This window comes from Devosia beringensis, from assembly GCF_014926585.1.
Lineage (GTDB): Bacteria > Pseudomonadota > Alphaproteobacteria > Rhizobiales > Devosiaceae > Devosia > Devosia beringensis.
Genome location: NZ_CP045422.1, coordinates 3,737,178 through 3,794,297 on the forward strand (window position 1 = coordinate 3,737,178; position 57,120 = coordinate 3,794,297).

53 protein-coding genes and 1 tRNA gene (2 of these 54 running past the window's edge) are annotated in these 57,120 nt (G+C 64.0%); 32 read left to right on the forward strand and 22 right to left on the reverse strand.

Annotated features, from left to right (window positions below):
* The 11 genes from argS to GDR53_RS18205 all read left to right on the forward strand — a co-directional run.
* Positions 1-440 carry the end of an arginine--tRNA ligase gene (argS, locus tag GDR53_RS18155; protein WP_193335820.1) on the forward strand. Its footprint begins 1,306 nt before the window's first position, so the window shows 440 of its 1,746 coding nt (coding positions 1,307-1,746); its start codon lies beyond the left edge, outside the window; the stop codon is at positions 438-440.
* A gap of 790 nt (positions 441-1,230) precedes the next feature.
* Complete coding sequence (locus GDR53_RS18160; protein WP_193335821.1) at positions 1,231-2,673, forward strand: SPOR domain-containing protein; 1,443 nt, start codon at positions 1,231-1,233, stop codon at positions 2,671-2,673.
* A gap of 99 nt (positions 2,674-2,772) precedes the next feature.
* Positions 2,773-3,561, forward strand: coding sequence for a segregation and condensation protein A (locus GDR53_RS18165; protein WP_193335822.1), 789 nt, complete (start codon positions 2,773-2,775; stop codon positions 3,559-3,561).
* Entirely contained in the window at positions 3,558-4,214 is a 657-nt protein-coding gene (scpB, locus tag GDR53_RS18170; RefSeq protein ID WP_193335823.1) for an SMC-Scp complex subunit ScpB, read from the forward strand. Before GDR53_RS18165 ends, scpB begins: the two co-directional genes overlap by 4 nt.
* Positions 4,214-5,308: an ABC transporter ATP-binding protein gene (locus GDR53_RS18175; RefSeq protein ID WP_193335824.1), complete on the forward strand. Its 1,095-nt coding sequence runs from the start codon at positions 4,214-4,216 to the stop codon at positions 5,306-5,308. Before scpB ends, GDR53_RS18175 begins: the two co-directional genes overlap by 1 nt.
* Before the next feature lie 62 nt (positions 5,309-5,370).
* On the forward strand, positions 5,371-5,574 hold the full coding sequence (gene tatA / locus GDR53_RS18180; RefSeq protein ID WP_193335825.1) for a twin-arginine translocase TatA/TatE family subunit: 204 nt from the start codon (positions 5,371-5,373) through the stop codon (positions 5,572-5,574).
* 42 nt (positions 5,575-5,616) lie between these two features.
* Positions 5,617-6,474, forward strand: a complete 858-nt coding sequence (tatB, locus tag GDR53_RS18185) for a Sec-independent protein translocase protein TatB (RefSeq protein ID WP_193335826.1) — start codon at positions 5,617-5,619, stop codon at positions 6,472-6,474.
* 2 nt (positions 6,475-6,476) lie between these two features.
* Positions 6,477-7,295: a twin-arginine translocase subunit TatC gene (tatC, locus tag GDR53_RS18190; RefSeq protein ID WP_193335827.1), complete on the forward strand. Its 819-nt coding sequence runs from the start codon at positions 6,477-6,479 to the stop codon at positions 7,293-7,295.
* Positions 7,296-7,406: 111 nt separating this feature from the next.
* On the forward strand, positions 7,407-8,735 hold the full coding sequence (gene serS, locus GDR53_RS18195; protein ID WP_193335828.1) for a serine--tRNA ligase: 1,329 nt from the start codon (positions 7,407-7,409) through the stop codon (positions 8,733-8,735).
* Positions 8,735-9,502 (forward strand): 5'/3'-nucleotidase SurE, encoded by a 768-nt coding sequence (gene surE / locus GDR53_RS18200; protein ID WP_193335829.1) that lies wholly within the window; start codon positions 8,735-8,737, stop codon positions 9,500-9,502. The genes serS and surE overlap by 1 nt, the downstream gene beginning before the upstream one ends.
* Positions 9,503-10,071: 569 nt before the next feature.
* The gene (locus GDR53_RS18205) at positions 10,072-10,923 is read left to right on the forward strand and encodes a M23 family metallopeptidase (protein WP_210321360.1); all 852 of its coding nucleotides are present in this window, start codon (positions 10,072-10,074) and stop codon (positions 10,921-10,923) included.
* A 49-nt stretch (positions 10,924-10,972) separates the two neighbouring features.
* On the opposite strand, the gene GDR53_RS18210 is transcribed toward GDR53_RS18205, so the two are convergent.
* Positions 10,973-11,854 (reverse strand): ATP-binding protein, encoded by an 882-nt coding sequence (locus GDR53_RS18210; protein WP_193335831.1) that lies wholly within the window; start codon positions 11,852-11,854, stop codon positions 10,973-10,975.
* A 201-nt stretch (positions 11,855-12,055) separates the two neighbouring features.
* On the opposite strand from GDR53_RS18210, the gene yajC reads away from it, so the two are divergent.
* The 4 genes from yajC (at position 12,056) to GDR53_RS18230 (ending at position 16,273) form a co-directional block, all read left to right on the forward strand.
* Positions 12,056-12,409, forward strand: a complete 354-nt coding sequence (yajC, locus tag GDR53_RS18215) for a preprotein translocase subunit YajC (protein ID WP_193335832.1) — start codon at positions 12,056-12,058, stop codon at positions 12,407-12,409.
* 66 nt (positions 12,410-12,475) lie between these two features.
* The gene (gene secD, locus GDR53_RS18220) at positions 12,476-15,025 is read left to right on the forward strand and encodes a protein translocase subunit SecD (protein ID WP_193335833.1); all 2,550 of its coding nucleotides are present in this window, start codon (positions 12,476-12,478) and stop codon (positions 15,023-15,025) included.
* 11 nt (positions 15,026-15,036) lie between these two features.
* Positions 15,037-15,426: an Mth938-like domain-containing protein gene (locus GDR53_RS18225; protein WP_193335834.1), complete on the forward strand. Its 390-nt coding sequence runs from the start codon at positions 15,037-15,039 to the stop codon at positions 15,424-15,426.
* Position 15,427: 1 nt separating this feature from the next.
* Complete coding sequence (locus tag GDR53_RS18230) at positions 15,428-16,273, forward strand: phytoene/squalene synthase family protein (protein ID WP_193335835.1); 846 nt, start codon at positions 15,428-15,430, stop codon at positions 16,271-16,273.
* Here the strand turns inward: GDR53_RS18230 and GDR53_RS18235 are convergent.
* The 9 genes from GDR53_RS18235 to GDR53_RS18275 all read right to left on the reverse strand — a co-directional run bounded on the left by GDR53_RS18235 (position 16,270) and on the right by GDR53_RS18275 (position 25,086).
* Entirely contained in the window at positions 16,270-16,722 is a 453-nt protein-coding gene (locus GDR53_RS18235) for a YiiD C-terminal domain-containing protein (protein WP_193335836.1), read from the reverse strand. The genes GDR53_RS18230 and GDR53_RS18235 overlap by 4 nt on opposite strands.
* Positions 16,719-18,107: a methylenetetrahydrofolate--tRNA-(uracil(54)-C(5))-methyltransferase (FADH(2)-oxidizing) TrmFO gene (gene trmFO / locus GDR53_RS18240; RefSeq protein ID WP_193335837.1), complete on the reverse strand. Its 1,389-nt coding sequence runs from the start codon at positions 18,105-18,107 to the stop codon at positions 16,719-16,721. Before trmFO ends, GDR53_RS18235 begins: the two co-directional genes overlap by 4 nt.
* A 137-nt stretch (positions 18,108-18,244) precedes the next feature.
* Entirely contained in the window at positions 18,245-18,805 is a 561-nt protein-coding gene (locus tag GDR53_RS18245) for a type 1 glutamine amidotransferase domain-containing protein (protein WP_193335838.1), read from the reverse strand.
* A gap of 183 nt (positions 18,806-18,988) precedes the next feature.
* Positions 18,989-19,138: a DUF1127 domain-containing protein gene (locus GDR53_RS18250; protein ID WP_193335839.1), complete on the reverse strand. Its 150-nt coding sequence runs from the start codon at positions 19,136-19,138 to the stop codon at positions 18,989-18,991.
* Between the two features lie 196 nt (positions 19,139-19,334).
* Positions 19,335-19,487, reverse strand: a complete 153-nt coding sequence (locus GDR53_RS18255; RefSeq protein ID WP_193335840.1) for a hypothetical protein — start codon at positions 19,485-19,487, stop codon at positions 19,335-19,337.
* Positions 19,488-19,750: 263 nt separating this feature from the next.
* Positions 19,751-22,645, reverse strand: coding sequence for an excinuclease ABC subunit UvrA (gene uvrA, locus GDR53_RS18260; RefSeq protein ID WP_210321361.1), 2,895 nt, complete (start codon positions 22,643-22,645; stop codon positions 19,751-19,753).
* Complete coding sequence (locus tag GDR53_RS18265; RefSeq protein WP_193335842.1) at positions 22,645-22,860, reverse strand: hypothetical protein; 216 nt, start codon at positions 22,858-22,860, stop codon at positions 22,645-22,647. Before GDR53_RS18265 ends, uvrA begins: the two co-directional genes overlap by 1 nt.
* A complete protein-coding gene (locus GDR53_RS18270) occupies positions 22,857-23,501 on the reverse strand; it encodes a LysE family translocator (RefSeq protein ID WP_193335843.1) in 645 nt (214 codons plus the stop codon). The genes GDR53_RS18265 and GDR53_RS18270 overlap by 4 nt, the downstream gene beginning before the upstream one ends.
* Positions 23,502-23,583: 82 nt before the next feature.
* A complete protein-coding gene (locus GDR53_RS18275) occupies positions 23,584-25,086 on the reverse strand; it encodes an acetyl-CoA hydrolase/transferase family protein (RefSeq protein WP_193335844.1) in 1,503 nt (500 codons plus the stop codon).
* A 333-nt stretch (positions 25,087-25,419) separates the two neighbouring features.
* Between GDR53_RS18275 and ssb the strand changes: the two genes are divergently transcribed.
* The gene (gene ssb / locus GDR53_RS18280) at positions 25,420-25,923 is read left to right on the forward strand and encodes a single-stranded DNA-binding protein (protein ID WP_193335845.1); all 504 of its coding nucleotides are present in this window, start codon (positions 25,420-25,422) and stop codon (positions 25,921-25,923) included.
* A 168-nt stretch (positions 25,924-26,091) separates the two neighbouring features.
* On the opposite strand, the gene GDR53_RS18285 is transcribed toward ssb, so the two are convergent.
* From GDR53_RS18285 to GDR53_RS18300, 4 genes are all read right to left on the reverse strand, one after another.
* Positions 26,092-27,420 carry a sensor domain-containing diguanylate cyclase gene (locus GDR53_RS18285; RefSeq protein WP_232846669.1) on the reverse strand — a complete coding sequence of 443 codons (1,329 nt, stop codon included), beginning with the start codon at positions 27,418-27,420 and terminating at the stop codon, positions 26,092-26,094.
* A 115-nt stretch (positions 27,421-27,535) separates the two neighbouring features.
* Entirely contained in the window at positions 27,536-28,063 is a 528-nt protein-coding gene (locus tag GDR53_RS18290; RefSeq protein WP_193335846.1) for a hypothetical protein, read from the reverse strand.
* A 132-nt stretch (positions 28,064-28,195) separates the two neighbouring features.
* Positions 28,196-30,559 carry an efflux RND transporter permease subunit gene (locus GDR53_RS18295; protein WP_193335847.1) on the reverse strand — a complete coding sequence of 788 codons (2,364 nt, stop codon included), beginning with the start codon at positions 30,557-30,559 and terminating at the stop codon, positions 28,196-28,198.
* Positions 30,560-30,702: 143 nt separating this feature from the next.
* Entirely contained in the window at positions 30,703-31,581 is an 879-nt protein-coding gene (locus GDR53_RS18300) for an NAD(P)H-binding protein (protein WP_193335848.1), read from the reverse strand.
* Positions 31,582-31,730: 149 nt separating this feature from the next.
* Here GDR53_RS18300 and GDR53_RS18305 point away from each other — a divergent pair, with 149 nt between their 5' ends.
* The 4 genes from GDR53_RS18305 to gyrA all read left to right on the forward strand — a co-directional run bounded on the left by GDR53_RS18305 (position 31,731) and on the right by gyrA (position 38,522).
* Positions 31,731-32,135 (forward strand): winged helix-turn-helix transcriptional regulator, encoded by a 405-nt coding sequence (locus GDR53_RS18305; RefSeq protein WP_193335849.1) that lies wholly within the window; start codon positions 31,731-31,733, stop codon positions 32,133-32,135.
* Between the two features lie 156 nt (positions 32,136-32,291).
* Positions 32,292-33,194, forward strand: coding sequence for a FecR family protein (locus GDR53_RS18310; protein WP_193335850.1), 903 nt, complete (start codon positions 32,292-32,294; stop codon positions 33,192-33,194).
* Between the two features lie 45 nt (positions 33,195-33,239).
* Entirely contained in the window at positions 33,240-35,543 is a 2,304-nt protein-coding gene (locus tag GDR53_RS18315; protein WP_193335851.1) for a putative bifunctional diguanylate cyclase/phosphodiesterase, read from the forward strand.
* A 216-nt stretch (positions 35,544-35,759) separates the two neighbouring features.
* Positions 35,760-38,522: a DNA gyrase subunit A gene (gene gyrA / locus GDR53_RS18320; RefSeq protein WP_193338165.1), complete on the forward strand. Its 2,763-nt coding sequence runs from the start codon at positions 35,760-35,762 to the stop codon at positions 38,520-38,522.
* A 54-nt stretch (positions 38,523-38,576) separates the two neighbouring features.
* On the opposite strand, the gene GDR53_RS18325 is transcribed toward gyrA, so the two are convergent.
* On the reverse strand, positions 38,577-39,032 hold the full coding sequence (locus GDR53_RS18325; protein ID WP_193335852.1) for a DUF805 domain-containing protein: 456 nt from the start codon (positions 39,030-39,032) through the stop codon (positions 38,577-38,579).
* Between the two features lie 165 nt (positions 39,033-39,197).
* Between GDR53_RS18325 and GDR53_RS18330 the strand changes: the two genes are divergently transcribed.
* Both GDR53_RS18330 and GDR53_RS18335 read left to right on the forward strand, forming a co-directional pair.
* Entirely contained in the window at positions 39,198-39,818 is a 621-nt protein-coding gene (locus GDR53_RS18330) for a LysE family translocator (protein ID WP_193335853.1), read from the forward strand.
* Positions 39,815-40,279, forward strand: a complete 465-nt coding sequence (locus tag GDR53_RS18335; RefSeq protein WP_193335854.1) for a GNAT family N-acetyltransferase — start codon at positions 39,815-39,817, stop codon at positions 40,277-40,279. Before GDR53_RS18330 ends, GDR53_RS18335 begins: the two co-directional genes overlap by 4 nt.
* Positions 40,280-40,368: 89 nt before the next feature.
* Here GDR53_RS18335 and GDR53_RS18340 read toward each other — a convergent pair whose 3' ends face one another.
* Positions 40,369-40,740, reverse strand: coding sequence for a pentapeptide repeat-containing protein (locus GDR53_RS18340; protein ID WP_193335855.1), 372 nt, complete (start codon positions 40,738-40,740; stop codon positions 40,369-40,371).
* Between the two features lie 188 nt (positions 40,741-40,928).
* On the opposite strand from GDR53_RS18340, the gene GDR53_RS18345 reads away from it, so the two are divergent.
* The 4 genes from GDR53_RS18345 (at position 40,929) to GDR53_RS18360 (ending at position 43,962) form a co-directional block, all read left to right on the forward strand.
* Positions 40,929-42,146, forward strand: a complete 1,218-nt coding sequence (locus GDR53_RS18345; protein ID WP_210321362.1) for an MFS transporter — start codon at positions 40,929-40,931, stop codon at positions 42,144-42,146.
* 32 nt (positions 42,147-42,178) lie between these two features.
* Positions 42,179-42,673 (forward strand): pantetheine-phosphate adenylyltransferase, encoded by a 495-nt coding sequence (gene coaD, locus GDR53_RS18350; RefSeq protein WP_193335857.1) that lies wholly within the window; start codon positions 42,179-42,181, stop codon positions 42,671-42,673.
* On the forward strand, positions 42,670-43,254 hold the full coding sequence (locus GDR53_RS18355; protein ID WP_193335858.1) for a peptidylprolyl isomerase: 585 nt from the start codon (positions 42,670-42,672) through the stop codon (positions 43,252-43,254). The genes coaD and GDR53_RS18355 overlap by 4 nt, the downstream gene beginning before the upstream one ends.
* 228 nt (positions 43,255-43,482) lie before the next feature.
* Positions 43,483-43,962, forward strand: coding sequence for a peptidylprolyl isomerase (locus GDR53_RS18360; RefSeq protein ID WP_193335859.1), 480 nt, complete (start codon positions 43,483-43,485; stop codon positions 43,960-43,962).
* Between the two features lie 81 nt (positions 43,963-44,043).
* On the opposite strand, the gene GDR53_RS18365 is transcribed toward GDR53_RS18360, so the two are convergent.
* Both GDR53_RS18365 and GDR53_RS18370 read right to left on the reverse strand, forming a co-directional pair.
* Complete coding sequence (locus GDR53_RS18365) at positions 44,044-44,901, reverse strand: 3-hydroxyacyl-CoA dehydrogenase (RefSeq protein WP_193335860.1); 858 nt, start codon at positions 44,899-44,901, stop codon at positions 44,044-44,046.
* Positions 44,902-44,921: 20 nt separating this feature from the next.
* Complete coding sequence (locus GDR53_RS18370) at positions 44,922-45,575, reverse strand: TetR/AcrR family transcriptional regulator (RefSeq protein WP_193335861.1); 654 nt, start codon at positions 45,573-45,575, stop codon at positions 44,922-44,924.
* A gap of 144 nt (positions 45,576-45,719) precedes the next feature.
* Here GDR53_RS18370 and queA point away from each other — a divergent pair, with 144 nt between their 5' ends.
* The 4 genes from queA to map all read left to right on the forward strand — a co-directional run bounded on the left by queA (position 45,720) and on the right by map (position 50,405).
* Complete coding sequence (queA, locus tag GDR53_RS18375) at positions 45,720-46,781, forward strand: tRNA preQ1(34) S-adenosylmethionine ribosyltransferase-isomerase QueA (RefSeq protein WP_193335862.1); 1,062 nt, start codon at positions 45,720-45,722, stop codon at positions 46,779-46,781.
* 62 nt (positions 46,782-46,843) lie between these two features.
* Positions 46,844-47,983, forward strand: coding sequence for a tRNA guanosine(34) transglycosylase Tgt (gene tgt / locus GDR53_RS18380; protein ID WP_193335863.1), 1,140 nt, complete (start codon positions 46,844-46,846; stop codon positions 47,981-47,983).
* Positions 47,984-48,004: 21 nt separating this feature from the next.
* A complete protein-coding gene (gene pgi / locus GDR53_RS18385) occupies positions 48,005-49,645 on the forward strand; it encodes a glucose-6-phosphate isomerase (protein ID WP_193335864.1) in 1,641 nt (546 codons plus the stop codon).
* Between the two features lie 4 nt (positions 49,646-49,649).
* Positions 49,650-50,405, forward strand: a complete 756-nt coding sequence (gene map, locus GDR53_RS18390) for a type I methionyl aminopeptidase (protein ID WP_193335865.1) — start codon at positions 49,650-49,652, stop codon at positions 50,403-50,405.
* A gap of 113 nt (positions 50,406-50,518) precedes the next feature.
* Here the strand turns inward: map and GDR53_RS18395 are convergent, their stop codons facing one another.
* The 3 genes from GDR53_RS18395 to GDR53_RS18405 form a co-directional block, all read right to left on the reverse strand.
* Positions 50,519-51,046, reverse strand: coding sequence for a hypothetical protein (locus GDR53_RS18395; protein WP_193335866.1), 528 nt, complete (start codon positions 51,044-51,046; stop codon positions 50,519-50,521).
* Between the two features lie 33 nt (positions 51,047-51,079).
* Positions 51,080-51,154: transfer RNA gene (locus GDR53_RS18400), tRNA-Lys, on the reverse strand.
* A gap of 78 nt (positions 51,155-51,232) precedes the next feature.
* Positions 51,233-52,006, reverse strand: coding sequence for a hypothetical protein (locus GDR53_RS18405; RefSeq protein ID WP_193335867.1), 774 nt, complete (start codon positions 52,004-52,006; stop codon positions 51,233-51,235).
* A 144-nt stretch (positions 52,007-52,150) separates the two neighbouring features.
* Between GDR53_RS18405 and glmU the strand changes: the two genes are divergently transcribed.
* On the forward strand, positions 52,151-53,506 hold the full coding sequence (glmU, locus tag GDR53_RS18410) for a bifunctional UDP-N-acetylglucosamine diphosphorylase/glucosamine-1-phosphate N-acetyltransferase GlmU (RefSeq protein ID WP_193335868.1): 1,356 nt from the start codon (positions 52,151-52,153) through the stop codon (positions 53,504-53,506).
* A gap of 11 nt (positions 53,507-53,517) precedes the next feature.
* Positions 53,518-55,344, forward strand: coding sequence for a glutamine--fructose-6-phosphate transaminase (isomerizing) (glmS, locus tag GDR53_RS18415; protein WP_408639809.1), 1,827 nt, complete (start codon positions 53,518-53,520; stop codon positions 55,342-55,344).
* Between the two features lie 4 nt (positions 55,345-55,348).
* Here the strand turns inward: glmS and recG are convergent, their stop codons facing one another.
* Positions 55,349-57,120, reverse strand: the 3' portion of a protein-coding gene (gene recG / locus GDR53_RS18420; protein WP_193335870.1) for an ATP-dependent DNA helicase RecG. 337 nt of this gene lie beyond the right edge of the window; only the last 1,772 of its 2,109 coding nucleotides appear in the window; its start codon lies off the right edge, out of view — the gene reads right to left on this strand; the stop codon is at positions 55,349-55,351.

The following is a 57,120-nucleotide window of genomic DNA, read 5'->3' on the forward strand; positions in this document are numbered from 1 at the left end:
TGGTCAAAGAGCAGACCAAGGACAATCCGGTCTTTTATGTGCAGTACGCGCATGCCCGTGCCTATTCGATCTTCAAGACTGCGGCGCGCGACCTGCCTGAGCTGGACCTGTCCCCGGAAGCCCTTGTCGGGGCAGAGGTCGAACGCATCGTCACACCGGCCGAACTGGACCTCGTGCGGGTACTTGCCGCCTGGCCCCGCACGGTCAGTGCCGCCGCTATTGCGCATGAACCCCACCGTATTGCATTCTATGTGCATGACCTCGCTGCGGCCTTCCATAGCTTCTGGGCTAAGGGTAAGGATGATGTTCAGTTACGATTTGTTAACCATGACGATCCAAAGCTTACATTTGCACGACTCGCCTTGGTCGACGCTGTCCGTCAGGTAATCGTCAATGGGCTCGGCATTCTGGGCGTCTCCGCACCGACGGAGCTTTCATAATTCGGGCGTATTACTGTGTTGAATCCGGCAAAATGGCCCATCGTGGGCGCCGTTTCAGGAATCTAGAGGGCGCTGCTTTATGCTGGCGAAATCGTAGCCAATGGCCGGACAATCCGAAGCCGCAGACGATCTGATCGCTGAACTGGCAAAGCTGATGGCGCAGGATGCGCAGGGCGACCGGCGGGCAAAGCCATCCGGACCGACTGTTCCGGCTGCCCAGTTTGTTCCAGTGCGCATTCCTGGCGACGCGGTGCAGCGCTCTGCATCCGGCGCCGTGCCTGATTCCGTGCGCGCGCCAGCCGCAGCCAACCAGCCTGGTGCGACCAGCCCGGCAGTTGCGGCTGAGCCCGTCCTATCGGCGCGCCCAAGCGCGGCGGTAGCGCCAAAGTCCGCGCCGTTCCAGTTTGATTTTGACATTCTCGCCGCCGGTGCGCCGCCGTCCGGTCTCGAGGACGCGCCAGCGATTCCGGCCACGCCCGCCATGGTGCCCCGGCATTTTGTTGCCCCGACCGAGCCTGCGCCAGAAGTCGAGCCCAGTTCGGTTGCGCCGGATCAGGAACACGACAGCATCGCCGATTTGATTTCTGCCGAGCTGGCCGCACATCCAGCGCCCGAGCCGGAACCGCAACCCGAGCGGACGGCTCCGTCGCCAACGCAGTCGCCGGCGCCGGTTTTGATGTCCACAACAGTCGCCGCTACAGCGGGCGCTCAGCATGGCGTAAGCCTTGGGGGCTCGCGACCTGAGCCTGACCGCTTCCGGGTCCCACCCGTATTCGGGCTGGGTTCGCCAGTGGCACCGGTTGCCAACGCGCCGGTCGAACCCTCTCCGACAGCCCGTCAGACGGCAACGCCGGTGGCCGTTGCCCCGGTTCCAGTCGCCGACAGTGCCGTCGTACTCGATCCCATCGATGAGATTGAAAACCTGATCGGCCGCGCCATGCGGGTCGAATTCGATCTGCCCGAAGATGAAACGCGCGCCATCGTGCCCGATCCGGCACCCGCAGCGCCACCGCCGCAGCGGCCGGTACCCAGTCCGGCGCTGCGCAGTCTGGCCACGCCGGTGCTTCCCAATCCGGCGGCTGACAATCTCTCGGCTGCCGATCAAACCATTTTTGCCGCCGCCGAGGCGACAGGCGCCAAGGTCGGCTGGGTCCATGATCCTGTCGCCTCGGATTCCGGGCTTGAAACTTTCCGGGCTGCACCGCGCCAGCGTCGTGCCATGGGCATGTCGCGCGCGCTGGCCGGTCCCCTGGTTGCCGTTACACTGCTGCTTGCTGCCGGCTTCGGTCTTTACTGGGTGCTTGGCCTGGGCGGTCGTGAGGAAGGGCCCCCGCCGCTACTCACAGCCGACAGTGCGCCGGTAAAGGAAGTTGCTCCCGTCGCTGCCGCAGACGACGGCACGGCGGCCCAGTCCGTGGTCTTCAACGAGATGGACGGCAGTGCGCCCGGTGCTGACGAACAACTGGTCTCGCGTGACCAGACCGATGTCAACGAAGTGACCCAGGTCGCCGCCGGCGCTGCCGATCTTGGCGACGAGGGGCTGGCCAATCGCAAGGTGCGCACCGTCAAGGTTCGTCCCGATGGCACCATTGTCAGCGGTGATGAAAGCGTAGCGGGCAGTGCCATTCTGCCGGTGGATCGTCCCAATGTGCCCGCCGTGCCGGGAGCAGAAACGGCGACGCCCGAACTGCTCGCCAGCGTCGCTCCCGTCGAACCGGTTGAGCCGGTTGCTGAGGTCGTTCCGGCCTTGCCAACGGTCGTTCCCGTTGAGCCCGGCTCGACGGTTCCCGCCGTCGACCTGACGGGTGCGGCTATTGCCGGCAAGTCTGCGACCATTCCGCTGATGCGACCGACCGGCCTCAGGCTGGCCAGCGCCGCGCCGTCGGGAACGGAAACTGCGGCAGCGCCGGCTGCCGCGGTGGCTCCCGCCGCCGAGGCGGCGCCGTCCCTGACCGTGCCGGGTGCCACCGAAGTGGCGGCGCTGGGCGATACTGCGCCGGCCTATGTCCAACTGGCGTCGCAGCGTAGCGAGGCCGATGCGCGCCAGTCGGCCCAGAACATGGTCACCCGTTATGGACCGCTGTTCGCCGGCGCCAATCTGGAAGTCCAGCGTGTCGATCTGGGTACCAGGGGCATCTACTATCGCGTGCGGGTTCCGGCGGCCTCGCTGGAACAGGCCAATCTGATCTGCACGAATGTCAAGGCGGCGGGTGGCGACTGCTTCACCATGTGATCGGGCGCGTAGCGCCCGTTCACTGGCGCCGCCAAGCTTGACGCTTGCCGGCGCAGCGGCCAAGGATGGCCCGATGTTTCTGCAGCCAGGCGTGCTTTGATGACCTCCGCCCAGACTGACTGGTTTGCCACGCCGGCCCCATCCGACGATGACGACATCCTCTATGTCGATGTCGACGGCTATGAGGGGCCGCTTGATCTGTTGCTGGATCTGGCGCGCCGCCAGAAGGTGGATCTGGCTGCCATTTCGGTGCTGGCACTGGCTGAGCAATATCTTCTGTTCATCGAGAAGGTGCGCGAAAAGCGCATAGAACTGGCGGCCGACTATCTGGTCATGGCCGCCTGGCTTGCCTACCTCAAGAGCCGCCTGATGGTGCCGCAGGCCGCGTCCGACGACGAGCCGTCCGGCGAGATGCTGGCGGCCATGCTGCAGTTCCGCCTCAAGCGCCTCGAAGCCATGCGCCGCGCCGCCAACCAATTGATGAATCGTCCGCGCCTCGGCCTGGCGGTCTATGCCCGCGGCATGCCCGAACCCATCCAGATCGAGCGGCGCAGCCTCTGGGAGGCCAGCCTCTATGACCTGCTCAAGGCCTATTCTATCCAGCGCGAAAAAGGCATCAGTACCGACTACGCTCCCCTCCAGCGCACAGTCTGGTCGCTGCAGGATGCGCGCGATATCCTCCAGCGCCTGATTGGTGATAGTTTTGAATGGGTGGCGATGGACAGCTATCTTGCCGACTATCTCGCCACGCCCGCCGAGCGGGCCACGGTTCGCGCCTCGAGCTTTGCCTCAAGCCTTGAACTGGTCCGCCTCGGGCAGATCGATCTGCGCCAGACCGAGGCTTTCGGTCCGCTGCTGATGCGGCGTCGCAAGGCGCAAACGCCGTGATTGGCGATTTTTCTGAAACCAGTGAGGTGGTTGAGCGCAACCTGCGCGTGCTCGAAGCGGTGCTTTTTGCGTCAAGTGAGCCCCTCGACGCTAACAGTCTGCTAGCATATTTGGGTGAAGGCGCGGACATTGCTAACCTGCTCCTGACCCTGCAGCAGCGCTATGCCGGCCGCGGCGTCAACCTGGTGCAGCGCGGGGACAAATGGGCGTTCCGCACCGCCGAGGACCTTGGCTTCCTGCTGCGGCGCGAGGAGCAGGAGACTCGCCCCCTGTCGCGTGCCGCACTCGAAACCCTGTCCATCATCGCCTACCACCAGCCGTCCACCCGGGCCGAGATCGAAGAGGTCCGCGGCGTCGCCACCGGCAAGGGCACGATCGATCTGTTGATGGAAGCCGGCTGGATCCGTATGCGCGGCCGTCGCCGCACGCCCGGGCGACCGGTAACCTACGGCACTACCGACGCTTTTCTTGACCACTTCGGGTTGGAAAGCCTCTCGGATTTGCCCGGACTCGAAGAGCTCAAGGGGGCCGGCCTGCTGTCGGGTCGCCTGCCGTCATCCATGCAGATCCCGCTTCCCTTTGACGGCGCCTTGCGCGAAGACGAGGATCCACTGGACCCCGACGATGTCGACGATGAGGACGAAAACGCCTGATGACGGAAGAACTTGCAGGCTGGGGCACGCGCGGCACCACGGGTGTCAGCTTTGCCGCGACACTCGAATTTGACGCTGTCGATGTGCGCCTGGGGGGCAGGGCGGTGCTCAGCCAGTTCAGCCTCACCCTGCGGCCGGGCGAGATCGTCTGCCTGCTGGGCGAATCGGGCTCCGGCAAATCCACGGCGTTGCGTGTGGCGGCCGGCATCCAACCTATTCATGCCGGTGCTGTCCGCATCAATGGCCAGATCGTTTCGACGCCGGGCATGACCGTGCCCACCGACCGGCGCGGCGTCGGCCTGATGTTTCAGGATTTCGCCCTGTTTCCGCACCTGACGGTGCTGCAGAATGTGCTCTTTGGCCTGCGCAAGCTGGGTCGTCCGGCAGCGCTCGCCCAGGCCCGAGCCGCCCTGCGCCGGGTGGGGCTGGGCGACCGGGAGGCCGATTATCCGCACATGCTGTCAGGCGGGCAGCAGCAGCGCCTGGCGCTTGCCCGCAGTGTGGCGCCGCGCCCCGGCGTATTGCTGCTCGACGAGCCGTTTTCGAGCCTCGACGCCCGCCTGCGGGAAACCGTCCGTGAGGAAACCCTGGCCGTATTGCGGGAAACCAATGTCACCAGCCTGATCGTCACCCATGACCCCGAAGAGGCCATGATTCTGGGTGATCGGGTTGCCCTGCTACGTCATGGCCGGATCGCCCAGATCGGCACAGGCGCCGATATCTACCGACAGCCGATCGATCTGAGTGCCGCACGCTTCTTTTCGCCCCTCAGCGAGATCGAGACAGTGGTGGCCGATGGACAGGCGCAGACGCCGCTGGGCGCGGTGCCGACCCCGGAACTGGCCGATGGTACGCCCGTCACCGTTGCCATCCGCCCGGCCGGCGGCGCGCGGCTCCGGTCAAGCGGGCCAGGTACACCAGGCCGGGTGGTCAGCAAGCGCGACGCGATCGGCGAAGACCTGTGCGAGGTCAAGGTGGAGGGCCTCGATGCCCCGCTGGGCGTGCGTCAGCCGGCCAGTTCGGCACTGGCCGTTGGCCAGGACGTATTCGTCACGCTGAACCGGGAACACGTTCTTGTGTTTCCGCGCATTTGAACCTATTTCTGGCCTATATATCCGCGTGTAACGCGTTCTGAAGAAAATCTAGGGAGTCCAAAATGCACGCGCCAGGAATTTGGGGTATTCTCGTTGTTGCCGTCGTCGTCATCCTGCTGTTCGGTCGCGGCAAGATCTCCGGCATGATGGGTGAAGTTGCCTCGGGCATCAAAGCCTTCCAGAAGGGCATGAAGGACGACGAGGACAAGCCCGTCGAGCGGGTAGCCAGCACCGAGCCTGTCCAGCCCGAAAAGAAAGACGTCTAGTACGCATCCGCCGGTCGCGCTGTTGCTTTGAGGAATTGATATATGCTCGGCTTGGGCTGGACGGAGATGCTGGTGATCGGCGTCATGGCGCTGATTTTCATCGGACCCAAGGACTTGCCGGTGGTGATGAGCCGCGTCGGCAAGATCATTGGCCAGCTCAGGCGCATGGGCAGTGAGTTCCAGCGTGAGATCAACAAGACGACCGGCCTCGACGAGGTGCGCAATCTGCGCAATTCCATAACCTCTCCTCTCAAGAAATCGGCTGACGAAATCCGCAAGGAATTCAATGCGATGACCCCGACGGGCGCCAAGCCTTCCGGCGTTATCAAGCCGACCAATCCGGCGGCCGAGAGCGTGGTTGACGAGATCAAGGCCAAGGCGGGCATGACAGCGGCTGCAGTCCCCCTGACCGCCGACGAGGCCGCCAAGGCGGCAGGCTTCAAACCCGCGGGACCGGCGCCGACGACTTCCACGGCGACTGTCGCCAAGCCGGTCGCTGCCGCGACAAAGAAGGCGCCAGCCAAGGCCAAGGCACCTGCCAAGGCCAAGGCCGCGCCGACAAGCCCGGTTGTAACCACAGACCTGGCACCCATTTCCGCCGACGTCGCCAAGCCTGCAGCAGCAAGCAAGCCTGTCGCGGCAAGCAAGCCGGTCAAACCCGCTGCCGCAAAGTCGGCTGTGTCGAAAACTGCGGCTGTGAAGAAGGCCGCCGTAGCCAAGCCTGTGGGCTCCAAGCCCGCACCGGTCAAAGCCTCTATGGCCAAGCCCTCAGCGGATGCAGCCGTGGTCCCAGCATCGGTCAAGGCACCTGTTGCCAAGCCGGCGGCCAGCAAGCGTGCAGCAGCAAGACCAACGTCAGAGACAGCCACAACCACTGCCGACAAGGCCGGGGATAACTAAGCATGGCCGATCTCAAGCAGATTGAAGACAACAGCGCCGAAAAACCCGATGAGCTGGCCGGCAGCGAAGCCCCGCTGCTCGAGCATCTGGTAGAGCTGCGCAAGCGGCTGATCTATTCAGCGATCACCATTGTCGTGCTTATGGCGTTCTGTTTCATTTTCGCCAGCACAATCTATGACTGGCTGCTGATCCCCTACAAGAGCGCGGTTCCCGACACCAAGCTGATCTTTACGGCGCCGCAGGAGCTGTTCTTTACCTATTTGAACGTGGCGCTGTTTGGTGCCATTTTCCTTGGCTTCCCGATCGTCGCCAGCCAGATCTACATGTTCGTGGCGCCTGGCCTCTACAAGCATGAACGCAAGGCGTTCATTCCCTATCTGATTGCTACGCCGGTATTTTTCGTAGCCGGAGCGGCCTTGGTCTATCTGGTCGTGCTGCCTATGGCGCTGCACTTTTTTGCCGGGATGCAGACCGAAGACATCGAGATGATGACCCAGGTAAGCGAGTATCTCGGCCTGGCAATGCTGCTAATTCTGGCCTTTGGTATCTGTTTCCAGTTGCCCGTCGTACTGACGCTGCTGGCGCAGATCGATCTGGTTCATGTCGACATGCTCAAGGCCGGCCGGCGCTACGCGATCGTGGGCATCCTGATCTTTGCCGCGTTCATCACGCCACCCGATCCGATCTCCCAGATCGGCCTTGCTGTGCCCATGTACCTGCTCTACGAACTCTCGATTATCTCCGTCCGGATGGTCGAGCGCCGCCGTGCAGCCAGTCTTGCGGCGCAGGATGCGGAAGCTGCCAGTTCATCGTCCGACTAGACCGTCGGCCTGCAACCAGGCCGAGGGGGAAATTCCCTCGTGGCCTGGCAGGCGCGTCACGAGCAATCTTCAGCCTGTACCAATCAGAGGCGGGCGGTGCCCGTAACAGCCATGTTCGATATCAAGTGGATCAGAGCCAACGCCGACGTCTTCGATGCTGCCGTCTCGCGGCGCAAGGGGGCTTCCGTCCGTTCGTCCGATCTGCTGGCGATCGACGATCGGCGGCGCGAGATCATCGGTCGGCTCAATGATGCTCAGGAACAGCGCAATGCGCTGTCCAAGCAGATCGGTCAGGCCAAGGCGCAGAAGGACGACGCCAAGGCGGCCGAACTGATGGCCGAAGTGGCCCGGCTCAAGGAGTTCATTCCTCAGGGCGAAGCCGATCAGCGTGCCATCGATGCTGAACTGCAGGCTTCGCTGTCGGTCATTCCCAACCTGGTATTCGACGACGTGCCCGAGGGCAGCGACGAAACGGACAATGTCGAATATTTCGGCCGCAATGGCACGCCCGAGACGGCGGCCATCCAGCGCGCGCCCAAGCCGAGCTTCGGCTTTGCGCCCAAAGAGCATTACGAGGTCGGCGTTGCCGCCCGGCTGATGGATTTCGAGACCGCGGCCAAGCTTTCGGGCAGCCGCTTTGTCGTGCTCAAGGGCGAAGTTGCCCGGCTCGAACGCGCGCTCGGCCAGTTCATGCTCGATCTGCACACGACCGAGCACGGCTATCTCGAAGTGCAGCCGCCGCTGCTGGTCAAGGACGATGCGCTGTTCGGCACCAACCAGCTGCCGAAGTTCGAGGAAGACCTGTTCTTCACGCCGCATGGCGAGGGGCGTCTGGCGTTAATCCCGACCGCCGAAGTGCCGCTGACCAATATGGTGCGCGAATCCATCCTGGCGGAAGAAGAGCTGCCACTGCGCATGACCGCTCTGACGCCCTGCTTCCGTTCGGAAGCTGGGTCAGCCGGCCGCGACACGCGCGGCATGTTGCGCCAGCACCAGTTCAACAAGGTGGAGATGGTCTCCATCACCACGCCGGAAACCGCTGCCGACGAGCATGAGCGCATGTTGACCTGTGCCGAGGCCGTGCTGCAGAAGCTGGGCCTGCATTACCGCGTCATGCATCTATGCACCGGGGATACCGGCTTTGGCGCCCGCCGCACCTATGACCTGGAAGTCTGGCTGCCGGGCCAGGACACCTATCGCGAAATCTCCTCGGTCTCGGTCTGTGGCGATTTCCAGGCCCGGCGCATGGAGGCCCGCTATCGCCCTGCCGGCGACAAGCAGGCGCCGCGCTATGTCCATACGCTCAATGGCTCGGGGACCGCGGTCGGGCGCTGCCTGATCGCCGTGCTGGAAAACTACCAGCAGGAGGATGGCACCGTGCTGGTGCCCGACGTGCTGCAGCCCTATATGGGCGGTCTCAAGTCCATCGGCGGCCATTGATGAGCCTGCGCATCCTCATCACCAATGACGATGGTGTGGATGCGCCTGGCATCGCCATCATGGCCGATATTGCCCGGGCGCTCAGCGATGACGTCTGGATCGTGGCGCCTGATGGCAATCAGTCCGGGGCAGGGCACCGCCTCAGCTTCGGTCACGAACTTACAATCGAAACCCGCGATGCCCGCACGTTTGCCGTGGTGGGCGGCTCGCCCGCTGATTGCGTCGTTGCCGGCATGACCCATCTCCTGGGTGACAGGCCCGCCGACGTTGTGCTTTCGGGCGTCAATGCCGGCCAGAATCTGGGCGACATCGTCAACTGTTCAGGCACGGCTGCCGGCGCCCGCGAAGGCGCCATGCAAGGCGCCATCGGCATCGCCATGAGCCAGGGCGTGGACTATGAGGTCAGCCGCGACGTCGACTGGTCCAATGCCAGGACCCATGGCTTGGCTACCGCGCGGGCCATCATCGCCGCCGCAGACGGAAGGGGGCACTATTACAACGTCAACTTCCCGTTCTGCGACCCGGCGGTCACCAAGGGTATCGCGGTTGTCCCGCTGCAGCGCTTCTCGCGCTCGCCGTTTCGCTATTATGCCAGTGACAATCCGGGCAAATTCTTCGTTGCCATCCCCGAGACGCCGCTGCCGCTGGATCGGGGTGCCGATTTCGAGAGCCTGCGCCGCGACTTCTATGTGACGGTGACGCCGCTGATGCTGCAGCAGACCGATATGGCCCTGGCTGAGCGGCTCAATGGCAGTCTCAGCCTCTAGGGTTTTATCGGCGCCAGCAGGCTTTTGCACAGCCCCAAGGTCTTAACCTTACCCAATCCGGAATCGGGTGGGTGCGTTTTTGCTCAAATCGCATCGGCTTTAAACTCATCTTTACCTTACCGGCCTAGTCTCAAAGTCGTGTTGAGTACCTGCGTACGAGTAAGCTGATGAGTATCCGCGTATCCCGCCGGGCACCTAAAAGTGCCGTTGCGATGGCTGGCCTTCTGATTGCTGCCGTTGCCCTGTCCGGATGTTCCAGTCTGGGGAGTCGCGCCTTTGGCGACCCTACCACGACCGGCTCTCTGCCGCAGGCCGCTCCCCAATCCTACAGTCAGCCCATGCCCAGCAGCCTTGGGGCACCGCAGAACATGGTGGCTGAAGCTCAATTTGTGCCACCGGCCAATGTCGGTGGAATGGGGCAGCCACAGGCGGTGCAGCCGCTGTGGGGCCAGCCGGCGCAGACCGCCTATAGCCAGCCCGCGCCGCTGGCCAACGGCGGATCCATACCGACCGTGCAGTCGCAAACTCTACCCGCTTTGAGCAATTCGCCCCAGGGATCCGTTCCAGCCATGCAAGCCCAGCCCGCCTTCGCGTCAGCGACCATGCCCTCTCCCGCCGCCCTTGGCAGCATGCCGACCAACAGTGCCGTGCCGACCCTGGCATCGACTACGCCGACGCCGCCCGCTGGCGGCGGCACGTTCAGCCACACCATTGCCAGCGGCGAGTCGCTGTACACCATTGCGCGTCGCTATGAGGTGACCACGCAGTCGCTGGTGCAGGCCAATAATCTGGAATCGCCCGACAAGATCGTGGTTGGCCAGAAGATCATCATTCCCGGCCGTTCGGACCTGCTGATCACCAAGGGCCAGTCGACGCAAACTGCTTCGGCAGGCGCCGTCAGTGCTCCGGCACCTGCCCAGCAGACCCTGCCGACTGCCGCTCCCAACGCCTTGCAGGCCGGCACGGTACCGGCTGCAAGGCCGGCGCCTGCTGTTGCAGCACCGGTTGCGGTAGCCACGGCGCCCGCACCAGTCGCAGAGCCTGCAATGTCAGGCAGTGACAAGTTCCGTTGGCCGGTCAGCGGCCGGGTGCTTGTGGATTTTGCCGCCTCCAAGGGCACCGGCATCAATATCGAAGCTGCCGAGGGCTCCTCGGTGAAGGCTGCCGAAAACGGCACCGTCATCTATGTCGGCTCGGGCGTCGAGGGCTATGGCAACCTCGTCCTGATCCGCCATCCCAATGGCTACGTCTCCGCCTATGCCCATCTAGGGGCGATGAACGTGGCCAAGGGCGCCAATGTCAATCGTGGCGATACCATCGGCGCTGCCGGGCAGACTGGCTCGGTGACCAAGCCGCAACTGCACTTTGAACTGCGCAAGGGCGCGACCCCGGTTGATCCGGTGCCGCTGCTGGCCAGCTGACACCGTCTCCTCCTGGTAAGACCCCCGCCACACCGGCGGGGGTTTTGCCTTATGGGGCGGCCTTGCCCATTTCGCCGGCCAGTGTGCGCACCAGCTGGATGGCGACCCGCCCTGATCGTGCGCCGCGCGTCGCGGCCCATTCGATGGCGCGAGCCTGCAATTCGGCGGCATCAATCTCCAGGCCACAGTGGCGCGCATAGCCGGTGACCATGCTGAGATAGGTCGGCTGATCGCAATTGTGAAAACCCAGCCAGAGGCCAAAGCGGTCCGAGAGCGAGACCTTTTCCTCGACGGCTTCGCCGGGATTGATGGCCGTCGAGCGCTCGTTCTCGATCATGTCGCGCGGCATCAGATGGCGGCGGTTGGAGGTGGCATAGAACAGCACATTGTCGGGGCGCCCCTCCAGCCCGCCATCGAGAATGGTCTTGAGCGACTTGTAGCTGGTCTCCCCATTGTCAAAGCTCAGATCGTCACAGAACACCACGAAGCGCGCCGGCTCGTGAGCAATTCGACGCATCAGGGCAGGGAGGGTCTCGAGGTCTTCCCTGGCGATCTCGATTAGCACCAGGCGGTCAAAGCCTTCGCTGCTGCGTTCCAGGATATCGCCATGGATGGCCTTGACGAGGGAACTCTTGCCCATGCCGCGGGCGCCCCAGAGCAGCGCATTGTTGGCGCCGTGCCCGCGGGCGAACTGCTCGGTATTGCGCAGCAGGATGTCCTGCACGGCGTCGATGCCCTTGAGCATGGCCAGCGGCACGCGGCTGACCTCTGCCACCGGATGGAGGGCGCCCGAATCGCCGTCCCAGTGATAGGCATTGGCGGGGCCCAGCACGGGGGTATTGATCGCGTCGGTAGGAGCCAAGGCCTTCAAGGCATTGGCGATTGCGTCGAGTTTGGCACTGATGTCGGCGAGATGGTCTTTGCTCTTCAAGGCGATTATCCTCAAGCTCGGCGCGGCAATTTGCAGCTCCCGGAATGCCTTTGCAATCACGGGATCGCAAATGTATAGTCCGCCCGATTTTGATCGGGGCGCAAGTGCAACAAGCCCCACATGCGTCCAGTGGCATCGTGCCGTGCTCTAGCTCGACTGGCGCAGTCCCTCCCAAACCAAGAAGAAACCAAGGAACTCGCCATGTTTGTAACGCCCGCTTATGCCCAGGCAGCCGGCGCCGCCGCTCCCGCCGGTGGCATGACCGACATCTTCATCCAGATGATGCCGATTCTGCTGCTGGTCGTGATCTTCTGGTTCCTGATCTTCCGGCCACAGCAGAAGCGCCTGAAAGCCCAGCAGGCCATGCTGTCGGCCATTCGTCGCGGCGATACCGTCGTGACCACTGGCGGCATTGTCGGCAAGGTGACCAAGGCCGTTGATGGCGAAGATCTCGAAGTCGAGATCGCTACCGGCGTCAAGGTGAAGCTGGTGCGCGGCATGGTCGCGGATGTGCGCAGCAAGGCCGAGCCGGTCAACGACAACAAGCCCGCCTGATAGCGGCCTGCCAATTTTTTGCCGGAGCCTAAGGGCTCCGGCTTTTTACCTTTCAGGACGACTTAAATGCAGTTCTCGCCGGTCCGTACCGCCATCATCGCCTTTGTCGCACTCATGGGTGTGCTGTTCGCCATACCCAGTTTCCTGCCTCAGGATGTGCGGGATTCCTGGCCCGGTTTTTTGCCGCGGCAGACGGTGGTGCTCGGCCTCGATCTGCAGGGCGGCTCGCATCTGCTGCTACAGGTGGACGAAGGCGGCATCGTTACCGAGCGGTTGCAGACCTTGCGGCGCGACGTGCGCAATACGTTGGCCAACCAGAACGGCATCGGCAACATCATCACCACCGACGAGCCCAGCCGGACCCTGTCGGTCGAGCTCACCGATCCGACGCAGCGCGACGCGGCGCGCACCGCGATCGAGGCACTGCAGAACAATATTAGCAATTCGCTGATCGCCGTTGGCGGCACCCAGGAACTGTCATTTGGCGAGACCGCCGATGGCAAGCTGACGGTTTCGCTCACCCCGGAAGGCATTACCGAGCGCACCTCGGCGTTGGTGGCCCAGTCGATCGAGGTCATCCGCAAGCGCGTCGACGAATTGGGCACCACCGAACCGTCGATCCAGCGCCAGGGCACCAATCGCGTGCTGGTGCAGGTTCCCGGCTTTGGCGACAGCCAGCGCCTCAAGGACATTATTTCCCGCACGGCGCGCCTTACCTTCCACATGGTCTATCCCGGCATGACCGCTGCCCAGGCCGAGGCCCAGGGCCTGCCGGCCGGCACGATGATCCTGCCCAGCCAGGATGGCGGCAGCGAACTGCTTTATGAAGATGTCGCCCTTGGCGGCGAATCGCTGGTTGATGCCCAGCCCAGCTATGACCAGCAGCGGGCCATGCCCGTGGTCAGTTTCCGCTTCGATACCCGCGGCGCCATTACCTTTGGCCAGATCACCTCGTCCAATGTCGGCAAGCGCTTTGCCATCGTGCTCGACGATCAGGTCATCACCGCGCCGGTCATCCAGTCCGCTATTACTGGCGGCACCGGCCAGATCAGCGGCAGCTTCACCACGGCAACGGCCAATGATCTGGCTGTCCTGCTGCGCGCCGGTGCCTTGCCGGCCTCGCTTGACGTCGTCGAGGAGCGCACGGTTGACGCCAGCCTGGGTGCCGACTCCATCCAGCATGGCCTGACGGCCGGTATCGTCGCGGCGACGCTGGTCGTTGCCTTCATGATTGTTGCCTACGGTCTGTTCGGCGTCTTTGCCAATATCTCGCTCATCCTCAACATCGTGCTGATCTTCGGCGCGCTGTCGATGCTGGGCGCCACGCTGACCCTGCCCGGTATTGCCGGCATTGTGCTGACCATCGGCATGGCGGTCGACGCCAACGTGCTGATCTACGAGCGCATGCGAGAGGAACAGAAGTCCGGAAAGTCGCCGCTGCAGGCGATCAATGCGGGCTTCGCGCGGGCCTGGGGGACGATTATCGACTCTCATCTGACCCAGCTGATCGCCGCCGTCGTGCTGTACTTCCTCGGCTCAGGCCCGGTTCAGGGTTTTGCCGTAACACTGGCTCTAGGCATTCTGACGTCGCTGTTCACGTCCTACACGGTGACGCTGTATTTCGTGGGCATGTGGTATCGGGCGCGCCGGCCCAAGACGCTGAAGATCCAGCATTTCCGCTTCATTCCGGACGGCACTAGAATTCCGTTCATGAAGATCAGCCGCTATGTGATCGCCTTTTCGATCGTGGCCAGCTTGCTCTCGATCGGCTCTGCCTATTTCAAGGGCTTCAACCTCGGCATCGACTTTGTCGGCGGTACGGCCATCGTCATCCAGCATGATGGCGGCCCGGCCGATGTCGGCAGTGTGCGCGAAATTCTTGCCGGCCTCGAGCTGGGCGAGGTGCAGGTGCAGGGCTTTGGTACACCAGAGGATGTGCTGGTGCGCGTGCAGGCCCAGGAAGGCGGCCAGGATGCCGACCAGGTGGCCGTGGCCAAGGTACGTGAGGCCTTGGCGACCGAAAACTACACCATCCGCAGTACCGAGGCCGTCAGCGGCACCGTGTCGAGCGAGCTGGCCTGGAAGGGCACTATCGCGGTCGTCATCGCCCTGCTGGCCATCCTAGTCTATATCTGGTTCCGCTTCGAATGGCAGTTCGCCATGGCGGCGGTCACGACCACTACGCATGATATCATCATGACGATCGGGCTCTATTCGCTGACGGGGCTGGAGTTCAACCTTACCTCCATCGCGGCGGTGCTGACATTGGTGGGTCTGTCGCTCAACGAAACCGTGGTGATTTCTGACCGCGTGCGAGAGAACCTCCGAAAGCACCGCAAGATGCCGCTGCCCGAGCTGATCGACATGTCGATCAACCAGACCATCGTGCGCACGTCGCTGACCTCGTTCACAGTGTTCCTGGCGCTGATTCCGCTGGTGATCTTCGGTGGCGAAGTCATTCGCAGCTTCACCATCGCCATGACCTTCGGCGTGTTCGTGGGCATGTACTCCTCGATCATCGTCAACGGCCCGATCCTGATCAATTTCGGCCTCAAGGCGAAGTCGGAAAATGACGAAGACGGCAAGGGCAAGCTGGCCGACGGGTCGGCGGTCTGAAGGCCCTGGAGATGACGCTTCCCGGTGCCGGCCACTTTCCGCAGCAGGTCGGCATCGATGCCTATGGCAATAGCGGTTTCCGCTTTGCCGAGATGTCGCATCGCGGCTCTCTGCTGTGCCTGCCCACGGGCATGCTGGGCTGGGCCGTGACGACGCCGGCAGAGATCACGCTGGACAGCCTGACGCCGTTGATTGCCGCGGCTGACGACATCGACGTCCTCATGATCGGGCTGGGTCACGACATTACCGGTCTGTCGCCGGATGTACGGGCGGCGCTGCGCGCGCATGGCATCATCGTCGAGGCCATTACCACGGGCAGTGCGGTGCGGACCTATAATGTACTGCTCGCCGAACACCGCGCCGTGGCCGCGGCCTTGATCGCAGTCGACCGGGTTCGCTGAGATGAGTGCAGAGAGTTTTGCCCATGCCGCCGAAGCCCTGCGCGGCGGCGACCGCGACCGTTACCTCGCCACGCTGGTTCTCAACGGTCCGCATCGCGATGGGGTCACCGCGCTCTATGCCTTCAACGCCGACATTGCCTCGATCCGTGAACGGGTCTCCGGGCCCGTGCCGGGGGAAATGCGCCTGCAGTGGTGGAATGATGCGCTTGAGGGTGAGGGGCACGGCGCCGTGCGCCAGAACCCGGTAGCGGACGCATTGCTCGACACGCTGGCGCGTTACTCTTTGCCCAATGGTACGCTGCTGCGCCTCATCGGCGCCCGACGGTTTGATCTCTATGACGATCCCATGCCCGATCTTGAGACTTTCGAGGGCTATGCGGGCGAGACGGTCTCCACGCTCTACCAGCTGACCGCCATGATCCTCAATGACGGCGAGACCATCGAGACCGGTGATGCCGCGGGGCATCTGGGCGTCGCCCATGCCATGATCGGCCACTTGCGGGCCTTCGGTCCCGTTTCCGGGCAGGGACGCATCATGCTGCCCTGGTCGATATTGCAGGCCAATGGGGTGCGTGAGGGCGAGATTTTCTCCGGCGTCGAAAGCGAGGGCTTGTCCGAAGCTTTGGGGCAGATCAGCGAGCTGGCCGGTGGTCATTTGGCCAAGGCAGAGGCGGCAATTGCCGTTCTGCCGGGTCACCTCAAGCCGGCCTTTGCGCCGATTGCCGTGCTAAAGGCGCAGTTCAACCTGCTGCAGCGCCATTCCGGCGGTCCGTTTGAAGCAAAGCCGGACGATGCCGACTGGCGCAAGATCACCCGGCTGACCTGGTGGACCTGGCGCAACCTCTAGAGGCGGTCTTTGCCGAAAGCCACGAACTCGCCGGAAAGGCGTCCCGCGGTCTTGCCCTCATAGTCCAGCAGTGCCGTGATGCTGATCCGGGCCAGGCCCTTGCGAGTCAGCATGGTCATGAAGCGGGACCAGTCCTGATTGCCATCCAGTGTGGCGCGGGCGGTGAAGTCGCCGGCAATCGGGGCGAGATATTCCATGCTATTGCGCTGGATGACTACGCGGCTGGGCTGGCCGGCGGCTGTCAGCCGCAGATGCACCAGGCACCAGGCCGACAGAATGGCCACCGCCGACGCGCTGCCGCCGAAGACGGTATCCCGATGGTTGATATTGGGCGCCAGCGGGGCGCCCAGCACCACGGCGTCATCAGCAATCGACACCACCCGCACGTCCATCGCCCGCGAGAGCGGAATGTGGTCATGCAGGTAAGTCTCGAGTGCGGCCAGTGTCATGCCCAGGCCTTGAGATCTTCAAGCGCCCGCGAGGTGATCGCCTTGCGCTTGGCCTGGGTCTTGTCGGTACCGCGCCAGCGTCCGACCAGGTCCTCGGGCCTCGTCACCGTCACGGGCGGAAACAGGCCGAAATTGACGTTCATCGGCTGGAAGCTACGGGCGCCGCTATAGCTGTCGGATTCGATGTGGCCGCCGGTGATATGGGCGACGAGGGCACCGAGAGCCGTCGTATTGGGCGGCGTCGCCATGGTCTCGCCCCGCGCCTCGGCGGCAGCGAGGCGGCCGGTTATGAGGCCGACCGCAGCGCTTTCCACATAGCCTTCGACGCCGGTGACCTGGCCGGCAAATCGGATGCGCGGATCGGCCTTGAGCTTGAGATCGGGTCCCAACACCTTGGGGGAGTTGAGGAATGTATTGCGATGCAGGCCGCCCAGCCGGGCGAACTGGGCGTTTTCGAGGCCCGGGATCATGCGCAGAATTTCGGCCTGCACGCCGTAGCGCATCTTGGTCTGGAAGCCGACCATGTTCCACAGCGTGCCCAGCGCATTGTCCTGCCGCAGCTGCACGATGGCGTAGCTCTTGACCAACGGGTCGCGGGGATTGGTCAGGCCGACCGGCTTCATGGGGCCGTGCCGCAGGGTTTCGACGCCGCGTTCCGCCATCACTTCGATGGGGAGGCAGCCGTCGAAATAGGGGACCTTTTCCCAGTCCTTGAACTCATGCAGCGGCGCGACCTTGAGCGCCTCGACAAAGGCAAAATACTGCTCCTTGTTCATGGGGCAGTTGAGGTAATCGGCGCCGGTACCGCCGGGGCCGGCCTTGTCATAGCGCGACTGTGCCCAGACAATATCCATATTGATGCTGTCGAAATGCACGATCGGGGCGATGGCGTCAAAGAAGGCCAGGGAATCTTCGCCCGTCTTGGCCAGAATGGCCTCCGCCATGGCCGGCGAGGTGAGGGGGCCGGTGGCAATGATGACATTGCGCCAGTCCTGGGGCGGCATGCCGGCGACTTCCTCGCGCGCCATGGTGATATTGGGATGGTTTTCGATGGCCTGCGTCACCGCGGCAGAAAATCCATGCCGATCAACGCCCAAGGCCCCACCAGCCGGAATCTGCGTCTTGTCGGCGCAGGCCATGATCAGCGAATTGCAGCGCCGCATTTCTTCATGCAGCAGGCCGACGGCATTGTGCTCGGCGTCGTCGGAGCGAAAACTGTTAGAGCAGACCAGTTCGGCGAGGCTGTCGGTCTGGTGCGCATCGGTACTGCGCACGGGGCGCATTTCGTGCAGGATGACCTTGGCGCCGGCCTCGGCCGCCTGCCAGGCGGCCTCCGAGCCGGCGAGACCGCCGCCGATAATGTGGATGGGTTCTGAATTGGACATGCCCGGCAGATAGCAAGCGCGGCCGGTCGGCGCAACTGACACTTGCGCGGGTGCGGATACGCTGTGCTCCGCACAAGTCAACGGCCTGGCTTTCGCCAGGCCGTTGATCGGATGGATCGGCAGTTGCGCCCCTATGGCTAGGCGGCGCGGCGCTCGTGCCGGCCTTCGAGGATTTCCTCGGCAATCTTGGCGCAGAAGGCGGGCAGGTCATCCGGCTTGCGGCTGGTGACGAGACCCTGATCAGAGACCACTTCACTGTCTTCCCAGAGGCCGCCGGCATTGATGACATCGGTCTTGATGGAGGCGTAGGACGTCACCTTGCGGCCCTTGACGATGCCAGCCTCGACCAGCAGCCAGGGCGCGTGACACACCGCAGCGACAACTTTCTTCTGCGTCCAGAATGACTTGATGAGGTCGAGAACCTTTGTCTCGACGCGCAGCAGGTCGGGATTGATCTGGCCGCCGGGCAGGACGATCGCGTCGTAGTCGTCGGCGGTGATAGCGTCGACCGTCTTGTCTACCGGCACGGCCTTGCCCCAATCGTCCTTGTCCCAACCCTTGATCTCGCCGGCCTCAAGGGAAACGACGTGGACCGTGGCGCCGGCCTCGCGCAGGGTGGTGAGCGGTACTTCGAGCTCGGACTGCTCGAAACCGTTGGTGGCGACGATGGCGATGGTTTTTCCGGATAGATTTTGCATGGGAAACTCCTTTGCTTCTAGTGACTTAACGGGTCACTAGCGGAGGAGTTCCGGCTATTCCTGTGGCGAGTAAGCGGGCAGAATTACCTATTGCTCAAGCCGTGGGCACATAACAAAACACCCGCATCTCAGAGAGAAACGGGTGTTCGGTTCGGGTCGATTGATAGTCTTGATGCGCCGAGATTAGAGAGCGCTGGCATGATCACGGGCAACGCGATTGATATCGGTGCGCGAAATGCCCAGGTCGTTGAGCTGACGATTGTCGAGAGCGGCGAGTTCACGAACGGTCTGCTGGTAAGCGGCCCATTTCTTGAAAGTCTTGCGGATGTCCATTGGAAGTCTCCTTGTGTTTACGAGCTTATATTTAGAGCAGTGCCGCATGGATGAGCAGTGGGAGAATGGTCAAACGAGCTATGCAGTTTATGCGGGGCTAGACGAAATATGGTTGATGAAATCTTAAGCCCTGCAAACGGCGATGGCCGCTGGGTGGCATGCCGGCGGCCATCAACAATTCTGGTGCTCCAGGCAATCAGCGATCGAACAGCGATCGCGTCATCTTGGAGAAGTCGGGGCCGGAGAGCCCCAGCACATCGGCATCACGCGTCGAGGGAACGTCCATTTCCCGCAACGTCTGCTTGATGTCGACCAGGCGTTTGATACGCCAGACGGCTCGCACAAACATCGGAATATCCCTTTTGGCAGACGGATTGACAGCCTCAAGATGGGGTGATTTGCGCGTTAGCGCCATGCCCGTAACGTCAGGCGCATCATGCGCAAAGCGCATGGCATTTTCACAATACTGACGTGTTTGCCGCAATTGTTGCACCCTGCGTCGTGCTGCGGCGGCCGTAGCAGGCCATTCGATGTGTCACCACCGAATGGCCGAAAATGCTAGCAGACTGTTACCCTTGGGCGTCGCCTTATGGGCCCTGCGGGGATCTGGCGCTATTCGGCGGCCCTGGTCTCGAAATGCGGCCGGCGCGCCATGATCTCCTTGAGGAACTGGCCGGTATGGGAGCGCGCATTGGCAGCCACGTCTTCGGGCGTGCCCATGGCTACAATCTCGCCGCCGCCATCGCCGCCCTCGGGGCCGAGATCGATGACCCAGTCGGCGGTCTTGATCACTTCGAGGTTATGCTCGATGACCACGACGGTATTGCCGCCCTCGACCAGCTCGTGCAGCACCTCGAGCAGCTTGGCCACGTCGTGGAAGTGCAGGCCCGTGGTCGGCTCGTCGAGCATGTAGAGCGTGCGGCCGGTGGCGCGCTTGGAGAGCTCCTTGCTCAGCTTGACGCGCTGCGCCTCGCCGCCCGACAGGGTGGTGGCCGGCTGGCCGATCTTGACATAGCCCAGGCCCACGCGCTGCAGCGTGGCAAACTTGTCGCGGATCACCGGCACGGCGGAGAAGAAGTCGCAGCCCTCGTCGATGGTCATGTCGAGGATGTCGGAGATCGACTTGCCCTTGAACTGCACTTCCAGCGTTTCACGGTTGTAGCGCTTGCCCTTGCAGACGTCGCAGGTCACGTAAACGTCGGGCAGGAAGTGCATCTCGATCTTGAGCAAGCCATCGCCCTGGCACTTCTCACAGCGCCCGCCCTTGACGTTGAAGCTGAAACGCCCCGGCCCATAGCCGCGCGTCTTGGCCTCGGGCAGGCCGGCAAACCACTCGCGCAGGGGCGTGAAGGCGCCTGTATAGGTGGCCGGATTGGAGCGCGGCGTGCGCCCGATGGGCGACTGGTCGATATCGATGACCTTGTCGAGGAATTCGAGCCCGGTCAGGCTCTCATGCGGGGCCGGCACGACGCGGGCGCCGTTGAGGCGGCGCGCGATGGCCTGATACATGGTGTCGATCATCAGGGTCGACTTGCCGCCGCCCGAGACGCCGGTAATGGCGACGAAGAGGCCAAGCGGCACGTCCACCGAGACATTTTTCAGGTTATTGCCGGTGGCGCCCTTGATGCTGAGCGCCTTGCCCTTTTTGGCCTTGCGCCGTTCGGCGGGCATGGCAATGCCCATGCGACCCGAGAGATATTTGCCGGTCAGCGAATCGGGGTGGTTGAGGATGTCCTGCGGCGTGCCTTCGGCGACGATATGGCCGCCATGCACGCCGGCGCCGGGACCGATATCGACGACATAGTCAGCCGTCATGATGGCATCCTCGTCATGCTCGACCACGATCACCGTATTGCCGATGTCGCGCAGCCGCCGCAGCGTATCGAGCAGGCGGGCATTATCGCGCTGGTGCAGGCCGATGGAGGGCTCGTCGAGCACATAGAGCACGCCAGTCAGGCCCGAGCCAATCTGGCTGGCCAAGCGAATGCGCTGGCTTTCGCCGCCGGACAGAGAGCCGGAATTGCGCGCCATGGTCAGGTAATCAAGGCCGACATCGATGAGGAAATTCAGCCGCTCGCGGATTTCCTTGAGGATGCGCTCGCCGATCTGCTGCTGGGTCGGGGTGAACTTGGCGGGCAGGGCATCAAACCAGGCGGCGGCGCTGCGGATCGACTGTTCAGTGACCTGGCCGATATGGAAGCCGTCGATCTTGACCGCCAGCGATTCCGGCTTGAGGCGATAGCCACCACAGGCGAGGCACGGCTTGGCCGACATGTACTTTTCAATTTCCTCGCGCATGCCGGCGCTTTCGGTCTCCTTGTAGCGCCGCTCGAGATTGCCGATGACGCCTTCAAAGGCCTTGGAGGTCTTGTACTGGCGCAGGCCATCGTCATAGACGAAATCGACCTTGTCGCGGCCGGTGCCATAGAGCACGGCGTGCTGCACCTCGAAGGGCAGGTCGCTCCAGGGCGTCTCGACCGAGGCGCCGAAGAGCTTGACCACCGCGGTCAGCGTCTGGATGTAATAGGGCGCGTTGGTCTTGGACCAGGGCAGGATGGCCCCGGCGCGAATGGAAAGGCTGGCATCGGGCACGATCTGGTCGGCGTCGATCTTGCGCTCGGTGCCTAGGCCATCGCAGACCGGGCAGGCGCCAAAGGGGTTGTTGAAGGAGAACAGGCGCGGCTCGATCTCGGCAATGGTAAAGCCGGAGACCGGGCAGGCGAACTTTTCCGAGAAGGTCTGTTGGCGCGGCGTGCCGTCCTCGTTCTTCTCATCGGCATATTCGATCAGGGCGATGCCATCGGCCAGCTTGAGCGCGGTCTCGAAGCTTTCGGCCAGGCGGCCCGAAATGTCCGGGCCGATGACGATGCGGTCGATCACCACTTCGATATCGTGCTTGAGCTTCTTGTCGAGGGCAGGGGCATCCTCGATCTCGTGATATTCGCCATCGATCTTGACGCGCTGGAAGCCCTTGCGCATCAGGTCGGCCAGTTCCTTCTTGTACTCGCCCTTGCGGCCGCGGGCGATCGGCGCCAGCAGGAAGAGCCGGGTGCCCTCGGCGATCTCGAGCGTCTTGTCGACCATCTGGGTGACGGTCTGGCTTTCGATGGGCAGGCCGGTGGCGGGCGAATAGGGCACGCCGACGCGGGCGAAGAGCAGGCGCAGATAATCGTAGATCTCGGTGACCGTGCCCACGGTGGATCGAGGGTTGCGCGAGGTGGTCTTCTGCTCGATGGAGATGGCGGGGCTCAGGCCCTCGATATGCTCGACATCGGGCTTCTGCATCATTTCGAGGAACTGGCGGGCATAGGCCGACAGCGATTCCACATAGCGGCGCTGCCCCTCGGCATAGATGGTGTCAAAGGCCAGCGAGGACTTGCCGGAACCGGACAGGCCCGTCATGACGATGAGGCTGTCGCGCGGCAGCTTGACATCGATGCCCTTGAGATTGTGCTCACGGGCACCCCGGACAATGATCTCTCGGTTGAGGCTTGGCTTTGGCGTCATCATTGAAGTCCTGGCTCGGTGCGCCGGATCGGCGGCACGGCGGTCAAACGGTCGGTTGGCAAAGGGAGAACCGGAAAATAGGCGCGGCGCGTCACTGCCGCAAGCGGCGCCCGCGCATGGCCGCCCGGCGCGACAGTCACCTTAGCGTGTCTGCCTGCCTTGCCAAAGGTGCTTTTGCCATTGGAACATAAACGGAACAATGGGGATTCGGTCAAGTCTGCATCTCCAATGTCACGCCATGCCAGGCGGTTAAGGCGGCAGTGGCGAGAAACAGGGCGCCGGCGCCACGGCCGATCCAGATGGTCCAGTGCGGATTGCCCACCAGGGCATCGCGGCCCTTGCCGGCGGCCAGCGCCAGGCTGCCATAGATGGCAAACTGCATGATGGCCGTAAGAACGCCCATGACGAGCGCCTGTGACCAGATCGGCCCGAATTGCGGGCGGATAAACTGCGGATAGACCGCCATGACGAAGAGATAGGCCTTGGGATTGAGCAGGCATGTAATGACGCCCTGACGGAAGGCCACCGCGTGTGAGCGGGTGCGCGGCATGGGGATACCCGCCACGGTGATGGCGCTGCCCAGCAGGGTCCAGCCGATCCAGGCCATGTAGGCGGCGCCGACCAGGATAAGCCCCTGATAGAGCAGCGCGGGGAGGTGGGTGAAGACGCCGACGGCCAAGGCGCCGAACAGCGTATGCACGGCGCCGCCCAGCATGATGCCCGCCACGGCAGCAAAGCCGGCGCGCCGGCCACCGGTCAATGCATTGGCGATGACGAAGAACATGTCCATGCCCGGCACCACGATGATGCCGAAGAGCAGGAAGGTATAGACCCACAGGGCCTGAGCATAATCCATCAGCGTCCCCCGATCGCAGCAGAGGGTGCTGTGGGGCAGGGCTACTGACAGGGCGTGTCAGCAGGGTGCCCGTCAGGCCGCATCAGGCATGCATGCTGCCGGTCTGCTGGCGGCGAAGGTGCCAGGAAAAGGCCTCCTCCAGCAGATGAGGGGTGTGGCCGCCGCGCGCCACGGCGCGGTCGAAATAGTCGTTCATCTGGTCGCGATAGCTTGGATGCACGCAATTATCGATGATGGCGCGAGCCCGCTCGCGCGGCGCCAGTTCGCGCAGATCGGCCAGCCCCACCTCGGTGACGAGGATATCGACGTCATGCTCGCTGTGATCGACATGGCTGACCATGGGCACGACCGAGGAGATGGCGCCGTCCTTGGCCAGCGACTTGGTGACGAAGATGGAGATATAGGCGTTGCGGGCGAAGTCGCCCGAGCCGCCAATGCCGTTCATCATCATGGTGCCGCCGACATGGGTGGAATTGACGTTGCCATAGATGTCGAATTCGAGCGCCGTGTTGATGCCGATCACGCCCAGGCGCCGGATGACCTCGGGATGGTTGGAGATTTCCTGCGGCCGCAGGATCAGCTTGTCCTTGTAGCGGGCGAAATCGCCAAAGACCCGCGCTGCATAGGGGGCGCTCAGCGTGATGGACGAGGCCGAGGCAAAGCTGAGCTTGCCGGCGTCGAACAGATCGAAGGTGGAGTCCTGCAGCACCTCGCTATACATCTGGAGGTGATGAAAGGGGCCCTTGGCGAGCCCGCGTAAGACCGAATTGGCGATGGAGCCGATGCCGGCCTGCAAAGGCTGCAGGGTGAGGTCGAGGCGGCCCTTGTCGACCTCGCTTTGCAGAAAATCGATCAGGTGGCTGCCGATGGCATCGGTGTCGGCATCGGCCGGCGAGACGCTGGCGGCGCTGTCGACCTCGTCGGTGATGACGATGGCAGCGATCTTTTCGGGCGGGATCGGCACATAGGATGTGCCGACTCGGCTGTTGCAGGCCATGACCGGAATGGGTTCGCGGGCAGGGCGCTTGGTGGGGATATAGACGTCGTGCAGGCCATCGAGACCCAGCGGCTGAGACAGGTTGATTTCGACGATCACCTGCTTGGCCAGGATGGCAAAGCTGGCCGAATTGCCGATCGAGGTCGTGGGGACGATGCCGCCATCGGCCCGGATCGCGGCGGCCTCGACAATGGCATAGTCGATCGGTCCGAGCTGGTTGGAGCGCAGGTGCTCTACCGTTTCGCTCAGGTGCTGGTCGATGAACATGACCTCGCCGCGATTGATTGCCTGGCGCAGGGTCGGATCGGCCTGGAACGGCATGCGACGGGCCAGCACGTGCGCCTCGGTCAGGATACGGTCGATATCATGGCCGAGCGAGGCGCCGGTGATCAGGGTGATCTGGAACGGATCGACCTTGGCCCGTTCAGCCATGGCCAGCGGCACGGCCTTGGCGTCGCCGGCCTTGGTGAAGCCGCTCATCCCCACGATCATGCCATCCTTGATCAGGGCGGCGGCTGCCTCAGGCGTGGTGATCCGCGCGAGCAGGTCGGGGTTGTGAATGCGGGCGCTGTAGTCGATGGGGGGCATGGTCTGATCCTGAGAACGGCCCGCCATTGCTATCACCCTTGGGGCGCGCGTGATTGATCCGTGTCAATGCGGGGACGCCTGCATGCTTGACGACCAAGACATAAGAACATATAGAGAACATTAGGGCCTGATTGGCGCCGCGCGCGGCTCGCCGTAGATCGCGCCATAGATGTTGAGAACCACTTGTTCCGGCGCGCCATGGCGCGTGGAACGCGTTAGAACGGGCTATCGCCTGGCGATACGGGCCGGCCGCCCCGGGGCGGCAGGGGCCGGCGCAAGTGTAAGTGAGCGTCCCGCTGCCAGCTGGCCGGGACTGAATGAGAGGAATGAACGATGGCAGGCAGTGTCAACAAGGTGATTTTGGTCGGCAATCTTGGTGCCGATCCGGAAATCAGGAATTTGCCCAGTGGCGGCAAGGTGGTCAATCTGTCGATTGCCACCTCCGAAAACTGGAAGGACAAGAATACCGGCGAGCGCCGCGAAAAGACCGAATGGCACCGCGTGGTGATCTTCTCGGAAGGTCTGGCCCGCGTGGCAGAGAGCTACCTCAAGAAGGGCAGCAAGGTCTATATCGAAGGCCAGCTGCAGACCCGCAAATGGCAGGACCAGTCCGGCGCCGACAAGTACTCGACCGAAGTGGTGCTGCAGGGCTTTAACTCGAACCTGACGCTGCTGGACGGCCGTGGTGACGGCGACAGTGCCGGCGGCGGCGATGGCGGCGGCTTCCGCGGCGTGCGCGACAACAATAATGGCGGTGGCGGTGGCGGCGCTCGTCGGCCCCAGTCCAACGCCCCGGCCTTCGAGCCCGGCGGCATGGATGACGATATTCCGTTCTAGGCCCGGTCCGTTTCGGCCCGATGCCGGTCTGTCTGGATCATGGGAAATGGGTCGCTTCGGCGACCCATTTTCAATTCAGGCGTCTGACGTCATCAATAGTGCCTGACGGATGGCATACCGGTTTGATGGCAGGGTGATACGCCGATCCCGTTGCGGCACCGTACCGGCTCAGCGGGAATAGGTGCGACTGGTGCCGCGGCCGGCGGCCTTGGCGGCATAGAGGGCCATATCGGCTTGGGTGAAGAGCTCGTCGGCTGTGCCGCCGTGATAGTGGGCGGCGCCGACCGAGGCACTCAGGGCAATGGGGCGCCCGTCGCGCGTATAGGGCTTGCCCACCGATTGGACGATGGCGTCGGCCAGCGCTGCCATATCGGTCCCGGTGCCCAGCAGGACGGCAAATTCGTCGCCGCCAATTCGGGCGACCAGCACGGCCTCGCCGCAGCAGGCCAGCAGGCGGGCGGCCGCTTCCTTGAGGCACTCGTCGCCCAAGGCGTGGCCATGGCTGTCATTGATGTCCTTGAAGCCATCGAGGTCGACCAGCAGCATGCCGGCGATCGGCGCGCCATGCTCGGCACCATCCAGGTCGGCAAGCCGGATCTGGAACTGGCTGCGATTGGGCAGGCCCGTCATCACGTCGGTCTCGGCCAGATAGCGGGTGCGGTCGGCCAGCAACTTTTCCTCGGTAATGTCCTGCTTCATGCCGAAGATGCGGGTCGCCACGCCGTCGCGGGTTTCCACATTGCCCGTCAGGCGCATCCAGCGGCGGGCGCCGCGGGCGGTGCGGATCTCCACATCGACGCAGAAGTCGCTGCATTCAGCGATGGCCTTGGCCCGGGCGGCTTCCATGATGCGGCGCGATTCGGGCAGATAGTGATCCACGGTGGTGGCGCGCGACAGGGCCGAGCCGCGCGGCAACTCGAACAGGTCATAGACGCCATCGGTCCATTCGAGCGACTCGTCGGCCAGATCGCAGCTCCAGACGCCGATGCGGGCGGTGCCGGAGGCGCGATCGAACAAAGCGAGACGCTGCGCCGTCAGCGCGCGCTGCTGCTCGAGACTTCGGGTGAGCCGGGCAATGGTGGCACGGCTGGTGACGTCGATGGCCAGGGCGGCCAGCTGGTGGGCCATGGCCGGACTGCGCGGCCTGGCATCTGCCAGGGTGAGCAGGAGCCTGACCTGGTCATCGCCGGTGACCAGCGGGATGCCGGCAAAAAAGCGCAGGGCCGAGCGGCCGGTGCCAGGCGGAGCAAGATCGGGGATCACCAGGGGCGCGTCGGTATCGAGGGCGCGGCGCTGCAGAGGCGCCAGGTCGGGGTGGTGGACGGTGCTGCCGCTGGCGGCCAGCAGGCGCAGGCGATCGCCGGCACGCTGGCTGAGGCTGGCGCCGTCCACGCCGAGCAGCGCGCACAGGCGCGCCAGCAGGGCCGGAACCGGATCGCTGGCCGGCACGTCTGCCGAGGGCAGGTGCCTGTCAATGGTGGCGTGAAGGCTGGTCAATGGTCGACCCAGTGCAGTTAGTCGCCGTCAGGCTAACGCGTCCGGGGTTAAGATTTCCGCTTTGCGATCGGCAAAAAAGGTGGTCATGCAGAGGGTAATGACCAGGGCGGCCCGGCTAGCGGGTGAAGGGCACCTCGGCGCGCAGGCTGTCGCCGTTTTCGACATAGATGACGTCGAAAAGCACGCCGATGGCGTCCTGGGCCAGGCTGATCTGGGCCGAGATGGCCAGTTCCTTGCCCTCTTCGTCCTCGTCGCGCTCGCGCAGGTTGAAGACCAGGCCCTGGCCGCGCTTCTGGCCGACGGCGACGCCGTTGAAGGTGGCGTTCGAGCTCATCACCGCCTCGTAGCGGCGGCTGGCCTCGATATAGGCCATGGTGCCGGCCACCGAGAGCTGGGTGCCCGCGAGGCTGCAGCGACCATTATAGTTGACCTTGTCCTGATTGCCCGGGGTGAGGGCCAGGCGGCAGACCACGGTTTCGACATTGGCGCCGGTCAGCGTGCCGCGGCCGCGCCATTCCCCGATATAGGACTGCAGCAGCGCCAGCTCGGCGGGGCCGGCAAAAGCCGGGGCCAGGGCGGCGCTGCCGGTCGTCAGCGCGCCTGCCAGGGCCAATGCCGTTGCCAGCCGATTGAAATGGGTCATACCGTCACGTCTCCAGTAAAATCATGCCCCAAGGCAGATCGGGTGCGTGAAACCCAGGCGCCACGCGGCTGGCCAGAATCATGCCCGAGCAATGTAGCCGGGTGCGGCATTTGCTCGCAAGCGGGCCAGCACTCACGGCAGGGCTGCGCCACCGGCATCGGCCGGATCGTCCGGGGTTGGCGCATGGTTGGCGGTATGGACGCGGATGCGTCCCAGCGGCTGGAAGAAGCGGCCGCCGGCCACCAGCAGCGCGGGCAGGATGAAGAGGTCGCCGATCACGGCAAAGCCGAGCGTGGCGACGAAGAGCATGCCGAACAGGGCGACCTGGGGGAGGTCGGAAAAGACGACGATGATCATGCCGGCGCAGAGGATGATGGTGGTGGCCACGATGGCGCCGCCGATCCGCTCCAGCGTGTGCTTGATGGCCGTCATGTGGTCCATCTTCTCCTCGCGGCGGGCGTGCAGGTAGTGGGAGAGGAAATGCACCGTGTCGTCGACGGCTATGCCGAAGGCGATGGTCAGCGCGATCACCGTGGTCAGCTGCAGGCCCTGGCCGGTGAAATAGAGCCAGGCCTCGGTGCCAAGCACCGGGAAGAGGTTGGGAATGGCCGAGGCCAGCGCCACCCGGAAGGACTGGAAGGCAAAGCCGATCAAAGCCAGATTGACCAGCACGGACAGCGTCAGGTCGAGCTGCAGCCCGGAGACGATCTGGTCGGTGGCAAAGGTGGTGAGGATACGCAGCCCGCCGATTTCGGCGCCGACAATGCCGGCCGCCTGCATTTCGGCCGTGACATCCACCACCAGCTGCTTGAGCGTATCGGAATCGATTATGGTGGGCATGAAGCCGGTGACCAGGGCCTGGCTGCCATCCTCGGTGATGAAGCGCTTGCGCAGGAAGGGACCGACGGAGTCGAAGACCTCCTCGCGGCTGAAGCCGGTCTCGGTGTAATTGCTCAGATTGGCCGCCGAGATGACCTTGTTCTCACCGATATGGCTTTCGAGAATGGCGTGGACGCGCTGTATGGTGGCGAAATCGGCGTCGTCGACATTGGGATCGGTGCCGGACAGCGGCACGCGGATATAGAGCGGCGCCACCCCGCCGACACCTTCATCGATCTGCTCTGCTGTGGTCAGGGCATTGGACTGCTTGGCCAGCATGTCCTCAAAGGAGAAGCGCGGCTGGATCAGCCCATAGGGGATGAGCAGCAGCAAGGTGACAACGATGGCCGCAATGGCGAGCGGGCGGCCAAAGCGGCTGGCGATGAACCAGGCCAGGGGCAGCGGCGCGGTCAGCACCAGGCTGCTGCGGGCCGGCGGCTTGAAGCCGAGCCGGATGGCGGCCTTGAGCATCAGCGGCAGGAAGGTCATCAGGCAGACAAACAGCAGGAAGGTGCCGATGGCGCCGGCAATGGCGAATTCGCGCACGCCCTGGCCGGGCGTCAGTGCCAGCGAGGCAAAGCTGACAAAGGTGGTGAGCATGGTCAGCGCCGCCGCCGGGCCGACCAGCTTGACCGTGGCATCGACCGCCTTGTTGGGCTCCATGCCGTCGCGCCAGTAGGCCAGCCAGTTGAAGACGAAGAACATGGATTCAGCAAAGCTGATGACCAGGACCAGCGTGGTGACGATGATGGTGAGGAAGGAGAAGGAGCCAAAGCAGAGGATGATGATGCCCATGGACCACATCACCGCCAGGAAGGGCGTGGCCGTCACCAGCAGGGCCGCCGGCAGCGAGCGCAGCGCCAGCAGGGCGATGAGCGCCCCCAGGGCAAAGCCCCAGCCCGTGAACTTGATCTGGTCGTTGACCGCGGCGACGAGCATTTCGGAGGTCCAGATCGGCGGGCCGGTCAGCTCGATGGAAATGTTGTCGTCGGCATAAAAGGCGATGGTCTCGCGCACCTTGGCGATCATGTCCCGCGTGCCGTCGCCCTTGGTCATGGCCTGGTTGGGGAACATGATCAGCACCATGCCGGTGAGGTCGGGCGTGATCAGGTTGCGCATCATCGGGTCGTTCTGCTGCAGATCGCTGAGTGCCTGTGCCACTTCGGCAAAATCGTCCATGCCTTCGGGCACGGCGGGCACCGAATTGCCGAAGCCGTCCGGCTTGCGCAGGGTAAAGGGCGACATGCTGCCCACAGCATAGTCATTGAGCTCGAGATCGAAGGCGAGTTCGCGCACCCGTTCGAGCGTTTCCGGCTCGGTCAGGCGCGGTGAGCTGACCAGTACATAGATGTCGTTTTCGAAGGTGCCGAAGGTTTCGGACAGGTGCTCATAGGCGTCGTAGTGATGGCCGGAATGGGCATAGATGCGCATCAGGTCACCATCGACCGCGAGCCGCGGCATCTGGGTCAGGCAGAGAATAGAAAGAGCCAGTACGGCCAGGGCGACGGCGCGGGGAAAGCGCAGCGTGGTCAGGCCGATATATTCGAGTCCGAAACCGATCGACCGATCATAGGTGAAGCGCGCCCAGAGGCGGTTGAACACAGAACCAACAGACACCCGGCCGACTCCGCCCCTGCGCACCAACTGGCGCAATTGGTAGGGGTTTGTCCCGAGGACGTCCAGCGGGCCCCGGTGCCCGGTGGTGGGTAACCCACAATGACTGTGGGCAACGGCCCCGCACGAAGGCGGGGCCGTCAGAATCAGGCAGTGAGGGCAGCACGATTGGCCGCGAGGAAGTCGGCCAGGGCCTGCGGCTTGCGTCCGGAATAGTGCTCCACGGCGTCGGTGGTGATGGCGTGGTGGCCGGCTGCGGCGTCGAGATCAAAGGCCACCAAAAGGGCGGCCATAAAGGTTGGGACGCCCGCTGCTTCGAGCCCGCCGAGCAACTGCTCGCCAGTCAGACCGATACGCGATACGGGCTTGCCGGTCAGCTGGGTGAGGAGGGCGGCGAGCTGTTCCTGGGTCACGGGGGCAGGGCCGGTCACGTCATGGATTTCCTTGCCGGTGGCGCCAAGCAGGGCGCCGGCTGCGGTGCGGGCAGTATCCTCGCGGCTGACATAGTTGCGGCCGCCGCCATTGGTGGCATCGAACAGCTGGCCGCTGGCCAGAGCGGACGCGGCGGCCACAATGGTCATGTCGGCATAGATGTGATTGCGCAACAGGGTGAAATCGAGGCCCGAGTCGGCAATGGCGTGCTCGGTCCAGTAATGGTCGGCAATGCCGCCGACGCTGGCATTGGGGCGGGCATTGGGCGCCGAGGTATAGACCAGGTGCTGCACGCCAGCCGCCTTTGCTGCCGCGACTGCGGCTGTCTGCTGGGCCGTGCGGTTATGGGCGACGGTGCTGATGATGAGGGCGCGGTCGACGCCGGCAAAGCCGGCGCTCATCGACGCCGCGTCGTCGAAGTCGAGGCGTCGAACCTCGACGCCACGCGCAGCCAGATCGTCGAACTGGGATGGGTCGCGCGTGCCGGCGACGATGCGGGTGGCGCCGCGGTCCAGCAATTCGGCGACGGCGAGGCGCCCGAAATGGCCAGCGGCGCCGGTGACCAGGAGGGTCTTGTCCTTGAACTGCGTCATCTTGCATTCACTTTCTTGCTGATGACGGTCTGCCTTGCGGTAGATGCCGTCGGAGAGTAGGTATCGAACAGAGAGTGCTATCTAGTAGACCGTGAACCGGTCCGAAAGGAGGCACTTTGCCCGCTCAACGTCACCCCGGAGTAACTACCATGCTCAACTCCCTCGATCAGGCAGCCGTCTATGTCGCGCGCTGGAACGACAGTGTCGGCAATACCAGCGGCGATTGCCCGGTGCGCGGCGTGCTCGACAAGATCAGCGACAAGTGGAGCATGCTGCTAGTGATGACCCTGGCCAGCGGCCCCAAACGCTTCAACCAGTTGCGCCGCGAGGTGCCCGACATTTCCCAGAAGATGCTGACCCAGACGCTGCGCGCGCTGCAACGCGACGGCATGGTCGCCCGCCAGGTCTTCGATACCAAGCCACCGTCGGTGGAGTACCGGCTGACACCGCTCGGGCAATCCATCATCGTGCCCTTCGGCCATCTGATCGAATGGGCCGGGGAAAATCACCAGCGCATCGACGCAGCACGTCAGGCATTCGAGCAGGCCAACTGATCTGGCGCGACAGCGCTCCAGTTCTCCCGCCTGTCCGTAGTTTTTTTACTATGGCGGCGGTTGTGATCCCCGCGGTCCTTTTGCAAACGGGGGCTGTAATGATTTGGCAAGCGCAACAGGGGATGCTCCAGGGTGTAATTCGCCCGGAGTCGCCTGATGAAGCTGTCCCTGTCCTTTCTTTTGCTGTTTATTGCCGTACCTTCCATGGCTGCGGAATGGCAGGTGGACCGGCTACGCGGTGAAGTGACGCAAATGCTCGACGGCAGCTGGCAGCCGGTCAGACGCGGCGATATGATTGATGATGACCGCCTGCTGCGAACCGCCAGCAATGGCCGCGCTGGCCTGTCGCGTGGTGCCGAAACCATTGAACTGGAAGGCGATACCCAGATCCGCATCGTTGATGCCGGCCCCGACATGATGACCACCGTGCTGCAGGATTTCGGCACGGTGTCGATCGAGGCCGAGCGTCGCAATGTGCAGCATTTTTCGGTGCAGACGCCGTTCCTTGCCGCAGTGGTCAAGGGGACGCGCTTTACGGTGCGCAGTAATGGCAGCGGCGCCAGCGTCGATGTCGATCGGGGCGAGGTCCAAGTGCAGGATACAATCAACGACCTGGTCGTCAATGTCCGGCCAGGCCAGGAAGCCACCGTTACTAACGGGGCGCCGCTGCTGGTGGAGGGGCCTGGCGCCGTAGCGGTGTACAGCTTTGACGGTGTGCCGGTTGCCAATGGCACGGCAACGGAAACGGCCCGCGCCAGCAATGCGGGCGGCAATGGCACGGGCAACGCCTTTGGCCTGACCGACAGTACGGGCAAAGGCAAGTCCAGCAGTGCTCGTGACAACGGCAACGGCGTTGCTGCTTCCAGCAATGCCAGCAGTAACGGGACCAGCAATAGCGCGTCGAGCAATGCCGGTGGCAATGGCAATAGCGCATCGAGCAATGCAGGCGGAAACGGCAATGGCAATGGCGCCTCCCGCATGGCCGATGACACCGAGACCGGTGAGAGCAATGCAGGCGGGAACGGCAAGGGCAACGCCTTTGGCCTGAACAAGGACTAGGGTGGCACCGGTAGCCGGCGTGATCGAGTTGGGAGCAATGGGGTGATGCGGGCCTTTGTGCGGGTCACCAGCATGATTGCCCTGCTTGCCGCGCTCTGGGGCGCCGCCGCGGCAGGCTGGTTTGCGCCGGTGGACAATGCCCTGCAGGGGTGGCGGTTCACAGCTTCATCGCGGCCGGTCAGCGGCGATATGGTCTTTGTGGAAATCGATTCCGTCAGCCTGCAGTCGGTTGGGGTCTGGCCCTGGCCCCGCACGGTCCATGCTGGGCTGCTGGATCGCCTGGTCGAGCTGGGTGCCCTCGATATTGTCTTCGACGTGGATTTCAGCGCCGCCTCCACACCGCAGGCCGACGCCGCCTTCGAGGCCGCGCTGCAGCGGGCAGGCGGCTATGCCTTTCTGGCTGCCTTCCAGCAGACGCTGTCGGACGGAAGGACGCTGCTGAGCCGGCCGCTGCCGCGGTTCGAGGCGCATGCCAGCGCGGTTCTGGTCAATGTCGATGGGGATGGCACAGGGCTGCTTGAATCGTTGCCCGCAGCCCTCAATTCCATTCCTTCTGTCGCCCATGCGCTGGTGCCGGCCGCTGGCGCCGCGGCGCCATCGATCATCATCGACTATGGCATCGACCTGTCGACCGTGCGGCGGATTTCGGCCGCGGCGGTGCTGGCGGGTGCCGTCGACCCGGCCCTGGTGGCGGGCAAGCAGGTGATCATCGGGGCCAGCGCCATCGAACTGCGCGACTTCTTCCGGGTGCCGCGGTTCGGCGTCATCGACGGGGCCATGGTGCAAATCGCCGCCACCGAAACACTCAAGGCCGATCGGGCGCTCACCGACTGGGGCTCCATGCCTGCCGGGCTATCGGGCCTGCTGCTGCTGTCCGCTCTGCTGCTGGCGCGGCGCCATCGCTCACTGCCGCAGCGCGCCCTCGCCGTGCTGGCGGCAAGCCTGGCGGCGGAGGTCGGTGCCTGGCTTGCTCTCAGCCTGGGCGGGCTGCTGGTCGATACCGCCGTCTTTCATGCCATCGCCGCCGGAGCGCTGGCGCTCTGCTTTCTCGATGAACGCGCCCGGCGCTGGCAGCAGACGCGCCGACAGCAGGCCCGGCTGGCCTATCTGGCGCGACATGACGAGGTCAGCGGCGCGCTAAGCCGGCACGCCATTATGGAAGCCCTCAGCGAGACCGCCGGAAGGCAGGCCGTGGTCGTCGTCAAGCTGCTGCGCCTGGATGCGATCAATGCCAGCCTGGGACATGGTGTATTCGACCAGGTGACGGGTGAGATCACCGCACGCCTGGTCGGTCTGGGCAATGGCCTGCCGGCCCGGCTGGGCAGCGACGTCTTCGCCTTTGCTGTGCCGCCCGATAGCGGCCCGGACGGCCTGTCGGCCGCCATAGCGGCAAGCGCCGCGCTGCTCGAGCAGCCCTATCATATTGACGGCCATACCATCGTGCTGGGCGTTGTCTTTGGCAGTGCAGTCCGCACGCTGCCCGAGCAGTCCGTCAACCAGATCCTGCAGGACGCCGAGGTGGCGCTGGCCCTGGCCGAGAGCGGTCAGCAGCGCTCGGTGCTCTACCAACCCAGCCACGGCCAGCAGATCAGGGACCGCCGGCTGCGCGACCTGGCGCTGCGCCAGGCGCTGGCGCGCGACGAATTCTATCTCCTCTACCAGCCGCAGATCGAGCTGAGCAGCGGCAGGACGGTCGGGCTGGAGGCGCTGATCCGTTGGTGCAATGCCGAGCTTGGCGAGGTGTCGCCGGCCGACTTCATTCCCCTGGCCGAGGAGACCGGGCTGATCGTGCAGATCGGCGAATGGATCCTGCTCGAAGCCTGCCGGCAGGCGGCGCAATGGAACTGGCAGGGGCGGATGTCGGTCAATGTGTCGCCGGCCCAGTTCGCCCAGGGCGATCTGGTGGCTTCGGTCCGTCGGGCGCTGCAGGAATCCGGTCTGCCGCCGCACCGGCTGGACATCGAGATCACTGAATCGATCCATGTTGCAGATAGCCCGGCCAACCTGCGGATACTGAACCAGCTGAGCGCCATGGGCGTCTGCCTGGCGATGGACGATTTCGGCACCGGCTTTTCCTCGCTGAGCTACCTGACCAGCCTGCCCATCGACAAGATCAAGATCGACCAGTCCTTCGTCCGCAATCTGCCCGATGCACAGAGCGAGGCGATTATCGAGACGACGGTGGTAATGGCGCGGCGCCTGGGCAAGATCGTGATCGCCGAAGGCGTCGAAACCGAGCAGCAGCGAGCCTATCTGGCCGGCATCGGCTGCGATATTGGCCAAGGCTATCTGTTCGGCCGCCCCAGCCTGGCCGCCGAACTGGGCCCGCAGCAGGCACCGGCCGCCTGATCGTCCAGGGCGTCGGTGCCGGCCGGCTGCGGGTCTGGCCGCCAGTCGCCGGGGGCATGCGGCAGGGGCGGGCCTCTCCACAGCTTCCCGAAGCGCCAAATTAGCATTTTCTGCCGCCATCCCCTATAAAACGGGGAACAAAACCAACATAGAATCACCCCAGTGACCGATACGACCGACAACGGAACTGGCGCGCTGCCGCCCTCCGACATTACGATGATCTCGATCACCGACGAGATGCGGAAATCCTACCTCGATTATGCCATGAGCGTGATCGTCAGCCGCGCTCTCCCCGACGTGCGCGACGGGCTCAAGCCGGTGCATCGTCGCATCCTGTTCTCGATGAGCGAAAATGGCTACGAGTACAACAAGCCCTACCGCAAATCGGCCCGCGTCGTCGGCGACGTGATCGGTAAATACCATCCGCATGGCGACCAGTCGGTGTATATGGCACTGGTGCGCATGGCGCAGGACTTTTCCATGGGTCAGCTGCTGGTGGAAGGGCAGGGCAATTTCGGCTCGGTCGACGGCGATATGCCCGCCGCCATGCGCTATACCGAAGTGCGCATGCAGCGCATCACCAATTCCCTGCTCGACGACCTCGACAAGGACACGGTCGATTTCCGCGACAATTATGACGGCTCCGAACACGAGCCTACCGTTTTGCCTGCGCGCTATCCCAATATGCTGGTCAATGGCGGCGGCGGCATTGCCGTGGGCATGGCCACCAATATCCCGACCCACAATCTGGGCGAGACCATCGACGCGGCGCTGCTGGTGCTCGACAATGAGTCAGTGACCTTTGACGAGCTGCTCGCGGTCATGCCTGGGCCTGATTTCCCGACGGCCGGCATTATCCTGGGGCGCGCGGGCATCCGCAGCGCCTATGAGACCGGCCGCGGCTCGGTGATGATGCGCGGGCGCGTCGCCATCGAGGAAGTGCGCAAGGAGCGCGAGGCGCTCATCATCACCGAGATTCCCTATCAGGTGAACAAGGCCTCGATGGTCGAAAAGATCGCCGAGCTGGTGCGCGACAAGCGCATCGAGGGTATTGCCGACATGCGCGACGAGAGCGATCGCAACGGCATGCGCGTCGTGGTCGAGATCAAGCGCGATGCACTGCCTGAAGTGGTGCTCAACCAGCTCTATCGCTTCACGCCGCTGCAAAGCTCGTTCGGCTGCAATTTCGTGGCGCTCAATGGCGGCAAGCCGCAGCTGATGAACCTGCGCGAAATGCTGCAGGCCTTTATCGACTTCCGCCACCAGGTGGTGACGCGGCGGGCCCGCTTCCTGCTCAACAAGGCGCGCGACCGCGCCCATATCCTGGTCGGCCTGGCCGTGGCCGTGGCCAATATCGACGAGGTCATTGCGCTGATCCGTACCGCGCCCGATCCGGCGACGGCGCGCGAGCAGCTGATGACCCGCCGCTGGCCGGCCCAGGACGTGGCGCCGCTGATCGCGCTGATCGATGACCCGCGCCACCGCATCAATGACGATGGCTCGTTCAACCTGTCCGAAGAACAGGCGCGCGCCATTCTCGAACTGCGTCTGGCCCGCCTGACGGCGCTGGGTCGCGACGAAATCGGCGAGGAACTCAATGGTCTGGGCGCCCAGATCGAGGATTACCTGGCCATTCTGCGCAGCCGCGAGCGGGTGGTGGAAATCATCCGCCAGGAACTGACCGAGATCAAGGAGCAGTTCGGCACGCCGCGCCGCACGGAGATTTCCGAGGCGCTGGGCGACTTTGACGACGAGGACCTGATTGCCCGCGAGGACATGGTGGTGACCGTGTCGCATGAGGGCTATATCAAGCGCGTGCCGCTTTCGACCTATCGGGCCCAGGCGCGCGGCGGCAAGGGCCGTTCGGGCATGGCCACGCGCGACGAGGATTTCGTCGCGCGGCTGTTCGTCGCCAATACGCATACGCCGGTGCTGTTCTTCACCAGCCGCGGCATTGCCTACAAGCTCAAGGTGTGGCGGCTGCCGCTGGCCCAAGCCAATGCCCGGGGCAAGGCGCTGATCAATATCCTGCCGCTCGAGCAGGGCGAACGGCTGACCACGATCATGCCGCTGCCCGAGGACGAGGCCAGCTGGGCCAACCTCGACATCATGTTCGCCACGACGCGCGGCACGGTGCGCCGCAACTCGCTGGCCGACTTCATCGAGGTGCGCCAGAACGGCAAGATCGCCATGAAGCTGGACGAAGGCGACCAGATCGTCGGCGTCGAGACGGCCACGGTCAATGACGACGTGCTGCTGACCACCGCCATGGGGCAGGCGATTCGCTTCCGCACCGATGACGTGCGCCTGTTCAAGGGCCGCGATTCCATGGGCGTGCGCGGCATCAATCTGGCCAAGGATGACGTGGTCATCTCGATGGCGGTGATCAACCATTCCGACGCTTCGGCCGAAGAGCGGGCCGCCTATCTCAAGATGAGCCGTGCGGTGCGCGGCGAAGAGCAGGCCGAGGATACCGGGTCGGACGAGGGCGATGTGGTGGCCGGCGAGCTCAACCAGGATCGCTATGCGCAGATGAGCGCCACCGAGCAGTTCATCCTGACCATCTCGGAAAACGGCTATGGCAAGCGCACCTCGAGCCACGAATACCGGATTACCGGGCGCGGCGGCAAAGGCATCGTCGCCATGGCGGTCAACAAGCGCAATGGCAATCTGGTGTCGAGCTTCCCGGTGGAAGACAGCGACCAGATCATGCTGATCTCCGATGGCGGCCAGACCATCCGCCTGCCGGTGGGCGGCGACAAGCCGATCCGCATCGTCAGCCGCGGCAGCCAGGGCGTCATCGTGTTCGACACGGCCGACGACGAGAAGGTGATGTCGGTCGAGCATATCCGCGAGCCGGAAGCGGTTGCCGAAGACGAGGCCATCGAGGGGGCCGAGGGCATGCCGGGGGTCGGTACGACCGACAGTTCCGAGACGCCTGATGCGCCCGAAGCGCCGGACACTCCCCCCGAGGAGTGAGACGGCAATCGGTCTAGATGCATGAAGAGGGGCGCTACGGCGCCCCTTGGCCTGTCAGATGAACCGGCCCTCGGCCTGGCCGGCGCCGGCGCGGCGGCCGGTGCCTAGCCTGGGGCCGGCAGGGATGCTGGACGCGCTGAGGGCAGGGGTGTTGATTTCCAGGTCGCCATAGTTGTTGCGCCCGGCATCGGAGGCGCGGCAGGCCCAGTAGAGCAGCACCAGGCCGCAAAACGGGACAAAGTTCAGCAGATACCAGAATCCCGACCTGCCGATATCGTGCAGGCGCCGCACCTGAACGGTGATGGCCGGGACGATGTGAATGATGATCATGAACAGGGTCACCGGCATATGCACCAGCGAGCGGCTGAGGCCGCCGCGCATCTGATAGTCTATCACCACCCCGGCGATGAGCAGGACGAACTGTACCAGGAAGAACATCCAGTAGTGCAGTCTTGTACTGCGGCCCCAGAATTCAAAGTAACGCAGCATGCCGTCAAGATAAGAAACCATCCGCGCCCCCGCGCCCCAATCCACCTCTCCTCTAGCGCCAGCCGGTTTGCAATTGTGACGCCAATTGTCCGGCATTTTATCTATCGGGTTGGCGTGGTGCCGCTTGCCATTTGCGCGCGCTGATGGCTTTGTCACGGGCCCGTGTCACCCTCCGTGGACCGCACCATGTTCAGCCTGACCACCCTTGTTCCCTATCTAGGCGCCTGCCTGCTGCTGGCCATCGTGCCCGGCCCGACCGTGACGGTGATCGTTGCCAATGCGCTGGCGCGCGGCACAGGGGCCGGGCTGGCTATCGTCGCCGGCACGCAGGCGGGATTTCTGGTCATGACCTTTGTCGTGGCCCTGGGCATGCAGGCCCTGGTCGCCTTCATGGGCTGGGCCTTCGACTGGATCAAGCTGGTTGGCGCCGCCTATCTGGTCTGGCTGGGCTGGAAGATGTGGCGCTCAAAGGGTGAGTTGGGGACAGCCAGGGCCGAACGCGGCAAGTCCCGCCTTGCCATGGCGGTCGAGGGTTTCCTGGTGATCCTGTCCAACCCCAAGGCGCTGATCTTTCTGGGGGCCTTCCTGCCGCAATTTGTCGATGTGACGCAGCCGACCTTTCCGCAGGTGATGCTGCTGGGGCTGCTGTTCATGCTGGTGGCGGGATCGACCGACGCGATCTATGCGCTGATCGCCGGCCGGGCGCGCAACCTGCTCAGCGCGGCGCGGGTGCGCGTGGTGTCGCGCGTTTCCGGCCTGGTGCTGATGGCCGGGGGCGTCTGGCTGGCGCTGGCGAAGCGGGCATGACAAGCGAGATTGTCAACCTGCGCACGGCGCAACAGTTTGCTTCCGTTATCGCCGATCGCCTCTGGCATGCCTGGGATAAGCACGATGGCGAGACCTTGGCGGCGGTTGAACAGGACTTGGCCGAGGTGATTGGTGCCGCGGACTTTCCCTTTACGCTGGTGGCGCTGGCCGGCGGGTCTTTTGCCGGGACGGTATCGGCAATTGCCTCCGATCTCGACGAACGCCCTGAACTGGGTCCCTGGATTGCCTCGCTCTGGGTCGAGCCCGCATTTCGCGGGCAAGGCATTGCGCAGGCCCTGGTCGAACAGGCGACTGCCACCATGTTCGCCCAGGGCAGTGGCAAGGTTTATCTGTACGCCATACCCCGGCTGCGCTCCTACTATCTGGGCATGGGATGGACGCTACAGGAGGAAGAATTCGGCAGATTGGGCGTCGATATCTTCTTCCGCCTGGCGCCATAGGCGCCGCACAATTGACTCCGTGCAGCGGACTCTCGTGTCTCTGGGCCTCGTGCTGCCGACCGGCAGACTGATCGTCTTGCCAGGGCCGGCTAGTCGCGTCTCGCCGCATAGGCGGTGAGGAGGTCGGTCACCAGGATGCCGTTGATGCGCATGCCGGTCAGATTGCAATCGGCGATCTCGGCGCCGGCCAGGGTGGCATCGGCGATGCGCAGGGCAGACAGATTGGCATTGGTGATGCTGGTGCCCGACATGTTGATGTTGCTCAGCGTCGCGCCGCTGAAATCGACGTCGTCGAACAGGGCGCCGCTCAGATTGCAGTCACGAAATGCCGCGCCGCTCAGCACGGCATAGAACTGCGCGCCACTCAGATTGACGCCATCGAAATGGCTGCCGGCCATGTCGGCACGGCGATAATGCGCCTCGCGCTGCTGCGGGCCATCAAAGGGATTTTCGGGGGTCATCGCTGGCTCCTGTCGTTGGTTGATGTCGTCCAGTGTGGCATGACAGCGCCTGCGTTGCCATCGATCCGCGGGCATGACAAAATCATGGCACCACAAGGGGATGGCGCCATGAGTTCGCTGGTTTGGGTCTGTCCGGGCGCGTTCGATCCGCGCGCCAATGGGCATCTGGACGTCAGCGAGCGGACATGATGGATAAGCCGCAACCGGCCGGTTACCGTTCGTTGCTCGCCCTGCCGGTACCGCGCCGGCTGGCACTGGCCTCGATCCCCGCCGATTTTGCCGACTGGCTCGACTATGCCGCCATCATCGCGCTCCTGGTGTTTGCCTGGGGCGAGGGGCCGCTGGTGCTGGCGCTGTTTGCCTTCTGCCTGACGCTGCCCTATGTCGCGGTCGGCCCGCTGCTGGCCATGGTGGTCGACCGCACGCCGCTGCCAACCATTCTGGTGCTGAGCAATCTGGGGCGGGGTCTGGCCACGCTGGCGCTGATGTTTGCCGACGACACCGCCTTGGTGCTGGCCATCGTCTTTCTCCGCGCCTGCATCGACTCCGCCTTCACCCCGGCCCGCCAGGCGGCGATCCAGGCCTCGACGCCGCCAAACCTGCTGGCGCGCGCCAACGGCCTGCACCAGGCCATCAACCAGACCTCCAAGATTGCCGGTCCGGCGCTGGGCGGAATGCTGCTGGCCATCATGCCGGCCCAGAGCGTGTTCGGCTGCAATGCCGTGCTGTCCCTGCTGGCCGCCGCACTGGTCTTCGGGCTGGCGCTGCCGGCCCGGCCGCCGCGCAAGGCCGGCGGCTTCCGCACCGAACTGCTGGCCGGCGCCACCGAATTCCGCCGCAGCCGGCTGCTGTTGATGGCCCTGGTCTTTGCCGCCATCGCCTATTTCTCGTTCTTTCTCTATGACGCGCTGATCGCCCTGCTGGCCGAGGATTTTGGCCTGGGCGCCAGTGCGTTCGGCATCGGCATTGCCGCTTCGGGGGCAGGCGGCCTGTTGGGGGCGCTGCTGGCCGGCCCGCTCGCGGCGCGCCATCCCCTGGCCTGCATGATCGGGGCGGCACTGTTTTCCGGTGCCGTCACGGTCTCTGTCGCCGTGGTTGCCATGCTCGGCCATGATCTGCCGGCTTTGCCGTTCTTCTTCGTGCTGGCGCTGATGGGCGGCTCGACGGCCTTCATGCTCGTGCCCTATCGCACCATTATGCAGACACAGGCGCCGCCGGACCGCATTGCGCGGGTCTTTGCCGCCGGCGAAGCGGTGATCATGGCGGTGATGCTCTCGGCGCCTTTCATCGGCAGCGCCGTTGCGAGCGCCTGGGGCACCGGCGCGGCCTTTCTGGCCGGCGGCGCGCTGCTGATCGCCCTCGGTCTGGCCAGCGCGGCGGTTCTTGCGCTACGGCCGCCCGCGTGACAAAACCCTGACAACACAAAGGGGAGGGTGTCGTGAGCAAGCTGGTGGGGTTCTATCCGGGCTCGTTTGATCCGCTGACCAACGGGCATCTGGACGTCATCGAGCGGGCCTGCAAGCTGGTCGATACGCTGGTGGTGGCCGTGGGCATCAATCCGGGCAAGAAGACGCCGCTATTTGCCCATGCCGATCGACTGCTGATTCTCGAACAGGTGCTGGGCCCGGTGGGCAAGCGCACCGATACCGAATTCAAAATCGTCGATTTTTCCGGGCTGATGGTCAATGCGGCGCGCGAGCATGGCGCCAAGCTGATCATTCGCGGCCTGCGCGACACCACTGATTACAATTACGAAATGCAGATGGTGGGCATGAACGCGCAGATGGCGCCGGACCTGCAGACCGTCTTCCTGCCCTCCAGCCCGCCCGTCCGGCATATCTCGGCCACATTGGTGCGCCAGATCGCTGAAATGGGCGGCGACATTTCCGCCTTCGTCCCGCAAATCGTTCTCAAGGCCCTGAAATCCTCATGACCGCAATCACCCGTCGCCTGTTTGGCGCGCTCGTTATCGGCGCTGTCGCTCTTGCCACTCCGGCTTTCGCCCAGTCGGGCACGCCGCACCTGATCCTGACGCTGGAAGACGGCGCCGTCGATATCGAACTGCTGCCGGCGCTGGCGCCCAAGCATGTCGAGCGCGTCGTGGCGCTGACCGAAGCGGGTGAATATGACGGCGTGGTGTTCCACCGCGTCATCGACGGCTTCATGGCCCAGACCGGCGACGTGACCTATGGCAAGACCGATGGTCCCGAATTCGACCTGTCGCGCGCCGGCATGGGCGGTTCGGACCAGCCCGATGTCGAGGCCGAGTTCAATGCCGAAAGCTTCCAGCGCGGCGCGCTCGGCGCTGCCCGCTCGCAGGACCCCAATTCGTTCAACTCGCAGTTCTTCATCGTCACGGCCGATGCCAGTTTCCTTGATGGCCAATATACCGTGTTCGGCAAGGTGATCACCGGCATGGAACTGGTGGACGCCCTCGAAAAGGGCCCCAAGGAACAGAACGGCTCCGTCGCCAATCCGGACAAGATCGTCAAGGCGACGATCGAATACAAGTGATCTGAAGCGACCGCATTTGTGGTGTCATCCCGGCGCAGGCCGGAATCCATCCTGAGATGCGGTCGCCTCAGCCAATTGCCGTCAGTGCCATTGTGCGCGCGCAAATACCTCAGGATGGCCCCCGGCCTGCGCCGGGGTGACACCGAGTTTGTTGATGCCACAGTGGTTGCACCCATCGCCCTTTGCCCTTACATGCGGGCCAGAATTTCCAATCAGAAAGCACCCAAAATGGCTGAATACGCGGATCCCGAAAACACCCTCGTCATCGAAACCACCCAGGGCGAGGTCGTTATCGCCATGCGTCCGGACCTGGCGCCGAACCATGTCGCGCATATCAAGAAGCTGGTTCGCGAAGGCTTTTATGACGGCATCGTGTTTCACCGCGTGATCGAGGGCTTCATGGCCCAGACCGGCTGCCCGCAGGGCCGTGGCACCGGCGGTTCGAAGTATCCCGACCTGAAGCAGGAATTCAGCGCCGAGCCGCATGTTCGCGGCACGGCCTCGATGGCCCGCGCGCAGAGCCCGGATTCGGCCAATTCGCAGTTCTTCCTCTGCTTCGGCGACACGCCCTTTCTCAACAAGCAGTACACCGTGTGGGGCCAGGTCATTGAAGGCATGGACAATGTCGACAAGATCAAGCGCGGCGAGCCCGTGATCAATCCCGACAAGATGGTTTCGGTCAAGGTCGCGGCCGACATCGCCGCCTAATACCGGTGCGGGCGCCATGGTGCGCTCGCCGCCTGTTTTGACCCCCGGGACCCCGTCCCGGGGGTTTTCGTTCATGCCAGGCTAGGTACGGGGATAGGTGTAGAAGCCTTCGCCGGTGGCGACGCCCAGCTTGCCCTTGTCGATGTAGTTTTCCTTGAGATAGGCGGCGAAGTTCTCCTGACCACTGCCGGGTGTCGAGGACACGGCATAGGCGGTGTTGAGGCCAATGATGTCGTAAATCTCGAACGGCCCCTTGGGGGATTTGGTGGCGATTTTCCAGGTGCTGTCGATGTCCTGGGGGCTGGCAATGCCCTTGACCAGCAGCTGGCCCGCGGCGGCGAGCAGGGGCACCAGCAGCGAATTGAGCACGTAGCCAGCCTGCTCCTTGTGGATCTCGATCGGCACCATGCCGATGGCGCTGGCAAAGTCGACCACGGTGCGGAAAACCTCGGGCGATGTGCCGGGATGGCCCATGACCTCGGCGATGTTGTTGGTCCAGATCTCATTGGCGAAATGGAGGGCGAGGAATTTTTCGGGCCGACCGGTGGATTGCGCCATGGCGCTGGGCAGAAGGGTCGAGGAATTGCTGGCAAAGATTGCTTTGGCCGGGGCGACTGCCCCCAGTTTGGCGTAGATCTCGCGCTTGAGTTCGATCTTTTCTGGCACGGCCTCGATCACGAGGTCGGCATCCCGGGCCGCTGCGGCCAGGTCGGTGACGAAGGTCAGACGGGAGCGGGCGGCGGCAATGGTCGAGGCGTCGGCGCCGGGGACATCGGTCAGGTAGCGGCCGGCCAGGTAATCGAGGAAGGTCCTGGCCTTGTCGATGGCGGCGTCGTTGATGTCATAGGCGGTGACAGTGAAGCCCTTATAGGCGGACTGGAAGGCGATCTGCGCCCCCAATACGCCCGTGCCCAACACGGTGACGTTCTTGATAGTCATGGTACATTCCTCTGAGGTGGTCAGCTGGCAGACAGGGTCGCGTCGCGCTGATCGGCGTGGCCTGGTTGTTCGAGGATGGTGCGGCCATCGGCCAGCGCCATGAAGAAGGCAAGCAGCATGCGTTCGCTGGACAGGCTGGCATCGGCCGCCGATTGCACGGCCAGGCCCGTCCACAGGGCATGCAGGCCCCTGGCCAGGTCCCGCAACGGCAAGGCCGGGCGCAGATCATGCCTGCTGAGGATGGCGCCGATGATGCCGCCCAGCGCGTCGAGATAGGCATGGCGCGTGGCGTCATAGCGGGCGGCAAACGCCGGGTCGCGCAGGGCGTGGACCTGCAGCTCGACCGACAGTAGCGACAGATCGCCATCTGCGGCGAGCTGGGCAAAGTGTGCGGCCAGCGCCTGGTTGAGCCCGGCGAGGTTCCCGGCATCGTGGGTGGCCAGGAGGGCATTGAGCTGGTCGATCTCGGCGGCCAGCTGCCGCTGCATCAGGGCAAGCAGCAGAGCGTCCATATTGTCGAAATTGGAATAGAAGGCGCCCTGGCTGAAGCCGGCCGCCTCGCAGACGGCGCGGGTCGAGAGCGCGGCGATGCCCTTACGGGCCACCAGCGTGCCGGCAGCGGCCAGCAGACTGTCCCTGGTTGCCAGCTGGGCCTGCTTGCGGGGGGTGGGCATATTGGTCTCCATGCATTTCAAATCTCACTTGAGATGTGAAAATGCAAGGGGCGGAGCCGTCTATATTCGGCATGGCGGCATGACTGTGAACCGTCTTACTGCCTATGGACTTGCCAATTTGCCTTGAACTGCTAGGCAGGACGCATGCTGGTTTCCGACTTTGATTTCGCGCTCCCCGAAGAGCTCATCGCCTTACACCCGGTCGAGCCGCGCGACAGCGCGCGCCTGCTGCTGGTTGATCCGGCCAATGGGCTGGGTGATCTGCACATTCCCGATCTGCTGCGGCTGCTCAAAACGGGTGACGTGCTGGTGGTCAATGACACCCGCGTGCTGCCTGCCGAACTGCGCGGCAGCCGCGTGCGCGGGGAAAACCGCGCCAATGTGTCGTTCAACCTGCACAAGCGGGTCGATGCCCATACCTGGCGCGCCTTTGCCCGGCCGGCCAAGAAGCTGCATGTGCTCGACCAGCTCGAACTGGGCAATGGCCAGGCCGATGCCCTGACCGCCCGCGTCGCCGGCAAGGGCGAGACGGGCGAAGTGACGCTCGAATTCGATCTGGGCGGGGCCGAACTGGACGAGGCCATCAAGGCGCATGGGGCCATGCCGTTGCCGCCCTATATCGGACTCAAGCGCGGCCTCGAGGAGCGCGACAAGACCGATTACCAGACCGTCTATGCGGCCGAGGATGGTGCCGTTGCGGCGCCGACGGCGGGGCTGCATTTCACCGAAGAATTGCTGCAGCAGATCGCCGCCATGGGCGTGCGCATCGAGCGCGTGACGCTGCATGTCGGGGCAGGGACCTTTCTGCCGATGAAGGTGGACGACACCGACGACCATGTCATGCATGCCGAATGGGGCGAGATCGACGCGGCAACGGTCGAGCGCATCAATGCCGCGCGCGCCGCGGGTGGCAGGGTGGTTGCAGTGGGCACTACCAGCCTGCGCCTGCTCGAAAGCGCCTCGCGCGCCACCGGGACGCTGGCGCCGTTCAGCGGCGACACCGACATCTTCATCACGCCGGGCTTCAGGTTTGCCACGGTCGATGCGCTGATGACCAATTTCCACCTGCCCAAATCGACGCTGTTCATGCTGGTCAGCGCCTTTGCCGGGTTCGATGTGATGCGCGAGGCCTATGCGCACGCCATCGCCAATGGCTACCGGTTCTATTCCTATGGGGATTCCTCGCTGCTGCTGCGGGCTAAGTAGGCCGGGTCGAGGCCGTGCATCGGTGGTTGTCCGGCTCTGCGCAACCCGCTAGAACGCGCGCCATGAGCACGACAGACAAGCAAGTCACCTTTACCCTTTCGGCCACCGATGGCCTCGCCCGTCGCGGGCGCATCGATACGCCGCGCGGCGATATCCAGACCCCCGCCTTCATGCCGGTGGGCACGGCGGGCACGGTCAAGGCCATGTATCCCGAGCAGGTGCGCGAAACCGGCGCGGATATCCTGCTGGGCAATACCTATCACCTGATGCTGCGCCCGGGCGCCGAGCGCGTCGCTCGCCAGGGCGGGCTGCACAATTTCATGGATTGGCAGCGGCCGATCCTGACCGATAGCGGCGGGTTCCAGGTGATGTCGCTGGCCCAGTTGCGCAAGCTGACCGAGCATGGCGTGACCTTCAAATCGCATATTGACGGGTCCAGTCACGAACTGACGCCCGAGCGGTCGATCGAGATCCAGACCCTGCTCGACAGCGACATCATCATGCAGCTCGACGAGTGCATCAAGCTGCCGGCCGAGCGCAAGGAAATCGAGCGCGCCATGGAGCTGTCGCTGCGCTGGGCCGACCGCTCCAAAACCGCCTTCAACAACCAGCAGAACCGCGCGCTGTTCGGCATCGTCCAGGGCGGCGACGATGCCGACCTGCGGCTGCGCTCGGCCCAGGGGCTCAAATCGATCGGCTTTGACGGCTATGCCGTCGGCGGCCTGGCCGTGGGCGAGCCGCAGGAGGTGATGTTCCGCGTGCTCGAAGACATCACGCCGGAGCTGCCGACCGATCGGCCGCGCTATCTGATGGGTGTGGGCAAGCCCGACGACATTCTGGGCGCCATCGGAAGGGGCATCGACATGTTCGACTGCGTGCATCCCACCCGTGCCGGCCGGCATGGCCATGTCTATAGCCGCTTCGGCGTCATCAACCTCAAGAATGCCCGGCACAGGGATGACCACCGGCCGATCGACGAGGCCTCGCCCAACCCCAATTGCCGGCGCTGGAGCCGCGCCTATCTGCACCACCTTGTTAAGACAGAAGAGATTTTGGGCGCGATGATCCTTTCCCAGATGAACCTGGCCTATTATCAAGAGCTGGTACAGGACTGCCGGGCCGCCATCGAGGCGGGCCGCTTTACCGATTATGCGGCAGAGACGCGCGCGGCATGGGCCGCCGGCGACCTGCCGGTTCTCTGATCTCCTGAAAGGGTTCTCGACATGGCTAAAGCTGGACGCAAGGCGAGTTTCTCGAGCCTGGACAAGCATCGCAAGCGGCTAGAAGACCAGCCCATGCGCGTGCAGTTTGCCGTCGATCCGAACCGTTTCAAGCGCTATTCGGCGAGCGGCGCCGGCATGCTGCTGGACTATTCCAAGAACCGTATCGACGAAGACGCCATGGCCGCCCTGTTCGACCTGGCGCGCGCCGCCGGGGTCGAGGAGCGGCGCGACCAGATGTGCGAGGGCGTGCATATCAACCTGACCGAAGACCGGGCCGTGATGCACATGGCGCTGCGCTACCAGGGCGACAAGCCGGTGGAAGTCGACGGCAAGGATGTCATGCCCGATATCCGCGCCGTGCTCGCCGCCATCGAGAGCTACAGCAACGAGATCCGCAATGGCACCATTCGCGGCCATGGCGGTGCCCAGTTCACCGATGTGGTCAATATCGGCATTGGCGGCTCGGACCTCGGGCCAGCCATGGTGACGCTGGCGCTCGAGCCCTATACCCGCGCCGACCTGCGCGCGCACTACGTCTCCAATGTCGACGGCGCCCATATCCACGACGTGCTCAAGCGCCTCGACCCCAAGACGACGCTGTTCATCATCGCGTCCAAGACCTTCACCACCGACGAGACCATGACCAATGCCGGCACGGCGCGGGACTGGATCGCCGATACGCTGGGCGAAGAGGCAGTGCCCAACCACTTCGCCGCCGTCTCCACCAATATTCCGGCCTGTGCCAAGTTCGGCATTCGCGAAGACCGCATCTTCGGCTTCTGGGACTGGGTCGGCGGGCGCTATTCGGTATGGTCGGCCATCGGCCTGCCGATCGCCATCGCCGTCGGCTATGACAATTTCGCCAAGTTCCTGGCGGGTGCCGATGCCATGGACCGGCATTTTCTCTCCGCCCCGCTGGAAGAAAACCTGCCGGTGATCATGGCCATGCTGGGCGTCTGGTATCGCAATGTCTGGGGCTTTTCGACCCATGCCGTGCTGCCCTATGACCAGCGCATGAGCCGTTTTGCCGCCTATCTGCAGCAGCAGGACATGGAGAGCAATGGCAAGTCGGTGACGCTGGCGGGCAAGCCCGTCGGCTGGTCGACCGGGCCGATCGTCTGGGGCGAGCCGGGCACCAATGGCCAGCACGCCTTCTACCAGCTGATTCACCAGGGCACCGACGTTATCCCCTGCGATTTCCTGATTGCCGCCAAGCCGCATGAAAGCCTGCCGCCGCACCACGACAAGCTGGTGGCCAATGTGCTGGCGCAGTCCGAAGCGCTGATGCTGGGCAAGACGCAAGAAGAGGTCGTCGCCGAACTCAAGGCGCAAGGCATGAGCAAGGCGCAGATCAAGGACCTGACGCCGCACAAGGTGTTCAGCGGCAACCGCCCGTCCAATACGCTGTTCTACGAGCAGCTGACCCCGGAAATGCTGGGTTCGCTGGTAGCGCTCTATGAGCACAAGGTGTTCACCCAGGGCGTGATCTGGAACGTCAATTCCTATGACCAGTGGGGCGTCGAGCTGGGCAAGCAGCTGGCCAAGGCGCTGCTGCCCAAGGTAGAAGGCCGCCAGAGCGGGGAGGGGCATGACAGCTCGACCCAGGGCCTGCTGGCCTATTATCAAGCCAACAAGGCCTAGACATTTGACCATTACCACCGAAGAACAGCTCGAAAAGCTCAAGGCCATCGGCCGCATCTGCGCCACCACCCGGGACGCCATGGCCGCGGCCATGCGGCCGGGCATGACGACGCTGGAGCTCGACGAGATCGGGGCCAAACTGCTGGCCGAGCATGGGGCGCTGTCGGCGCCGGTGATCACCTATAATTTTCCGGGTGCCACCTGCATCTCGGTCAATGAGGAGATCGCCCATGGCATTCCGGGTGACCGGGTGCTGCGCGACGGGGACCTGGTCAATATCGACGTGTCGGCGGCCAAGGATGGGGTGTTTGCCGATTGCGGCGCCTCCTTCGTGCTGGGCGAGGGCGATCCGCGCGTGGTCAAGCTGTGTCGCGACGGCAAGAAGGCGATGTGGGCGGGCATCAATGCGGTCAAGGCCGGCGCACCGCTGGCCGATATTGGCGACGCCATCGGCAAATTCGCCAAGAAGGGCGGCTATAGCCTGATCCGGAACCTGGCTAGCCATGGCGTGGGCGACAGCCTGCATGACGAGCCTGGCGAGATCGCCACGTGGCCGGACCGCTCGGAACGCCGCCGCATGACCGACGGGCTGGTGTTCACCATCGAACCCTTCCTGTCACTGGGCGGGCGGATGGCGGACCAGAAATCGGCCGATGACGAATGGACGCTGGTGAGCCGACCCTCGGCGCCCTGCGTGCAGTATGAGCATACCGTGGTGGCGACGCCGCGCGGCGCCGTGGTTATCACCCTGGCGGCCTAGACCAGCGCATGGCGTTGGCGCCTGGGGCGCCACGCGACCGCGTGGTGGTTGACTTGAAAAGGCTCAGGCTTCGTCGGGCTCAGCCCGAGGTCCCCGATGGCAATGTGCTGTGGCTACAGCCAGACCAGCAGCAGCGGCCCGAGCAGTACCATGCCGATGGCCACCACATAGCGCAGATTGCCTAGCTGGCGCAGGCTGGGCAGGCTGAGGAATGACGACAGCAGCAGAAAGCCCAGGAGGGCAATGAAGACCGGGTTGAGCGGCGTCAGATGGATGGCGGCGCCTTCGGTCAGCTGCAGATAGATCATATGGCCCACGACAAAGCCGAGCAGGGCCGTCACCACGACCGTGACGGCCTTGGCGGTGATCAGCAGGGCCATATCGATGGTATGGGCGGTCAGCAGCAGCGCCAGCCCGGTTGCCGTGACATGCACGGCGGCCAGGGTGGGCAGGATCTGGTTGTTGGCCAGCAGTGGCACCATTTCGGGCGGGGCGGTCAGCGGCAGCGCGCCAATCATCGGCAGGTTGGCGCCATACTGGGCCAGCACATAGATGACATAGAGCATGACCAGCGTGCTGGCGGCAAAGGTCACCAGCGTCGCGGCGAGGACCTTGAGCAGATCGATGGTATCCTGTGACACTGCAGGGGCCCGATCAGAATGAAGGAAGAAGCTTGGTATGCCGGGAGGGGGTCGAACCCTCGACCATTCGATTAAAAGTCGAATGCTCTACCACTGAGCTACCGGCACGCACCAAGATCGACGCTTTGGGCGTCGCGGCGGAACATAGCCACGTTGCCCACGCTGTCAACCGCAATTGCGCCGAACTCAGTCGCGCAGCGGTGTTCCGGTAAACGGGGTGGGCAGGCAGGCAATTGAAATTCGTTCGAGGCGGGTACACAGGGCAGTGGCCTCCGAGAGTTCGGCAATGGGGCCGACGATGATGCGTTTGTTGGCGCCGTCACCCGCATCGAGAAGCAGGGGCGACATGCCGAAGAGCAGCGGGCCCAGCTTGAGCGACAGATCGTTCCAGGCGCCCAGCGCCTGGTCGGCCGGTACGGCAGCACCGAGCGCCATGCCGAATGTCATTGTATTGGGCGCGGGGATGGAGGCGGTCTCGACGATGTCGGGCAGAGGCTGCCCGGTTGCATCGGCTGCGCCTGCCATCGGCTGCTGGCGGATTTTTACCGAGCCACCGTCGGCATCGTAGACAGTCCCTTCACCGACCGAGGCGGTCACCGCCGAACGGTCGATCGCCGGATTGGCCGTCTGGTATTCGAGCAGGCGTGGCAGGCTGACCTCGAGGGAGCCGACGCGCTGCTGCACGGCGTTGCCCTGCTGCTCGGCCAGGGCAAAGCGCGTGGTCAACTCGGTATTGTCGCGCTTGAGCTGCAGGGTCTGCTCGCGCAGGTCGGCAACCTGGAGCCGCAACTGGTCAAGGGAAGCGCCTTCGATGCGGGTCTTGTGCAGGCCGCCCAGCACGTTTGACGGCATCACCGCCGAGATGTTGGCGCCCAAGACGGCGATGGCGCCGCAGACCAGGGCAACGATGCCCCAGCTGGTAACGTCCGATTGCCGGAACTGTGCCGATGCCTTGGCCAATGTCAAAAACCCCGATGGCGCAATCGAATCAGGTATTGCGCAGTACAACCCACCATGCGGTCCCGATTAGGGGTTCGCCAACGCTTGGCTGCCATAAATCTGTGAAAATGTGCGCGATACAGTGCGCAATGCGGGAAAAATACCATGACGGAACTTTTGTCGATCATCCTGGCTGCCGGCGAAGGCACCCGCATGCGCTCCAGCACGCCCAAGGTGCTGCATCCGGTGGGCGGGCTGCCGATCATCGGCCACGTGACGCGGGCCGCGCGCGACGCGGGATCGAGCCGCATCGCACTGGTCACCGGCCCGCGGCATGCGGCGATCCGCCAGGCGGTGACCGCGATGCAGCCCGATGTGGTGCATTTCGAGCAGGCCGAGGCCAAGGGGACCGGCCACGCCGCCGCCATGGCGCGGGAGCTGTTTACCGATGCCGAGGGCTATATTGCGGTGGTCTATGGCGATCACCCACGCCTGCGGGGCGAGAACTTCCGCGTCGTGCTCGACCGGCTTGATGCCGGCCTGGATGTCGCCATTCTCGGTTTCGAGCCGAAGGATCCGACCGGCTATGGCCGCTTCATCACCGATGGCGAAACCCTGCTGGCGATCCGCGAGCACAAGGATGCCAGCGAAGAAGAGCGGCGCATCCGGCTGTGCAATGCCTGCATCCTGGCGTTCCGGGCCGAGGTCTTTCGCGACCTGATCGACCGGATCGAAAACGACAATGTGCAGAGCGAATATTACATTACCGACCTTGTCGGGCTGGCGAACAAGGCGGGCAAGAAGGTCGGCTTCGGCATTGCGCCTGAAGATGATGTGATGGGCGTCAATGACCGCAGCCAGCTGGCGCGGGCCGAGGGCCTGTTCCAGGATGTGCGGCGGGAAGACTTCATGAAGGCCGGCGTCACCCTCAAGGACCCCAAGAGCGTGTGGTTCTCCTACGATACCGAGATTGCCCAGGACGTGACCATCGAGCCCAATGTGGTGTTCGGCCCCGGGGTGAAGATCGAGAGCGGCGCGGTGATCCATGCTTTCAGCCATATCGAAGGCGCCCATGTCGGGTCCAATGCGTCGGTCGGTCCTTTTGCCCGGCTGCGGCCGGGCGCCAATCTGGGCGCGGACGTCAAGGTGGGCAATTTCGTCGAGATCAAGCAAGCCGAGATCGGTGCCGGCGCCAAGATCAGCCATCTCAGCTATATCGGCGACGCCAGTATCGGCGCCGAGGTCAATATCGGCGCTGGGGTGATCACTGTGAACTATGACGGCTACAACAAGCAACGCACCATTGTTGGCGACAATGCCTTTATCGGCTCGAACTCCGCACTGGTGGCGCCGGTCACGGTGGGCGAGGGGGCGCTGGTGGGCAGTGGTAGTGTGATCACCGAAGATGTAGAAGCAGATGCTCTGGCGCTTGGTCGCGGCCGCCAGATCAACAAGCCGGGACGGGCCAAGGCGATCTTTGCCGAAGCCCAGGCGAAAAAACTCAGCAAGAAGGGCCTCTAGCCATGTGCGGGATTGTCGGGATTGTCGGGATTGTCGGCGGCGAACCAGTCGCCGGCCGTCTAGTGGACGCGCTCAAGCGCCTCGAATATCGCGGCTATGACAGCGCCGGCGTCGCCACGCTGGTGGGCGGCAGCATCGACCGCCGCCGCGCCGAGGGCAAGCTGGGCAATCTGGCGCAGAAGCTGGCCTTCGAGCCGCTGAGTGGGCAGATCGGCATTGGCCACACGCGCTGGGCCACGCATGGCGCGCCGACCGAGCAGAATGCCCATCCGCATGCCACCGACCGCGTCGCCGTGGTGCATAATGGCATTATCGAAAACTATCGCGACATGCTGGCCGACCTGGCCAAGGACGGCTATCTGCCGACCACCCAGACCGATACCGAGGCGGTGGCGCTCTGGACCACGCGCGAGCTGGCCAAGGGCGCCGACCCCGAACTGGCCGTGGCCCGCACGCTCAAGGTGCTGCGCGGCGCCTTTGCGCTGGCCTTCATGTTCCGCGGCGAGGAGGGCCTGCTGATCGCGGCCCGGCACGGCGCGCCGCTGGCCATCGGCTATGGCGCAACGGAAATGTATCTGGGGTCGGACGCCATGGCGCTGGCGCCGTTCACGGCCCGGCTGAGCTATCTCGAAGACGGCGACTGGGCGGTCATCACGCCCCGGGGCGTGACCATCCGCGACGGCAAGGACGCCATCGTGCAGCGCGAGCAGCAGATTTCCCAGACCTCGGCGCTGATGGTGGACAAGGGTAATCACCGCCATTTCATGGCCAAGGAAATCTACGAGCAGCCCGAGACTATCGGCCATACGCTCAGCCACTATGTCGATATGGGCGCCGAACGCGTCGCCATCCGCGAAAACCTGCCGTTCAACTTTGCCGACTTGACCCGGTTGACCATCAGCGCCTGTGGCACGGCTTTTCTGGCCGGCGCCGTGGCCAAGTACTGGTTCGAGCGCTATGCGCGGCTGCCGGTGGATATCGATGTGGCATCCGAATTCCGCTATCGCGAGCCACCGCTGGAAAAGGGCGGGCTGTCGCTGTTTATCTCCCAGTCCGGCGAGACGGCCGATACGCTGGCGGCTTTGCGCTATTGCGCCAGCCAGGGCCAGCATGTGGCCGCGCTGGTCAATACGGTGGAATCGACCATTGCGCGCGAATCCGACGTAGTGTTCCCGATCCTGTGCGGCCCGGAAATCGGCGTTGCCTCGACCAAGGCGCTGACGGCGCAGCTGACGGCGCTGGCGAGCCTTGCCATCGCCGCCGGACGCGCGCGTGGCGTGCTGAGCGCCGAGCAGGAGACCGAGCTGGTGCGGGCGCTGATCAGCCTGCCGACGGCGGTGTCCGAGGCGCTGGGCACCGAGGACCAGATCAAGGACATCGCGAAGGGGCTGAGCAAGGCCAAGGACGTGCTCTATCTCGGGCGTGGCCCGATGTTCCCCATCGCCATGGAAGGCGCGCTCAAGCTCAAGGAAATCAGCTACATCCACGCTGAAGGTTATGCAGCGGGTGAACTCAAGCATGGCCCCATCGCCCTGGTGGATGAAGCCATGCCGGTCATCGTGGTGGCGCCCTCGGACGAGCTGGTCGACAAGACGCTGTCCAACATGCAGGAAGTGGCGGCGCGGGGCGGCAAGATCATCCTGATCACCGACCCCGAGGGCGCCAAGACGGTGGGCCATGGCGTCGCCGACATCATCCTGATCCCGCATGTCTCGAGCTTCGTGGCGCCGATCCTGGCCACCATCCCCGTGCAATTGCTGGCCTATCACACGGCGGTGTTCATGGGCACGGATGTGGACCAGCCGCGCAATCTGGCGAAATCGGTGACGGTGGAGTAGGGCGCTACCCCGCCCTGATCAGCGGGATCGCCAGCTCCTTGCGGAAGAGATAGAGCGCCGTGCGGGCGGCCTGGCCTGCCGGGCCGGTCAGTGCCGGATCGGCGGTTAACAGCGCCTTGGCGTCGTCATGGGCGTAGTCGAGGAGATGGCGGTGTACGTCGGGCACGGCGAGGCGATAGCCGGGCATGCCGGACTGGCGGGTGCCGAGCACGTCGCCCTGGCCGCGCAGCTCGAGATCGCGCTCGGCGATGACGAAGCCATCCTCGGTGGACTTGATGGTGTCCAGTCGGGCCTTGGCGGTTTCGCTGAGATTGCCCTTGTAGAGCAGCAGACACGACGAGCGGGTCGAGCCGCGGCCGACGCGGCCGCGCAACTGGTGCAGTTGGGCGAGGCCAAAGCGCTCGGCATGCTCGATGATCATGATCGAGGCATTGGGCACGTCGACGCCCACCTCGATGACGGTGGTGGCGACCAGAAGCTTGATTTCATTGGCGGAAAAGCGAGTCATGACGTCCTGCTTGGCGGCGGCGCTCATGCGGCCATGCACCAGGGCGACCTGGTCGCCGAAGACCTTTTGCAGTTCGGCGAAGCGGTCCTCGGCGGCCATGACGTCAAGATGCTCGCTTTCCTCGACCAGCGGGCAGACCCAGAAGGCTTGGGCCCCATCGTCGAGACGGGCCTGCAGACGGCTGACGACGCGATCATAGTCGCCGATGGATAACACTGCCGTATCAATGGGTTGGCGGCCCTTTGGCTTTTCGCGCAGGATGCTGACATCCATGTCGCCAAAGTGCGTGAGCACCAGGGTGCGCGGGATCGGCGTGGCGGTCATGACCAGCAGGTCGGTATGCCTGCCCTTGTCGGAAAGGGCGAGGCGTTGGTGCACGCCGAAGCGGTGCTGCTCGTCGACGACGGTGAGGCCCAGATTGTGGAACTCCACGCCGGACTGGAACAGCGCATGGGTGCCGACCACGATGTCGGTGCTGCCATCGGCAATGCCGGCCAGCTTGGCGCGGCGCTCGGCGGCACCCATCTTGCCGGTGAGCAGTTCGCAGCCAAGACCCGCCAAATCACACAAGGGCTTCAACGTCTTGAAGTGCTGGGCGGCGAGCAGTTCGGTGGGCGCCATCAGCGCCGACTGGACGCCACTCTCAACCATGGCAGCCATGGCCATCAGCGCCACCACGGTCTTGCCGGCGCCGACATCGCCCTGCAGCAGGCGCGACATGCGGTTGGGCGAGGCGAGGTCAGCGCGGATTTCACCAATCGCCGCCAACTGCCCCTCGGTGAGGGAAAAGGGTAACAGACTGCTCACCTTGAGTGTCACGTCACCGGTGAAAGTGCGACTGATGCCGCGGTCGGCGACCATGGTCGAGCGGATCAGCTGCAGGGTCAGCTGACCGGCAAAATACTCATCATAGGCAAGGCGCTGGCGGGCAGGCGCCCAGAGCTGGGCCTCATCCGGATTGGCCGGCAGGTGCACCATGCGCATGGCATCGGCAAAACTGGGCCATTTGCGCTGCCCCATTGTAGCAGTATCGATCCATTCGGGGATAGCGGGCAGGCTGTCGACCACCTGGCGCACCAGCTTGGCCAACGCCTTCGAACTCAGGCCCTGCGTCAGCGGATAGACCGGCTCGACCAGGGGCAGGCTGGCAAACTTGTCGGGCTCGACGATGTAGTCGGGATGGGTGATCTGCTTTTCGCCTTTGAAGAAACCCAGCGTGCCCGAGACATAGCGCTGCTCGCCCACGGGCAGGGCCTTCTCCACCCAAC

Coding starts and splice junctions, on each gene's coding strand:
- GDR53_RS18165 (WP_193335822.1), top strand. CDS start 2,773: ATGACCTCCGCCCAGACTGACTGGTTTGCCACGCCGGCCCCATCCGAC.
- GDR53_RS18175 (WP_193335824.1), top strand. CDS start 4,214: ATGACGGAAGAACTTGCAGGCTGGGGCACGCGCGGCACCACGGGTGTC.
- tatA (WP_193335825.1), top strand. CDS start 5,371: ATGCACGCGCCAGGAATTTGGGGTATTCTCGTTGTTGCCGTCGTCGTC.
- tatB (WP_193335826.1), top strand. CDS start 5,617: ATGCTCGGCTTGGGCTGGACGGAGATGCTGGTGATCGGCGTCATGGCG.
- tatC (WP_193335827.1), top strand. CDS start 6,477: ATGGCCGATCTCAAGCAGATTGAAGACAACAGCGCCGAAAAACCCGAT.
- serS (WP_193335828.1), top strand. CDS start 7,407: ATGTTCGATATCAAGTGGATCAGAGCCAACGCCGACGTCTTCGATGCT.
- surE (WP_193335829.1), top strand. CDS start 8,735: ATGAGCCTGCGCATCCTCATCACCAATGACGATGGTGTGGATGCGCCT.
- GDR53_RS18205 (WP_210321360.1), top strand. CDS start 10,072: ATGCAAGCCCAGCCCGCCTTCGCGTCAGCGACCATGCCCTCTCCCGCC.
- yajC (WP_193335832.1), top strand. CDS start 12,056: ATGTTTGTAACGCCCGCTTATGCCCAGGCAGCCGGCGCCGCCGCTCCC.
- secD (WP_193335833.1), top strand. CDS start 12,476: ATGCAGTTCTCGCCGGTCCGTACCGCCATCATCGCCTTTGTCGCACTC.
- GDR53_RS18225 (WP_193335834.1), top strand. CDS start 15,037: ATGACGCTTCCCGGTGCCGGCCACTTTCCGCAGCAGGTCGGCATCGAT.
- GDR53_RS18230 (WP_193335835.1), top strand. CDS start 15,428: ATGAGTGCAGAGAGTTTTGCCCATGCCGCCGAAGCCCTGCGCGGCGGC.
- GDR53_RS18235 (WP_193335836.1), bottom strand. CDS start 16,722: ATGACACTGGCCGCACTCGAGACTTACCTGCATGACCACATTCCGCTC.
- trmFO (WP_193335837.1), bottom strand. CDS start 18,107: ATGTCCAATTCAGAACCCATCCACATTATCGGCGGCGGTCTCGCCGGC.
- GDR53_RS18245 (WP_193335838.1), bottom strand. CDS start 18,805: ATGCAAAATCTATCCGGAAAAACCATCGCCATCGTCGCCACCAACGGT.
- GDR53_RS18250 (WP_193335839.1), bottom strand. CDS start 19,138: ATGGACATCCGCAAGACTTTCAAGAAATGGGCCGCTTACCAGCAGACC.
- GDR53_RS18255 (WP_193335840.1), bottom strand. CDS start 19,487: ATGTTTGTGCGAGCCGTCTGGCGTATCAAACGCCTGGTCGACATCAAG.
- uvrA (WP_210321361.1), bottom strand. CDS start 22,645: ATGACGCCAAAGCCAAGCCTCAACCGAGAGATCATTGTCCGGGGTGCC.
- GDR53_RS18270 (WP_193335843.1), bottom strand. CDS start 23,501: ATGGATTATGCTCAGGCCCTGTGGGTCTATACCTTCCTGCTCTTCGGC.
- GDR53_RS18275 (WP_193335844.1), bottom strand. CDS start 25,086: ATGCCCCCCATCGACTACAGCGCCCGCATTCACAACCCCGACCTGCTC.
- ssb (WP_193335845.1), top strand. CDS start 25,420: ATGGCAGGCAGTGTCAACAAGGTGATTTTGGTCGGCAATCTTGGTGCC.
- GDR53_RS18290 (WP_193335846.1), bottom strand. CDS start 28,063: ATGACCCATTTCAATCGGCTGGCAACGGCATTGGCCCTGGCAGGCGCG.
- GDR53_RS18300 (WP_193335848.1), bottom strand. CDS start 31,581: ATGACGCAGTTCAAGGACAAGACCCTCCTGGTCACCGGCGCCGCTGGC.
- GDR53_RS18305 (WP_193335849.1), top strand. CDS start 31,731: ATGCTCAACTCCCTCGATCAGGCAGCCGTCTATGTCGCGCGCTGGAAC.
- GDR53_RS18310 (WP_193335850.1), top strand. CDS start 32,292: ATGAAGCTGTCCCTGTCCTTTCTTTTGCTGTTTATTGCCGTACCTTCC.
- GDR53_RS18315 (WP_193335851.1), top strand. CDS start 33,240: ATGCGGGCCTTTGTGCGGGTCACCAGCATGATTGCCCTGCTTGCCGCG.
- gyrA (WP_193338165.1), top strand. CDS start 35,760: ATGATCTCGATCACCGACGAGATGCGGAAATCCTACCTCGATTATGCC.
- GDR53_RS18325 (WP_193335852.1), bottom strand. CDS start 39,032: ATGGTTTCTTATCTTGACGGCATGCTGCGTTACTTTGAATTCTGGGGC.
- GDR53_RS18330 (WP_193335853.1), top strand. CDS start 39,198: ATGTTCAGCCTGACCACCCTTGTTCCCTATCTAGGCGCCTGCCTGCTG.
- GDR53_RS18335 (WP_193335854.1), top strand. CDS start 39,815: ATGACAAGCGAGATTGTCAACCTGCGCACGGCGCAACAGTTTGCTTCC.
- GDR53_RS18340 (WP_193335855.1), bottom strand. CDS start 40,740: ATGACCCCCGAAAATCCCTTTGATGGCCCGCAGCAGCGCGAGGCGCAT.
- GDR53_RS18345 (WP_210321362.1), top strand. CDS start 40,929: ATGGATAAGCCGCAACCGGCCGGTTACCGTTCGTTGCTCGCCCTGCCG.
- GDR53_RS18355 (WP_193335858.1), top strand. CDS start 42,670: ATGACCGCAATCACCCGTCGCCTGTTTGGCGCGCTCGTTATCGGCGCT.
- GDR53_RS18360 (WP_193335859.1), top strand. CDS start 43,483: ATGGCTGAATACGCGGATCCCGAAAACACCCTCGTCATCGAAACCACC.
- GDR53_RS18365 (WP_193335860.1), bottom strand. CDS start 44,901: ATGACTATCAAGAACGTCACCGTGTTGGGCACGGGCGTATTGGGGGCG.
- GDR53_RS18370 (WP_193335861.1), bottom strand. CDS start 45,575: ATGCCCACCCCCCGCAAGCAGGCCCAGCTGGCAACCAGGGACAGTCTG.
- queA (WP_193335862.1), top strand. CDS start 45,720: ATGCTGGTTTCCGACTTTGATTTCGCGCTCCCCGAAGAGCTCATCGCC.
- tgt (WP_193335863.1), top strand. CDS start 46,844: ATGAGCACGACAGACAAGCAAGTCACCTTTACCCTTTCGGCCACCGAT.
- pgi (WP_193335864.1), top strand. CDS start 48,005: ATGGCTAAAGCTGGACGCAAGGCGAGTTTCTCGAGCCTGGACAAGCAT.
- glmU (WP_193335868.1), top strand. CDS start 52,151: ATGACGGAACTTTTGTCGATCATCCTGGCTGCCGGCGAAGGCACCCGC.